The following is a 57,671-nucleotide window of genomic DNA, read 5'->3' on the forward strand; positions in this document are numbered from 1 at the left end:
GCTCTATGTTTTAGAGATTATTATATCTCGTAGTTTTTAATCCTTTTCCCGTTATTTTTATAATTTTAAAAGAAGTAATTTTGCTTCAAAAGCAAGAATATGAATAAATCAATTTATATCGCTGCAAGTGATGCAAATTCAGGAAAGTCTATGTTGAGCTTGGGGTTGATGCAACTGTTACTTCGAAAAAAACCCAAAGTAGGTTATTTCAGACCTATAATTGACAATCCAATAGGTAATAAGAGAGATAATCATATAAACACAGTTCTTAATTACTTCAATTTAAAAAGCAGTTATGATGATTGTTATGCTTTTACGAGGTCAGAGTTAATTAGAAATTTGAACGAGAATAAAGAGGATGAAATTATTAACAAAATCATTGAAAAGTATAAGAAGTTAGAAGAGGAAAATGATTTTGTAATTATTGAAGGAACTGATTTTTCTGATCATGGAGCTGTGATTGAAATGGATTTAAATGTTCTTATAGCTAAAAATATTGGAACACCTGTAATCATAGTATCAGGAGGTGTGAATAAAACACTTGAAGATTTTACTCAGAGTCTACGATTAACTTACGACTCTTTTGTGAATAAAGATGTACAGGTTATTGCAGTTGTAGCAAATAAAGTGCAAGAAAAGAATATTCCAATTATTGTAAAAGAAGTTGGTGGTAACTTACCAAAGTCAGTTTCTATAAATGCTATTCCAATAGATCAAAAATTAAATAATCCAACAATCAAGGAATTTTTAATGGAGATTGAAGGAAAAGTTTTATTTGGTGAAAAGTTTTTAAATAATACTACAGGTGATATTAAAGTTGGTGCCATGCAATTATCTCATTTTTTACATCATTTAGGAGATGATAGTGTAGTGGTAACACCTGCCGATAGATCAGATATATTGTTAGGTACTTTGCAAGCCAATATCTCTAGTAATTATCCATCTGTAGCTGGGATTATTCTTACAGGAGGAATGGAATTAAATTCTTCTATAATAAAACTAATTGAAGGATTAGAAAAAATAGTGCCAATTCTTTGGGTAAAAGATGGAACATTTAGTGTAGCATCAAGATTGGGAGCTGTACGTTCTCATATTTATGCTGAGAATGTTGATAAGATAAAAATGTCTATCAACATGTTTGAAAAATATGTTGATGTTACAAACTTGAATGAAAAGCTAGTTAGCTATAGAGGATCAGAAGCACTCACACCGAGAATGTTTCAATATAATTTATTAAAAAAAGCAAAAGAGACTCGTAAACATATTGTGTTACCTGAAGGGAATGATGATAGAATATTAATTGCAGCTTCTCAATTACAAAAGACTGATGTTGTTAAGTTAACAATATTGGGGAAAAGAGTAAATGTAGAAGCTTCAGTTAAGCGATTAAATATCCCTTTTGATTTTGAAAAAACAGAAATTATCAATCCTATAGAATCTGAATACTTTGCAGATTTTTCTAATACATTATATGAACTAAGAAAACATAAAGGTTTAAGTCCTGCAATGGCAGAAGATTTAATGGGAGATGTTTCTTATTTTGGAACGATGATGGTGTATAAAGGAATTGCAGATGGTATGGTTTCTGGAGCAGCACATACTACGCAACATACTATAAAACCAGCGTTACAGTTTGTAAAAACCAAACCAGGGTTTTCAGTAGTTTCTTCAATTTTCTTTATGTGTTTGGAAGATAGAGTGTCTGTATTTGGTGATTGTGCCATTAATCCAAACCCGACAGCTGAAGAATTGGCTGAAATCGCAATTTCTTCGGCAGATTCAAGCATTGCTTTTGGCATAGATCCTAAAATAGCTATGTTGTCTTATTCATCAGGTACTTCTGGAAAAGGAGAAGATGTAGAGACCGTTAGAAGAGCCACTGAAATAGTGAAAGAAAAACGTCCAGATTTAAAAGTAGAGGGGCCTATTCAGTATGATGCAGCAGTTGATCCTTCAGTAGGAAAAAAGAAATTACCTAATTCGGAAGTTGCAGGTCAAGCAAATGTGTTAATTTTTCCAGATTTAAATACAGGGAATAATACTTATAAAGCTGTGCAACGTGAAACAGGGGCTTTGGCTATCGGACCAATGTTACAAGGGTTGAATAAACCAGTAAACGATTTAAGTAGAGGTTGTACTGTTGATGATATTTTTAATACTGTAATTTTAACTGCAATTCAAGCGCAAGAATAACTTGCTTATCAATATAAAATAATGAAAGTTTTAGTAATTAACTCAGGAAGTTCCTCTATAAAATATCAATTGTTTGAAATGCCTCAACAAGAAGTACTTTGTTCGGGTATGATAGAAAGAATTGGTTTAGAAATTGGAAAAGTTCACTATAAATCAAACAATGATAAAATTGAAGAAGAAGTAGTAATTAAAGATCATAAATCAGGTTTAGAGAGAGTGGTTGATTTATTATTGGATGAAAAAGTAGGAGTAATCTCTTCTACCAATGAAATTAAAGTTGTAGGACATAGAGTCGTACATGGTGGAAGCACATTTACAAAAACTGCTATAGTTACTGATGAAGTTAAAAAGAAAATAGAGTCATTGTTTTCGTTAGCTCCTCTACATAATCCAGCAAACTTAGAAGGGATAACAGTATCTGAATCCATTTTTAAAAATGCACAACAAGTAGCTGTTTTTGATACAGCATTTCATCAAACCATACCTGTTGAAGCTTACAAATATGCAATTCCTAATAAATTTTTAGATGAACATAGAATTCGTTTATATGGATTTCATGGAACTAGCCATAAATATGTATCGGAAAAAGCGAATGAATATCTTCAAAAAGAAAATTCAAAAATTATTACCATTCATTTAGGAAATGGGTGTAGTATGACTGCAATAAAAAACGGAAAAAGTATTGATCATAGTTTAGGGTTTGGTCCAGTTACAGGTTTAATCATGGGGACACGTTCTGGAGATATTGATCATTCTTTGATTTTCTATTTGATAAACAACTTAGGATATGATGCTGATTATGTAAACAACATGTTACAAAAAGAAAGTGGAATGTTAGGCTTAACAGGTTTTAGTGATTTACGAGATATTGAAGCTGCCGCAGCAAAAGGAGATAAAAACTGCCAGTTAGCGTTGGATATGAACGCTTACAGAATAAAAAAATACATAGGTTCGTACGTTGCGGCGATGAATGGTTTAGATGCGATTGTATTTACGGCTGGAATTGGTGAAAATTCTGACGTAATTAGAAAATTAGTTTGTACAGATATGGAGTATTTGGGAATTGAGTTAGATACAGAAAAGAATGCTATCCGAGCTAAACAGTTCACTGAAATACATAAAGATACTTCAAAAGTAAAAGTGTTGGTAATTCCAACAAATGAAGAGTTAGAAATAGCAAAACAATCATACGAGTTATTATAGTATGAATTATAACTACGCGTATTTAGTCCAGTTTCAGTATTTGGGGTTTCGTTTACACGGTTGGCAAAAACAACCTAATTTAAAAACAGTTCATTTTTTTGTTGATAAAACATTAAAGTTCGTGTGTAAAGGAATTCGATGCAAGTCGATAGGAGTTGGGAGAACAGATGCAAAAGTATCATCTACCGATTATTATTTTCAGTTGTTTATTGACGAAAAATTAGATGAACTTTTTTTTATTGAAGATTTCAATAGGAATTCGCCTTCAGACATTCGAGTGTTAGCTCTAGAGCAACTTCATGATGAAGAGTTTAATATTATTCAACATCCGAAAGTTAAGGAATATCGTTATTACTTTTCTTTTGGAGAGAAAAACCATCCTTATTGTGCTCCTTTTTTAACAGGGTATTTAGATAAATTAGATATAGAGTTAATGAAAGAAGGCGCACAACTTTTTGAAGGTTTTCATAATTTTAAGCATTATTGTACAAAACCTTCACCAGAAACGAAACTAGAACGTACGATTGATGTTTGTAGAATTGAAGAGAATACAGAATTGTTAGCCTCTTTTTTTCCTGAGAAAAGCTATGTTTTAATCATTAGAGGGAGCGGGTTTTTACGTAATCAAATCCGTTTAATTATGGGAGCTTTAGCTGAATTAGGTAAAGGTAACTACGACTTAGAGTTCATCAAGAAAAGTTTGAGTCCTGAAAATAGTGATATAGACTTTATGAAAACTATAGCACCAGCTTCTGGTTTGCATTTACATGGGATTGAATTTAAAAATGAAGAGTAAATTTCACTAAGATTTTTTGGAAGCTATTTTTAATAAGTACGCATCACCTAACTTAGAATCTCTCGTTTTAGGGTTTAGAAATTTTAAGCTAAGTCTAGTTACTCTAAAATGATCAACTCTGTGTTTTTCTTTAATGATAAAACCATCTTCTTCAACTTTTTCAAGAGGAATATTTCGAATAACAATCCAAACGTCTTTATTAATGTTTTTGAGTTCTTCCTTTGTAATATGGGGAGTATTTCTTTCGGTATAAAAATCTAAAGGCCAAGAGTAATCATTTTCATAAAAATATACGTCTTCAATGTTTATGGAATCGTTTTGGTTAACAATGGTAGCTAGTTTTATCCCTCCTTGATATTGTAGCAATTCAGGATAGAAGTAAGTATTAAGTACTACATTGATAAACACCATTAAGAGAACAGAATTAATAACTATTTTTTTACTAAGATTCTCCTTCTGAATTAAAGAAAATAGTAATACTAAAAATAAAATACAACTAATTATAAAAGTTAAGATAGATGGAGTATTAAAAGTAAAGCATAAAATTAAAACAACAGCAATGGTTAATACAATTGTCATAAAGTAAACGAAGCCTACAAATATTTTTAATGTTTTTTGTTGATTGTCTTTTTGTAGGTTATACAAAACCCCTGCTGTAAAAACCGAGAATAAAGCTAATAATGGATTTAAATAATGAGGTAATTTAAATTTCGAAAAACTAATAATAAGTAAAGTAATTAATACTCCTCCTAGGGTTAATAGTTCTATGTCTTGTACAGACTTAAATTTATTTTTAACCAATTTTTTGATCTGATAAAATAAACCGTAGTACATTAAAAAAGCCCAAGGTAAAAAAGTCCAAAGTAGAGAATGGAAAAAGAAAAAGTAATCAGGACTATTCTGTTTAAAACCAGTAGCAGTTATTCTCTCAACATTTTGACTCCATAAAATAAAATTTACACCATCCATTCCAAATTGAACATAGTAGGCATATACTACAGGTGTAATAGAAAGGAAGAAAGCAAACAAACCAATAAGGACCTTGTAGGAAAATATTACATTAAACTTTTTAGTGTAAATTATATGAGAAAATATAGCAAAACAAATAATTCCTACTCCATAAAATCCTTTAGTAGAAAATGATATTCCCATACCAATGGCCCCTAGAATAATTGAAATTAGTTTTTTTGTTGAGACATATTCAAACAATTGCCAAATGGCAAAAATTGTAGCTCCAGTTAATACAGCATCGGTACGAACATCGTGATTAGCTAAAATTATAGACTGGCTAGTTAAAAAGATAAGCGAACCAAAATGAGCTACACTTTTACTATATAGCTTTTTTGTTAATTGATAAACAGAATATGCTCCTAAAATAGTAAATAATAAAGCTGGAAGTCGATAAGCCCATTCATGTAAACCAAAAATTTTAAATGAAATAGCTGATAACCAAAAATGCATATGTGGTTTATCTAAATAAGGGTTAGGGCCTTTTAGTAATTCAAAAAAATTATCACTTAAATACATGCGCATTGACATTGTAGCATGTTGCGCAGAATCATTGGCCATTAAAGGAATAAACAATCCTATAACATAAACCACTGCAACTAAAAAATAGAGATATTTAATGTTTTTTTGTTGGTAAAAAAAGTCCATAAATTATTTATTGTATGAAACAGCTGTTAGCTGTACTTTGTTTATAATGAAAACTAATCCAATTAATGAAATTAAAGCAGTAATAATATTAAATGAAAGTCCAATACTTGTGGCAATTGTATCTTTGGTGTTTAAAAAAGTAGAAGCTTTTAAAAAGATATACTCCCTTGCCCCAAAACCTGCAAAAGAAACTATTGAAAGTACTGAAGAAATTAAAAAAACAAAACAGTAACTAATAATTCCAGTTACTTTTAACTGAAAGGCTTTAATAATACAAACAATAACACCAACTTGTAATAATTGAATTACTATTGAATAACCAAAGCTATAAGTATAATAAGTGTTACTATTTTTAAAAATTCGCGCTAATGCAAATTTTGCTATAAAAAAAGTAACAAAAGAAAGAACAATACTTATCAAAAGTAGTATTGAACTTGAAAAAAATAAATAACCTCCCATTAAAATTAATAGAGAGAAAATAGCCAATAAGCCAATAAGCCTATCTATAAATACACATTTAGTTAGCTGCTTTGGCTTCCATCCAAACTGCTTATTTAATATATATACTTTATAGGCGTCTCCACCTACACCTCCTGGAATAAAGAAGTTGTAAAACATTCCAATAAAATACAATTTTAAATTACTAACTTGACTTAGTGTAAACTGATTTTGATGAAAAATATAATTTAATCGTAAGGATGAAACAAACTGTGAAATAATAAATAAAACAATAGCCAATACTAAATAAAAAGGATTGGAGGTCTCATATAATTTAATGACTTGATTAAAGTCAATTTTAGTAAAAACTAAGTATAAGAGTAAGATACTTACACCTATTTTAGCGAGTGTTTTAACAATTTTATTATTCACTTACATGAATTTTTCTAATAGTATAAGGACGTTTTTTTTGTGATTCGTAATAAGTTCTCATTAATAAATCTGTAATAATCCCCACAGTAAAGAATTGTAAACTAATAATAACTAACATTACACCGACAATCAATAAAGGTCTTCCCCAAATATCTTGTCCTAATAACTTTAAAATTAGTAGATAAAAATTGATAGCTAATCCGAAGAACATAAAAAACAACCCGAAGTTACCAAAAAGATGAACTGGACGCTGCATATACTTTCTTTGGAAGATTATTAAAATAATATCATTAATAACCTTTACAGTTCTACCTAAACCATATTTTGATTGCCCATGTATTCTAGGGTGGTGTTTTACTGGTATTTGCGTAATTCTAGCACCATTTAAATGCGCCAAAAGATTAATAAATCGGTGCATTTCACCATATAAATTTAAATCTTTAGCTATATCTTTTTTAAATACTTTTATAGCACACCCTTGATCTTTTAAATCTAAACGAGTAGCTCTTCTAATTAAAAAATTGGCAATTTTAGAAGGAATAGTACGAATAAAAGAGTCTTTTCTTTTAGCTCTAATTCCAGTAACAACATCCCAATCTTCTGTTTCTGCTTTTTCAATCATGTGTGGGATATCTGACGGGTCATTCTGCATGTCTCCATCAAGCGTAACTATATAATCACCTTTTGCCTGATCAAACCCAGCAGCTAATGCTAAACTCTGACCATAATTTTTACGTAGCTCAACCAAAATAACTCTAGGGTTATTCATGTTAACAACATTTTTCTTTGTGTTATCGGTTGAAAAATCATCAACATAAATGATTTCGTAATCAAATCCTTCTAAACTATCATCAATTTGTTGAGTTAACGGAACTACATTGTCTTCTTCATTATAAACAGGAACAATTACAGATATAAATCCGTAGGATTTTTTATTTGACATAAGTGATTATTTATTGGGCAAAGTTACTATAAAGAATTTAAAAAAGTAAAAGCTCATTTTTAAAATGAGCTTTTACTTATATATAGATATGAAAGAGAAATAATTAATCTCTTAATACACTTCTTGAAATTACAATTTTTTGAATTTCAGAAGTTCCTTCGTAAATTTGAGTAATTTTAGCATCACGCATTAAACGCTCAACGTGGTATTCTTTAACGAATCCATTACCTCCGTGAATTTGAACAGCTTCAACAGTTTGTTCCATAGCTACTTTAGAAGCATATAATTTAGCCATAGCACCTTCGCGATCGTAGTTTTCACCAGCATCTTTCTTGCAAGCAGCAGCCATTACTAAGTGACGAGCAGCAGCAATTTCAGTATACATATCAGCTAATTTGAATGCGATAGCTTGGTGGTTGCAGATTTCAGTACCGAAAGCTTTACGCTCTTTAGAGTATTTTAACGCTAACTCATATGCTCCAGCAGCAATACCTAATGCTTGAGCAGCAATACCGATACGTCCACCAGATAAAGTTTTCATTGCAAACTTAAACCCGAATCCATCTTCACCAATGCGGTTTTCTTTAGGAACTTTTACATCGTTAAACTGTAACGTGTGAGTATCAGAACCACGGATTCCTAGTTTATCTTCTTTAGGACCAACGTGGAAACCTTCCATTCCCTTTTCAACAATAAAAGCATTGATTCCTCTATGACCTTTAGCTCTATCAGTTTGTGCAATAACTAAATAGGTATCAGCACGTCCACCGTTGGTAATCCAGTTTTTAGTACCATTTAATAAATAGTAATCTCCTTTGTCTTCAGCAGTAGTTGCTTGTGAAGTAGCATCAGAACCAGCTTCTGGCTCACTTAAACAAAAAGCTCCTATTTGCTCACCAGTAGCTAATTTCGTTAAGTATTTTTGTTTTTGTTCTTCAGTACCATAAGCTTCTAAGCCATAACAGACTAATGAATTGTTTACAGAAACCATTACTGAAGCAGAAGCATCAATTTTTGATAATTCTTCCATAATTAATACGTAAGAAACAGCATCCATTCCGCTTCCTCCATATTTAGGATCTACCATTACTCCCATAAATCCTAACTCACCCATTTTGCGAACTAGTTCATTAGGAAACTCTTGTTTTTCATCTCTTTCTATAACTCCTGGCAATAATTCGGTTTGAGCAAAATCACGTGCAGCATCACGAATCATTAAATGCTCTTCTGTAAGGTTAAAATCCATTATCTATTTTATATTTTGTTAAATTCGTAAAAAATGTGCTCAAAGATACTTTTTTAATAGCAATTTTTCAATAGACTTGCTATTTTTACTTTATGCAAGACAACTATATTTATTGTATTGGATTAATGTCAGGAACTTCTTTAGATGGAATAGATTTGGCATATATAAAAATACACGAAAAGTTATACGAAGATTTTAGAATTATACAGGCAAAGACAGTATCATATTCTAATGAATGGAAGAATATACTGCAAGAAGCTATTAACTATGGCGAGAAAGATTTACAAATTTTAGATGTTAATTATGGTGAATTTCTGGGGAGTATATTGAATAACTTTATAAGAGAACATCGTATTTCTAAATTAGACTTTATAGCGTCTCACGGACATACAATTTTGCATCAACCAGAAAACGGAATTACCTTACAAATAGGAAATGGGCAAGTCATAGCAAATATTACTCAGCAAAAAGTAGTATGTGATTTTAGAACTCAAGATGTAGCGTTAGGAGGACAAGGAGCTCCTTTAGTACCTATTGGAGATAGGCTATTATTTACTGATTATGATTACTGTTTAAACTTAGGAGGGTTTGCTAACATTTCTTATGAAGGAAATAAGCAAAGGATAGCTTTTGATATTTGTCCTGTGAATATTGTACTAAACCATTATACACGTAAAATAGGTTTAGAATATGATAATGAAGGGGAAATAGCTTCAGAAGGAAAAATTAATATTGAATTATTGAGGCGATTGAATGAGCTTCCTTTTTATCAAGACATTCCTCCAAAATCGTTGGGGCTGGAATGGGTACAGTCAACTATTTTTCCTTTAATAGATAAAGAGGAGTCAGATATACCGACTATTCTAAGAACTTTTGTAGAGCATGTAGCGATGCAAATAGGTAATGTTGTTAAAAATGATGCTACTATTTTAGTAACAGGAGGAGGAGCATTCAATACGTTTTTAATGAAGAGAATAGAATTTTTTGCACAGACAAAAATTAAGCAAGTAACTACTGAACTTATCGATTATAAAGAAGCCTTGATTTTTGCGTTGTTAGGAGTGTTAAAGCTTCAAAATAAAGTAAACTGTTTACAGTCAGTTACAGGGGCCAAGAAAGATCATTCTTCAGGTAATATTTTTTATCCGCAGAAATAATTTAAAGTATTTGAGTAATGTTGTTTTTTATGATAAATTTGTTCGGTAACAACCACACATTAAAACCTATATTATAATGAATCAACTTTAGCTTCCCCACAGGGGAATAATTACAACGAATTTTTTGAATATGAAAAAGAAACAGGTAAAGTTGAAAATCATCTATTATAACATTAAACAATGAAAGAATTATTAAAGCAATACGAAGAAAAACAACCAGAAATAGTATTTAATTGGAAAGACCCTGAAACAGAAGCTGAGGGTTGGACTGTAATAAACTCATTAAGAGGAGGTGCTGCTGGAGGTGGTACACGTATGCGTAAAGGGTTAGATAAATATGAAGTAATGTCACTTGCTAAAACAATGGAAGTGAAGTTTACTGTATCGGGACCTGCAATTGGAGGAGCAAAATCAGGAATTAATTTTGATCCTCAAGACCCTCGTAAAAAAGGAGTTTTAGAGCGTTGGTATAAAGCAGTTGCTCCATTATTGAAAAACTATTATGGAACAGGAGGAGACTTAAACGTTGATGAAATCCACGAAGTAATTCCTATCACAGAAGATAGTGGAGTTTGGCATCCACAAGAAGGTGTTTTTAATGGACACTTTAAGCCTACTGAAGCTGATAAAATTAATCGTATTGGTCAGTTACGTCATGGAGTTATCAAGGTGTTAGAAGATGAAAACCTATCGCCAGATATTTCCAGAAAATATACAGTAGCTGATATGATTACAGGGTATGGTGTTGCTGAAGCAGTTCGTCATTACTATGATATTTATGGAGGAACAGTAGAAGGAAAGCGAGCAGTAGTACAAGGTTTTGGTAATGTAGGTTCAGCAGCAGCTTATTATTTAGCGCAAATGGGGGCTAAAGTTGTGGGTATAATTGATCGTGTTGGGGGAGTCATTAAAGAAGAAGGATTCTCTTTTGAAGAAATTCAAGAAATGTTCTTAAACAAAGACGGTAATACTTTAGTTTCTGAAAACATGATTCCTTTTGAAGAAATTAACGAACGTATTTGGGACTTGCCATGTGAAATTTTTGCACCATGTGCAGCTTCAAGGCTAGTTACTCAAGACCAAATTAATAGCATGATTAACTCAGGGTTAGAAGTTATCTCATGTGGAGCAAATGTTCCGTTTGCAGATAAAGAAATTTTCTTTGGTTCTATTATGGAGGACACGGATAAGAAAGTAAGTTTAATTCCAGACTTTATTTCAAACTGTGGTATGGCAAGGGTATTTGCTTACTTTATGGAGCGTAGAGTAGAAATGACAGATCAAGCTATTTTTGAAGATACTTCAAATACTATTAAAAAAGCTTTACAAAGAACACATGCTAAAAGTGCGGCAAAAACTCAAATAAGTGAAACAGCTTTTGAAATTGCATTAAAAGAACTAGTATAAACCTATTAGTTTTTATGATTACAAAAGTGTTGTTTTTGATTAATCAAGTATAATAAAAGTAAAAGTCTTCCTTCATTGTTAAAAGTAAGGAAGACTTTTTATATCAAACAATTTTAAATAAATGAAATCGTTAGTTAAATAGCGAAAACATAATATAAATCCTAATTTAGTATTCATGCTATTATTTCAAGAAACTCAGGAGTTAGTAGAGGAAGTACCTCAAGAAAAAACTTTATCAATCTATAATTTAATTATGGATGGAGGTGTAGGCGGTCAAATCATTATTGCTTTGTTATTCGTTTTATTAGCCGTAGCTCTTTATATTTATTTTGAACGTTTTTTTGCTATTAAAGAAGCATCAAAAGTTGATGTTAATTTCATGGATCAAATTAGAGACCATGTAACTAATGGAAGAATAGATAGTGCTCAATCACTTTGTGATAATACAGTAACACCAACGGCTAGACTAATAGGAAAAGGAATATCTAGAATAGGAAAACCTTTAGAAGATATTAATACAGCAATAGAAAATGCAGGGAAACTTGAAGTGTATAAGTTAGAAAGAAATGTTTCAGTTTTAGCAACAATTGCAGGTGCCGCTCCAATGATAGGTTTTTTAGGAACTGTAATTGGAATGATTGTTGCGATTCATGAAATAGCAAATTCAGGAGGACAAATTGATATTAAGATGTTATCAGACGGTTTGTATACAGCTATGACAACTACTGTAGCAGGATTAATAGTTGGAATTATAGCATACATTGCTTACAACCATTTAGTAGTTCGTACAGATAAGGTAGTTTATCAAATGGAAGCAAAGTCTGTTGAGTTTTTAGACTTATTAAACGAGCCAGTATAATGAATTTACGAGGAAGAAATAAAGTCAATCCAAATTTCAATATGTCATCAATGACTGATATTGTTTTTTTGTTATTGATATTTTTTATGTTAACATCTACACTTGTAACAGTGAGTGCAATTGATGTTTTGTTGCCAAAAGCTGGAGGTAAAACAGAAAACAATACATCAGTAGCAGTAACCATAACAAATGATGCGTCATTTTATATAGATAAAACAAAAGTAAGCAACGTAAATTTAGAAAGGGAGCTGTTAACTAAAGTAGGTGTTGATAAAAAGAAAACAGTAGTTATTCGTGGTGATCAAAATGTGCAGTATAAAAATGTAATGCAGGTAATTGATATTGCTAATAGAAACAAGTTAAAAATGATTTTGGCTGTTAAAGGTAAATAAATGACAGTTTTAGATACACAACATAAACGTAAATCAGCTGTGATAACAGCAATTATTCTGATATTATTAATAATCGGGATATTCAATTACGGAATGAAATATCTCGATCCGCCTATTGAATATGGTTTAGCGATTAATTTTGGTACTTCTGAAGTAGGAAGTGGTGAGCCTGTTGAAAAAACAAAATCGCAAGCTACTCCAAAGCAAGAAGAAATTGTTGAAGAGTTGGTAGAAGAAGCTCCAGAGGAAACCATCAAAGAAGAAATTATTACAGATGACACAGCGGAAGAGGTTCCAGTGATTGAAAAAAAAGTAGAAAAGAAAGAAGCTGTAAAAGAGACTCCAAAAGAAGTAAAGCCTAAAGAGAAGCCAAAACCATCAAAAGAAACAACTGATGCTTTAAATAGTTTGTTAAATGGAACATCAAAAGATGGAGCAAACTCTGGTGAAGGAGATGATAAACAATCGGGAGTTAAAGGAAATGAAAATGGAGATCCAAATTCAGATAAATATTATGGGAATTCAGGAAGTGGTTCAGGAGGTAATTATAACCTTGCAGGAAGAAAAGCTTTGTCAAAACCTATTCAAAAACCTGACTGTCAAGAAGAAGGTACAGTAGTGGTAAGTATTGAAGTAAATCAAAGTGGACAAGTAACTAAAGCAACTCCAGGAGCTCGAGGAACTACAAATTCAGCATCATGTTTATACGATGCGGCAAAAAAGGCAGCATTGAAAACAAAATGGAATGCTGATGGAAATGCGCCATCAAAACAAAGAGGAACAATTATCTACAAGTTTTCTCTTTCAAAGTAAATACATCTATTTTTTACACTAAGACATAAAAATGACTTATCAACAAGTATTAGATTGGATGTTTGCCCAGTTACCAATGTATCAACGTCAGGGGCAAACAGCATTAAAAAAAGATTTAACCAATATCGTTGCACTATGTGAAAAGCTTGATAATCCACAAAAAAAAATTAAGACGATTCATGTTGGAGGAACTAATGGGAAAGGGTCTACGAGTCACATGATAGCTTCTATATTGCAAGAAGCGGGGTGTAAAGTAGGTTTGTATACGTCACCACATTTAAAAAACTTTACAGAGCGTATTCGAATTAATGGAGAAGAAATTTCAAGAGAAGCTGTAATTGAGTTTATAGAAAAAAATAAAAACTTTCTAGAAAAACAAGGATTGTCTTTTTTTGAAATGACTGTTGGTATGGCATTTGAAGAGTTTGCGAATCAAAAAGTAGATATCGCAGTTATAGAAGTTGGTTTAGGAGGAAGATTAGATTCGACAAATATTATTATACCAGAAGTTTCGGTAATAACCAATATAGGATTAGATCATACACAGTTTTTAGGAGAGACTTTACCAGAAATAGCTTTTGAAAAAGCAGGGATTATTAAAAAAGGTGTTCCTGTGGTTATTGGTGAACGTCAAAAAGAAATAGAAAACGTTTTTATTGCTAAAGCGGAAAAATGTAGCTCTTCAATTATTTTCGCTTCGGATGAAGAGCAATATTATACAACTGATTTATTGGGTGATTATCAAAAAAATAATGTAAAAACAGCAGTAAAAGCCATTCAGCAACTAAAAGGGGTTGCTATCTCTGAAGAAAATATAAAAAACGGATTATCGAAGGTGGTAAAAAACACCAATTTAAAAGGGCGTTGGCAGGTGTTACAAGAACATCCGAAAATAATTTTTGATACCGCACATAATAAAGAAGGATTGTTTTATACATTACAACAGTTAAAAAAGGAAAAATATAAGCAGTTGCATATTGTTTTAGGAGTTGTTTCAGATAAGAATTTGAGTGAAATTTTACCAATGTTTCCTCAAAAAGCAAAATATTATTTCTGTAAACCAAATATTCCTCGCGGATTATCTGCAAGCGAATTACTAGAGGAAGCAAGTGTGTTTAGTTTAAAAGGAGAGATGTTTAGTTCTGTAAATCAGGCTTTTGAAAAATCAAAGGTAAATGCTTCAAAAGAAGATGTGATTTATGTAGGTGGAAGTACATTTGTGGTTGCAGAAATTTTATAGAAAAAAATAAAAAAAAGTTATTGTTAATTTATAAAACTGTTATATATTTGCACCCGCAATTAACAAGTAAGGGCGCGTAGCTCAGTTGGTTCAGAGCACTTGGTTTACACCCAAGGGGTCAGGGGTTCGAATCCCTTCGCGCCCACAACTCTTACAAAGGTTTAATTGCAAAAGGGCGCGTAGCTCAGTTGGTTCAGAGCACTTGGTTTACACCCAAGGGGTCAGGGGTTCGAATCCCTTCGCGCCCACTGTTAAGTCTCATCTTTTTAGATGAGACTTTTTTGTTTTATAAGCTTTTGTTCGTACTATTTTTTGTAGTTTTGTGAACTTGAAAAATCTTTAAAGGACTACGTATTGGATAAGAAAATAGCAATAATAGGGTTAGGGTATGTAGGGTTGCCATTAGCGAGGTTGTTTGCTACAAAATATTCTGTAGTTGGATTTGATATAAACAAAAAAAGAGTACAAGAGCTAAATAAAAGCATAGATGTTACTAAGGAGGTAGATTCCGAAGTATTGTTGTCTGTCATACGAAGCAAAGAGACTAAAAAAAATGGGCTGTTTTGTACATCTGAAGTTGATGATATTAAAGATTGTACTGTTTTCATAGTAACAGTCCCTACACCTGTAGATAAAAATAATAGAGCAGTACTGACACCTTTAATACATGCAAGTGAAACTGTAGGGAGAGCTTTGAAGAAGAATGATGTTGTTATTTATGAATCAACAGTATATCCTGGGGTTACAGAAGAAGTTTGTGTACCTGTTTTAGAAAAAACATCTAGACTAAAATTTAATAAAGACTTTTTTGCAGGCTATTCTCCAGAGCGAATAAATCCAGGAGATAAAAAGAATACTATAGAGAATATTTTAAAGGTAACGTCAGGTTCAACTCCTGAAGTAGCTAATTTTGTTGATGAATTATATAGTTCAGTTGTTACAGCAGGGACTCATTTGGTTTCTAGTATAAAAGTAGCAGAAGCTTCAAAAGTAATTGAAAATTCGCAACGAGATATTAATATAGCTTTTGTGAATGAATTAGCGAAGATTTTTGGGTTTATGAATATTAATACTCAAGAAGTATTAGAGGCGGCAGGAACCAAATGGAACTTTTTGCCATTTAAACCAGGACTAGTAGGAGGGCATTGTATAGGAGTAGATCCATATTATTTGGTACAGAGAGCGGAAGAATTAGGGTATCATCCAGGGATTATTTTTGCAGGTAGAAGAATGAATGATGGAATGGGAGAGTATGTGGCTTCTCAAGTAATCAAGTTAATGATAAGTCGTGATGTCAAAATAAAAAATGCCGATGTCTTAGTTTTAGGTATTACGTTTAAAGAGAACTGCCCAGATGTTCGCAATACCAAAGTGGTGGATGTTGTTCGTTCATTAAAAGAGTATGGAGCAAATGTGATAATTTATGATCCATGGGCAAATGTTGATGAGGTTGAAAAAGAATATGGATTGCAATCAACAAAGGAATTACCAGCAGAAAAGTATGATGCTATTGTGTTAACAGTAGCACATAATGAATATAAAGAGTTAGATATTATTTCTTTAAAAAAGGAAGAGTCTGTGGTGTATGATGTGAAAGGAGTATTGTCAAAAAAAATAGTAGATAAAAGTTTATAGTGAAAAATTTTGCACTCATAGGGGCAGCGGGTTATATAGCTCCCCGTCATTTAAAAGCGATTAAGGATACAAATAATGTTCTAATAGCTGCTTTGGATAAAAATGATAGCGTTGGTATTATGGATAGTTACTTTCCTAAAGCTGATTTTTTTGTGGAATTTGAACGTTTCGATCGTCATATAGAGAAACTAAAAAGACAACAAAATATTCAACTAGATTATGTGAGTATATGTACTCCGAATTACCTACACGATTCTCATATTCGAATGGCACTCCGTAGAGGAGCTGATGCGATCTGTGAAAAACCGTTGGTTTTAAACCCTTGGAATGTAGACGCTTTAGAAGCGATAGAGAAAGAATCAGGGAATCAAATTCATACAATACTTCAGTTGCGATTACACCCAAGTATTATTGCGCTTAAAAACAAAATAGATAAAGAAAATAAGAAGGAGAAATATGAGGTGGATTTAACCTATATTACTTCACGAGGAAATTGGTATGATATTTCTTGGAAAGGTAATGAGAGTAAGTCAGGAGGAATCGCAACCAACATTGGGGTTCATTTTTTTGATATGCTTTCTTGGATTTTTGGAAGTGTTCAAGAGAATAAAGTACATCTCAGAGAAAAACATAAAGCGTCAGGTTATTTAGAGTTTGAAAATGCACGTGTACGTTGGTTTTTGTCAATTGATGAAGCTACCTTACCAAAACAAATTCAAGAAAAAGGGCAACGAACTTATCGTTCTATTACAGTAAACGGAGAAGAAATTGAATTTAGTTCAGGTTTTACAGATCTTCATACTATAAGTTATCAAGAGATATTAAAAGGTAATGGTTTTGGTTTGCAAGAAGCAAGACAATCAATAGAAATAGTCCATGACATTCGTAATTCTGAGTTAATAAATACGGGAGAGAAGCATTATCTTTTGTAATATATATATTTGCATAAAAATAAAACAGTAAAAAGAAATGAAGGTAACTGTTATTGGAACAGGATATGTAGGGTTAGTGTCGGGAACTTGTTTTTCAGAAATGGGGAATAAGGTGACTTGTGTTGATATTAATCAAGAAAAAATAAATAAACTTCATCAAGGAATTATTCCTATCTACGAACCAGGTTTAGAAAAAATGGTGTTAAAAAATGTAGAAAAGCAGAATCTATTCTTTACTACTAAATTAGAAGAAGCAATCGAAGAATCTGAAATTGTTTTTATAGCAGTTGGAACTCCAATGGGTGAAGATGGATCAGCTGATTTACAATATGTGTTAGCAGTAGCTAAAGAGATTGGTCAGAAGATGAATGACAGATTGATTGTTGTTGATAAATCTACTGTACCAATAGGAACAGCGGATAAAGTAAAAGCGACAATACAAGGAGAATTAGATAAAAGAAACGCAACGATTAAATTTGATGTAGTGTCGAATCCTGAATTTTTAAAAGAAGGAGATGCAATCAATGATTTTATGAAACCTGATAGAGTGGTAATAGGAGCAGAATCTGATTACGCTTTTGACAAAATGCGTGAATTGTATACGCCTTTTACGATGTCGCATGAACGTTTTATTGCTATGGATGTTCGCTCAGCGGAAATGACTAAGTATGCAGCAAATGCAATGCTAGCAACAAAAATATCATTCATGAATGAAATGGCAAATATTTGTGAGCGAGTAGGAGCTGATGTAAATAATGTTAGAGCAGGAATTGGCTCAGATTCAAGAATTGGTTATAGTTTTATTTACCCTGGAGCAGGATATGGAGGGTCTTGTTTCCCTAAGGATGTAAAAGCACTGAAGAAAATAGCGGAAGAAAACGGGTATGATGCACAGTTAATTAAGTCGGTAGAAGACGTGAACAACCGTCAGAAGTTTGTGATAGCTGATAAAGTCATCAATAAATTTGGCGAAGATTTATCAGGGAAAACATTTGGTCTTTGGGGGTTAGCGTTCAAGCCAGGAACGGATGATATGCGTGAAGCACCAGCAATTTATGTAGTAAAAGAACTAGTAAAAAGAGGGGCTAAAGTACAAGCATATGATCCTAAGGCTATGGAAGAGGCACAGCACTTTTATTTAAAAGATGTAGAGAATATTGATTATAAAAATGCAAAATACGAGGTGCTAGATAATGCGGATGCGTTGATCTTACTGACGGAATGGAAAGAGTTCCGTTCTCCAGATTTCTCTGAGATTGAAAAACAACTGAAAACACCAGTTATTTTTGATGGAAGAAATCAATATACTACCTATGGATTGGAAGAAAAAGGATTTGAATATTATCAAATAGGAAAAAACTAATGAAAATTTTAGTTACAGGAGCAGCAGGCTTTATTGGATTTCATTTAAGTCAAAAACTATTAGAATTAGGACACGTAGTTGTAGGAATAGATAATATCAACGATTATTATGATGTCAATTTAAAATATGCTCGATTAAAAGAGTTAGGAGTTGAAAGAAAAAGCGTTGAGGTATACTACAAAGAAATAATTAGTAGTACTAATGAAAAATTCAAGTTTATCAGACTAAACTTAGAAGATAAAAAAGAATTGTTTCAGTTATTTACTATTGAGAGCTTTGATGTTGTATGTAATCTAGCAGCACAAGCTGGGGTTCGTTATAGTATTGAAAACCCTGATGCATATATTCAAAGTAACATTGTTGGTTTCCTGAATATTTTAGAATGTTGTAGACATCATGAGATTAAACATTTAGTATATGCAAGTAGTTCAAGCGTTTATGGAATAAATAAAAATGTGCCTTTTTCAGAAGAAGATATAGTTGATAACCCTGTAAGTTTGTATGCTGCAACAAAAAAGAGTAACGAATTGATGGCACATACTTACAGTCATTTATATAAAATACCAACAACAGGATTACGTTTTTTTACAGTATACGGACCATGGGGAAGACCAGATATGGCACCGATACTATTTGCCGATGCCATTTCAAATGATCGTCCAATCAAAGTGTTTAATAATGGAGATATGGAGCGCGATTTTACTTATATAGATGATATTGTAGAAGGAGTAAAAAGAGTAATTGAGAAGCCTGTTGAAGAAAGAGACTTGTATAAAATCTACAACATAGGGAATAATGATTCTATAAAGTTGCTAGATTTTATTACTCAGATTGAAATGAGTATAGAAAAAGAAGCTACCAAAGAAATGTTACCCATGCAGATGGGAGATGTGAAAAAAACTTGGGCAAATGTTGAGGGATTAATTAAAGATTATAATTATAGTCCTAATACAAGTTTAAGTACAGGAATAAAAGAGTTTATTAATTGGTTTAAAGATTTTTACATTGAAAGTTAAAATGTTATTTAAAAGAGTTTTACTGCAAATATTTCTAGCTACTTTTTTGGTGTTAGCTAGTACTGAGGGACAAGCCCAAAATATTCAGAATCAAATGAGTCAAATTGAAGTTGATGATTTATCTGATGAGCAAGTAGCTAAATATTGGGAAAAAATAAAACAAGAAGGATACACTTTAGATCAAGCTTTAGCAATAGCAAAAACTAGAGGAATGTCCGAATTACAAGCTCAAAAGCTTAGAGAAAGAATAGAGACGCTTAAAAATAAACCATTAAATAAAGAGGAGGAAAGTCAAGATGATAGTTTAGAAGAAGGTGATAGTACCCAACTTCTTTTTGGATTAACAGGAGAAGAAAAAAAAGAAGAAAAAGAGGAAGAACTCTTTGGGTATGGTTTTTTTAATAATCCAAATATTTCGTTTACACCAAATTTAAATATAGCTACCCCAGAAAACTACATAATAGGTACGGGAGATGTTATTTCAATTGATCTTTGGGGAGCCGCAGAGGTAAATTATGAGAAAAAAGTAAACAAACAGGGAGCAATAAATGTGGAAGGTGTTGGTTATATTCAATTAATTGGATTACCAGTTAGTGCTGCAAAATCTAAAATTAAAAATTATTTAAAAAGAATCTATGCGGGAATAGGAGCTTCTTCAAATAGTTATAATAAGGTTAATATTGCTGTTTCTATAAAAGAAGTAAGAAATGTACAAGTAAATATTGTAGGAGAAGTAAAGGTTCCTGGATCATATTCAGTTAGTGCTTTATCCACAGTATTAAATGCCTTGTATGCAGCAGGAGGACCAACAAAGAATGGTACTTTTAGAAGAATTCAACTTTTTAGAAGAGGGGTGAAGGAAGCTGATTTTGATTTTTATCAGTTTCTAGTTAATGGTTCAGAAGAAGGAAATATAACGGTTCAAGATCAAGATGTCATAATAGTAAGACCATATGAAAGTAAAATTACTATTGAAGGAGCTATTAAAAGACCGGGTATTTTTGAGATGAAAACAGAAGAAAGTGTAAAAGATTTATTAAATTATTGTAGTGGCTTCACCTCAAATGCGTATAGACAAAAAATTGTCATAGAGAGAATTAAAGGGGTTCAAAAAGAGATTGTGGAGGTTTCACAAGATAATTTTGATTCAGTGAAAATAAAAGATGGAGATTATATCAAAGTAAACGAAATAGTAGATGAGTTCTTGAATAGAGTAAGTGTTGGAGGGGCTGTTTTTCAACCCGGTAACTACGAATATAAAGAAGGAATGACGGCTTCTAATTTGTTGTTAAAAGCTGAAGGGGTGACTAAAGAAGCTTTTTTAGATAGAGGGATTATTGTAAGAACACACGATAAAAGTGATAAGGAAACATTATCTTTCTCTCCGAGAAAAGCAATGGAAAATAGAGAGCATATACTATTAAAAGAAAGTGATAGTATTTATATTTTTACAAAAGAAGAATTAAAAGAGAAAGAGTTTATTACTATTAATGGAGCAGTGAATAAAGAAGGAGAGTTTGATTTCATGAAAGGAATGCGTGTTGAGGATTTAATAGTGTTGGCAGGAGGATTGAAAGATGGAGCGGATGCAAGTATGATTGATGTATCTAGAAGATTGAAAGATGGAAGTTTTGAAACTGTTAGTGAAAACTTTGATTTAAGAGCAAGTAAGAATCTAGGTACTGATCATTTAAATGATTTTGTGTTAAAACCATTTGATATTGTTTCTGTAAGATATTTAAAAGGGTATACTGAACAAAAAAGAGTAACTATTACAGGAGAAGTTAATTTTGAAGGAGAGTATTCAATCGGTCAAAAAAATCAAAGAATTTCTGATTTAATTGAACAAGCTGGAGGTTTAACAAAATATGCTTATGAAGAAGGTGCCTTTTTAACCAGAAAGAATAACGAAGAGGAAGATGAAAAGCAATCAGATTTTATAGCTGACTTTGCCCAAAGAGATTCTTTATCGGGCAATGTTGAAGAACGTATAAAAAAGAAGAAAGATTTTAAGATTGGAATAGAATTACAAAAAATATTAGCTTCGGGAGGAAAAAAATCAAAGTATGATATAATTTTAGAAGAAGGAGATGAGTTATTTATCCCCTCTGAAAGACAAACGGTAAAGGTTGAAGGAGAGGTTTTGTCACCATCATTGGTTAGATATGAAAAAGGTAAGTCATTCAAACATTATATAGAAAATTCCGGAGGCTTTTCTGATAATGCAAAAAAGAGTAGAGCATATGTAGTGTATGCAAATGGAGATATAAAAACAACCAAAAGGTTTTTGTTTTTTAAATCATACCCAGATATAAAACCAGGCTCAGTTATTTTAGTGCCCAAAAAACCAGAGGTAACAAATAAAGTTACAACTCAACAAGTGATAGCTATAACTACTGGTTTGGCTACCTTAGGAGTATTGGTGAAATCATTGACAGATAAATAACTTTATAAAAGATATGGAAAATAAAGTTAAAAAAGATTCTCAAGAGGATATAGATTTATTAGAGTTATTTAATACCATATGGGAGGCTCGAAAAACAGTTGTCAAATTCCTTGTCGTTTTTGGATTATTAGGGGTGTTCATAGCAGTTTTTTCGGCTAAAGAATATACGGCATCTACAATAGTAGTACCGCAAATAGGAGGCTCAAAAGTCGGGGGAAATTTAGGAGGTTTAGCAGCAATGGCAGGAATCAATTTAGGTGGAGGAGCTACAGAAGGTATCCCTCCTACTTTATATCCCAAGATCGCAGAAAGTGTCCCTTTTCAGAGAGAACTTTCACAAGCATTCTTAAAATTTTCAAATATCGAAAAGGAGGTAACTTATCAAGAGTACTATGATAAATACACAAAATTTAATTTACTTGCCGCTATTAAAGAATATACCATAGGTTTACCAGGGAAGATTATCAAGCTTTTAAAAAGTGATAAAGGAGCTGTTGTTACAGAGGTAAGTAACGATTCAATCTACCGAATTACTAAAAATGAACATAAGTTATTTAAGAAAATTCAAGAACAATTAATAATTGAAAACAATATGAAAGATGGTTTTGTTAAAATATCGTTTTCAATGCCAGAACCTTTAGCTGCTGCTCAAATGACAAAAAAAGCGCAAACGATCTTGCAAAAAGCCATCACAAACTTTAAAATAGAAAAAGCCCAACAAGAATTGAATTTTATGCAGCAGCGTTATAATGAAGTCAAATTAGATTTTGAAAAAAAACAAGCTAGATTGGCTAGTTATAGAGATAGAAATCAGGGGTTAATTACCTCACGTTCTCAAACGTATCTAAAAGGAATAGAATCGGAGTATAATTTAGCGTTCAGTTTGTACTCTGAACTAGCAAAGCAATTAGAGACTCAAAAAATTAAAGTTAAGGAGAATACACCAGTGTTTACTGTTATAGAGCCTGTGAGTGTGCCAGTAGGTAAATCGAAACCCAAAAGAGGAATGATTATTGTAGTTTGGGTGTTTTTTGGGGCTGTTTTAAGCTTGTTTTTTATTTTAGGTAAAAAATGGATTAGTAATTTGAATACTGGCGGAAAATAAGCGTAAGATTTGAAAAAGATAGTATATAACTTATCAAATAATTAAAATGAATAAAAAAATATGTGTGGTTGGGCTTGGTTATGTAGGATTACCTTTAGCACACGCATTTGCAGCAAAGAAATTTAAAGTTGTAGGTTTCGATATTAATGAAAGAAGAATAAATGAATTAAAGTTAGATTATGATAGAACTTTGGAGGTGGAAAAAAATCAGTTAGATGATATTAAAGAATGTATAAAATATACATCAAACATAAAGGAAACCATAGATTGTTCAATTTTTATAGTAACAGTTCCTACGCCGATTGATAGTAACAATCGTCCTGACTTAACACCTCTAATAAACTCTTCTGGACTAGTAGCAAGTGTTTTAAAGAAAGGAGATATTGTGATTTATGAATCAACTGTTTATCCTGGAGTAACTGAAGAAGTATGTGTACCAGAACTTGAAAAGTATTCAAAGTTAAAGTTTAATGAAGATTTTTTCTGTGGTTATAGCCCTGAAAGGATAAACCCAGGAGATAAAGAGCATACAGTAACAAAAATACTTAAAGTAACTTCGGGGTCAACGCCAGAAGTGGCTACTGAAGTTGATGAACTATACAAGTCAATAATTGTAGCAGGTACACACAAAGCGTCAAGTATTAAAGTAGCAGAGGCAAGTAAAGTTATCGAAAATACCCAAAGAGATGTTAATATAGCTTTAATTAATGAACTTGCATTGATTTTTGATGCAATGAAAATTGATACAAATGAAGTTTTAGAAGCTGCAGCAACAAAATGGAACTTTATAAAACTATCACCAGGCCTTGTGGGGGGACATTGCATAGGTGTAGATCCTTATTATTTAACATTTAAAGCAGAAGAATTAGGATACAAACCAAACCTTATTTTAGATGCTCGACAAATTAATAATGGAATGGGAAAATACATTGCTGAGAATACGGTAAAAGTAATGATAGCCAATGATAAGAAGATTAATAAATCAGATGTTTTGGTTTTAGGACTAACCTTTAAGGAAGATTGTCCAGATATGAGAAACACAAAGGTTGTAGATATTATAAAAGAATTACAGACTTATGGATGTAATGTAGACGTGTATGATCCTTGGGTAGAACCTAGTGGAAATAATAGTAATTATAATTACGAGGTAATTGAAAATCCCTTTAAGTCAATAAAAAAATATGATTCTATAATTGTTGCAGTTGCTCATAAACAGTTTAAGGAGTTAACTGAAGATGATTATAAAAAAATATCAAAAGAGAGCCCTGTTATTATGGATATAAAAGGAATTGTAAAGAATCCAAATTGGAGGTTGTAAACGAAAAATTTTATATTCATAGGATATAAGATAGGGGTAATTGTTTTTTGAGAAAACTGATACATTATGTTGGATTTTGTAATATAGGAAAGTAAGGTGTATCTTAGAGAAAACACAAAGTTTCAGGTTAATTAGAATTTAAAGTATGTGAGTTCATTAATTTTTATCAATTGATGAAACGACCTCACCAAAAACAATTCAAGAATAGACCGCGTATATATCGTTTTATTATAATAAATAGAGAAGAAACTAGATTTAATGTATTACAAACGAAAAGTTATTAAAGAGGCCATAAAAGCAATTGGGTTTGGCTTGCAATAAGAAAGATAATCGATCGAAATTGTACAGGATATATGTAATGTCAAGGTAATAAAAGGACCAATAAGGTCTTAATGCTATAAAAGTGAGTTAACAGTATATATAAATTAAGAGGCAAAAAGGAATGAAGCATTTATTAATCACCGGAGGAGCAGGTTTTATAGGGAGTCATGTTGTAAGACGTTTTGTAAAACAATACCCAAATTATCATATTTATAATTTGGATGCTTTAACTTATGCAGGTAATTTAGAGAATTTAAGAGATATAGAGGAATCTCCAAACTATACTTTTTTACATGGTGATATTACAGATGAAACTTTTGTTGACAAAATTTTTACAAGGTACAAGTTTGATGGGGTTATTCACTTAGCAGCAGAATCACATGTAGATCGTTCAATTACTGACCCGTTGGCTTTTGCGAAAACGAATATTTTAGGGACAATGATTTTGTTAAATGCATTTAAAAACTTATGGCAAAATAATTGGGAGGATAAACGTTTTTACCATGTAAGTACAGATGAAGTGTATGGCTCATTAGGAGAAACAGGCTTGTTTAAAGAAAGTACTTCATACGATCCCAATTCTCCTTATTCAGCTTCTAAAGCAAGTTCAGACCATTTTGTAAGAGCATATGGGGAAACCTATGGTATGCCATTTGTAATTTCTAATTGTTCTAATAATTATGGACCCAATCATTTTCCAGAGAAGTTAATTCCTCTATTTATCAATAACATTATTAATAAGAAGCCATTGCCTGTGTATGGCGATGGAAATTACACAAGAGATTGGTTGTATGTTATAGATCATGCGATAGCGATTGATTTGGTATTCCACAAAGGTATAAATCATGAAACCTATAATATTGGCGGTTTTAATGAGTGGAAAAATATCGATTTAGTAAAACTACTTTGCAAACAAATGGATGAGAAACTGGGAAGGTTAGAAGGAGAAAGTGAAAAACTAATTACCTATGTTAAAGACCGTCCAGGACACGATTTACGATATGCAATTGATGCTTCTAAAATAAACGAAGAACTGGGTTGGTTTCCAACAGTTACATTTGAAGAAGGCTTAGCAAAAACAATTGATTGGTTTTTAAAAAACAAAGAATGGATGGAAAATGTAACAAGTGGAGTATACCAAGAGTATTATCAAAAACAATATAAATAAAAAAAGGATGAAAGGAATAATATTAGCAGGAGGTTCAGGAACAAGGTTGCACCCATTAACTTTAGCAGTTAGTAAGCAATTACTACCTATTTATGATAAACCAATGATTTATTACCCTTTGTCGGTATTAATGCTAGCGGGGATAAAAGAAATTTTAATTATTTCGACGCCTCACGATTTGCCAAATTTTAAGCGTTTATTAGGAGATGGTTCCCAGTTAGGAATTGCGTTGAGTTATGCAGAGCAACCAAGTCCTGATGGTTTGGCACAAGCTTTTATTATAGGGGAAGATTTTATTGGAGATGAAGATGTTTGTTTAGTGTTGGGAGATAATATTTTTTACGGAGCAGGTTTACAAAAATTATTAAGTGAAGCTGTACAGACGGTAAAAGATGAGCAAAAAGCAGTTGTTTTTGGTAATTATGTAAACGATCCAGAACGTTATGGCGTAGCTGAATTTGATGCCGATCAAAATGTGATAAGTATAGAAGAAAAGCCAAAAGAACCAAAATCGAATTTTGCGGTGGTTGGTTTGTACTTTTATCCAAACTCTGTAATTAATATAGCAAAGAAAGTAAAACCTTCTCATCGAGGGGAGTTAGAAATTACTTCAGTAAATCAAGCCTATTTAGGGCGAGAAGAACTTAAAATGCAAATTTTAAGTAGGGGATTTGCATGGTTAGACACTGGAACCCATGAAGCCTTAACCGAAGCTACTGAGTTTGTAAAAGCGGTAGAAAAACGTACAGGGCTTAAAATAGCTTGTTTAGAGGAGATTGCATTACACTACAAATGGATTACAAGAACACAATTACAACAACAAGTAGAAGGCATGAAAGGTGATTACTTTGAGTACCTGAAACGAATTTGTAAATAGTAGCACATTTAATGACTAGTTCTTTAAAAAAGAAGACTTTCGCTGGATTCTTATGGACATTCCTCGATGTTTTTGTAATAAGAGGAAGTGTTTTTATTGCAATGATTGTTTTGGCACGATTATTAGGGCCAGAAGATTTTGGTTTGGTAGGTATGATAGCTGTATTTATTGCTATTGGGAAGTCATTGACTGATAGTGGTATGTCGCATTCGTTAATTCGTGCAACTAGACCGGGGCAAAAAGATTTTTCAACAGTTTTTTATATAAACTTAGTTATGAGTCTTATTGTATATGCATTAATATACATCTTAGCCCCATTTATTGCAGACTTCTTTGGATATCAAGTGTTAATAAATCTTGTACGAACTTACTGCGTTATCTTTATTATAATAGCTTTTTCTGCTGTGCAATTAGCCATATTAACCCGGAACATGAAGTTTAGAGCTATTGCTTTATATAATATTCCAAGTAACCTTATAGGGGTTTTAATAGGAATTAGCTTAGGGTATTTAGGGTATGGAGTATGGAGTATTATATGGATGTATTTAGCGATAGAGATTGTAAGAACTATACTGTTATGGGTTTTTTCCGATTGGAAACCTAAGCTTATATTTTCATGGAGGAAATTCAGAGAGCATTATGGTTTTGGGTATAAATTAATGTTGTCAGGATTACTAAATACACTTTTTCAGAATATTTATAATGTATTAATAGGGAAGTTTTACTCTGCTCAATCTTTAGGGTATTATGAACGTTCTAAGCAATTTACAACTTATCCTTCATCAACTTTAACAGGGGTAATCTCTAAGGTAACTTATCCCATGCTTTCTAGTATAATAAATGATAAAGAACGTTTAGAAAAAACATACCGTAATTTATTAAAAAGCTCATTTTTTATTATTGCACCCATAATGTTAGCAACAGCAGCTGTGGCAGAACCCTTATTTATATTAGTTTTGGGTGAAGAATGGCTGCCTGCAGTTATTTACTTTCAGATTTTAAGTTTAGCCATGATGCTTCATCCAGTACATTCGTTTAATTTAAATATTCTAAAAGTATTTGGAAGAAGTGATTTATTTTTAAAAATAGAAGTTATAAAAAAAATAATTACTGTTTTAGTTGTTTTAGTTGCTTTTCAGTTTGGTGTTATAGGATTAGTTTGGAGTAGTGTATTTACTTCATTTTCATCTTTGTATGTAAATATGCATTATTCAAGCAATTTAATTAACTATCCGGTCAAGCAACAAATTATCGATTTGGCAATAACACTCTTAATAACCTTAGGCATTGCAGTTTTGATAAACTTATTAGTACAAGCAATGGAAGATTTTCATACCATATACCAAATAATAATACCTATAGGGGTTGGAACTTTATGCTATTTAAGTATAAATTATATATATAAGTCGAGTCCTATCCATACCATTATAAACCTTATAAAGAATAGAAAATAATATGATTCCTGTAACCAAACCCTTTTTACCTCCTAAAAAAGAGTATTCAACCTTATTAGATAAGGTATGGAGTTCACAGTGGTTGACCAATATGGGGCCGCTATCAAAAAAACTTGAAGCAGAAATAGCAAATTATCTTCAAGTAAAAGAAACACTTTTTGTAACCAATGGCACAATAGCCTTACAAATGGCGTTAAAAGCTTTAGATGTTACAGCTGAGGTTATTACAACACCATTTTCTTTTATAGCAACAACAAGTAGTGTTGTGTGGGAAGGTTGTAAACCTGTTTTTGTAGATATTGATGAGCAAAGTTTTAATATAGATGCCAATAAAATTGAAGCAGCCATTACGCCTAATACACAGGCAATTTTGGCAACACATGTTTATGGTAACCCGTGTGATGTTGAAAAAATACAGGTTATTGCAGATAAGTATAAATTAAAAGTAATTTATGATGCTGCGCATGCCTTTGGAGTAAAGGTAGGTGGGAAATCGATATTTGGATATGGAGATGTTAGTACTTGTAGTTTACACGCCACAAAATTATACCATAGTATAGAAGGAGGCTTGGTGTTTGCAAATAATGAGCAAGTATTTAGAAAATTAGCATCTATGCGTAACTTTGGTTTTGCAGGCCCAGAGGCATTTTCAGAGTTAGGGATAAATGGAAAAAATTCAGAATTTCATGCAGCAATGGGGCTCGTTAATTTGAAATATATTGAAGATATACATAAAAAACGAAAAACGTTAACTGAGTTGTATGATGAAAAATTGCTTGGAACAACAAAAATAACAAAGCCTATATGGCATCAACAAGCCAATTTAAATTATGCCTATTACCCTATATTGTTAGCTACAGAAGCACATTTATTAAAGGTATTAGAAAACCTAAACAAAAATAATATCCAAGCACGACGTTATTTTTACCCATCTTTGGCCAATAGTACGCCCTATTTGCCTAAACAAAATTTTAGCATAACAGACAGTGTAGCAAAACGCGTACTGTGTTTACCTTTGTACTATGATTTAACAGCGGTAGAGGTAAATAAGATTATAGCAACCATATTAAATAGTTTGTAAATGAAAGTAGCGATAATGCAACCTTATATTTTCCCCTATTTAGGATATTTTCAATTAATAAAATCGGTTGATGTATTTGTTTTTTATGATGATGTAAACTTTATTAAAAGAGGATGGGTAAATAGAAACAAAATATTAGTTAATAATAAAGAAAAATTGATAAGTTTCCCTTGTATAGCGGCGAGTCAAAATAAATTAATTAATGAGGTGACAGTAGACCTAAACGATAAACAGTATGTAAAATTATTACAAACTATAAAGCAAGCTTATGTTAAGGCTCCTTATTACTCTCAGGTGTACCCAGTTATAGAGGAGGTTTTTTTTAGCTCGGCTACAACTATAGCAGAACTGGCTATAATAAGTATAAAAGCAATAACAGCGTATTTAAATTTAGATACTATCTTTTATAATTCTTCTGCATCATTCTCAAGTTCTAAAGGGGTTGATAAGGCAGACCGCTTAATTACTATAACAAAACAATTAGGTGCAGATACATATATAAACGCAATTGGAGGAACAGAGATTTATACAAAAGATTATTTTAAAGAAAATAAAGTGAGCTTGTATTTTTTAGAACCAGAATTATTCAATTATAAACAGTTTAATGAAGAGTGTATTAAAGGGCTTTCCATTATAGATATACTAATGTTTAATGATAAAGAACAAGTAAATGAAATGTTAAAAAATTATGATTTAGTATAATGAAGAAAAATATATTGATATATCCTTGTGGGACAGATAATGCTATAGAAATATATGAGTCACTAAAGTATAGTGTTCATTTAAATGTTTATGGAGGAAACTCTAAAAATAGTATTGCTGATTTAATTTATGAAAATGATATTATAAGAATACCTAACATTAATGAGAATGAGTTTATAGAACAATTAAATGAAGTGATTCGGAAGTATGATATAAAATTGATATTTCCCACACATGATGATGTAGTCTATTTCTTTTCTCAGAATAAAAATAAAATCAATACTCAATTAGTTGGGGCAGGTACTTTAATTAATGAAGTTTCAAGACATAAAAGTAAAACCTATAATTTTTTTAAAGAAAATGATTTTGTTCCTAAAGTATATCATGACTTAAGCGAAATAAAATCATTTCCTGTTTTTTGTAAACCAGATAAAGGGCACGGAAGCATTGGTGCTTTTAAAATAAATACGGAGTCTGAATTAAAAGATACATTTTTTAGTACCAATGTAATAACCGAGTTTTTGCCAGGAGCAGAATATACGGTAGATTGTTTTTCAGATAAAAAAAATAATTTATTATATGCCTTCCCTAGAAAGCGTCATTTAATACGCAATGGTGTTTCACATATCAATATAGAGCCAGAACAAGGGGTAATTGACAAATGTTTTGAAATAGGAAAAGAAATTAATCAAAAATTAAATTTCAAAGGACTTTGGTTTTTTCAAGTAAAACAAGATAAAAATGGAAACCTTAAGTTACTGGAGGTTTGTCCGAGAATGGCAACAACGATGGCTTTTGATAGATATAAAGGTGTAAACCTACCTTTATTGTCTGTTTTTGCATATTTAGATATGGATGTTGAAATCAACGTTATTCATGAAAATATAGAGCTATATCGATACTCTTTAACCAAAGCAAGGTATAGATTTGAGTATGAAAATGTATATATTGATTTTGATGATACTATTATTATAAATGGAAAGGTTTGTATTGATGCAATTGCATTTATATATCAGGCAAAAAATCAAAATAAAAAAGTCTATTTGATAACCAAGCATGAGTTTGACTTAAAAGAAACTTTAAACAAATATCATATATCATCTCATTTATTTGATGAAATCATTCATTTAAATATGGATGATTTAAAATACAATTTTATGACAAAGCCTTCATCTATTTTTATAGATAATTTCTATAAAGAAAGAAAAGAGGTCTTTGAAAATACCCAGATACCAGTTTTTGATGTGGATGGTATTAAATCTTTAATTAAAAATTAATAACGATGAAAATAGCATTTTTCTCATTTGCAGATATAGATAATTTTGGTGATATTCTTTTTTCACATATTTTCAAAATGGAGTTAGAAAAGAGAGTTAACAATTTATCTATTGATTTTTATACGCCTACAGATTATAGTGTGGAAGGTATTGATTATATAGCTTATACGAGAGAAAAAATTGAAAAAGGGAAATATGATGCACTGATTGTTTTTGGGGGAGAAGTAATTCATTTGTTTGATGAAAGAACTTGGAAACCTATTTATAAGAAGAACAATCAAATGTTAGAAACTGAACTACCTTCGGATGTAATTTTTGATTGGACTGATATGTCTGAACCTTTTAAAGCTTGGATATCAGTAGGTGTTAGACCCATTGAGAACGAAGCGGATTACAATAAGATACAAAAAGCAATAGAAGATTTAGATTATGTATCGGCTAGAGGAAATTTGTCCAAAAAAATATTAGAAAATCAAAAACTTCAGGTTAATAATTCAAAAATTGAAATAACACCTGATATGGGCTGGTTATTTCCTAACCTGTTGGATTATACCAATACAAGAAATACATTTTATAAAAAATATATTAAGGAAGAGAAATACTTGGTTTTTCAGATTAATAATATTACTAAAGAAGAAGCCAAAGAAATTGCAGATTATTTATATGAGTTTTATGAAAAAGAAGGACTAAAAATAGTTTTATTACCTGTTATTAGACCCTGGGAAGATTATAAATATCTTAACATGATTTATGATGAATATCCTTCTCACTTTTTGCTTTTAGATAACAATTTATCAATTTTGGAAATTGCTGATATATTGATTCATGCAGATTTGGTATTAACATCTTCTTTGCATGCAAATATTACGGCCCTGTCTGCCGGTATTCCTGGTGGAATAATAAACAAATGGCAAGGAACTAAATTACAAGATCTGTATGGACATCAATTTAGGTTGAACATGTTAAAACATAACTTATCCGAAATACCAAGTTTGCTTCAAGATTTGGAAAAAGAAAAACAAACGCAATCACTGAAATTATACGCGGAATTTATGAAGCAATCTCTTGTTATTGTTTTTGATAATCTAATAGAGAACATGAAAAATAAAAGAAATGGATAATATTGTTGTATCGATTTGTTGTATTACATATAATCACGCATCTTTTATAAGAGAATGTTTAGATGGTTTTTTAATGCAAGAATGTGAATTTGGTTTTGAGGTACTGATTCATGATGATGCTTCTACTGATGGTACAGCAGATATCATCCGAGAGTATCAAGAAAAATATCCTTATATTATTAAGCCTGTTATTCAAAAGGAAAATCAATATTCAAAAGGAGTAAGAAACATTAATTCAAAATATAATTTTTCTAGGGCAAAAGGAAGATATATTGCTATGTGCGAAGGAGATGATTATTGGACAGACCCTCATAAATTACAAAAGCAAGTAAACTTCATGGAAGGGCATTTGGACGTTGTACTAACATTTCATGATAGAAGTATCATAAATGATAAAGATGAAGTTAAAGAGGTTAAATTGTTTAATATAAAAGATACTGACAAAACTATAGTTAAAAATATTATACATCAATTTACGCCTACATTGACCATGATGTTTAAGACATCTGCTCTACAAGACTATTTTAACATTAACTTAGTAAAGGCGAAAGTATTTGGAGGAGATGCATTTTTAAGAGCTTATTTATCAACAAAAGGAAAAATAGTGTATTTAAATTTTAATGGAGCAGTATACAGAATGCATGGAGGAGGTGTTCACAATTCACTAAGCTTAATTTCTAAAAAAGAAAAGGCAATAGAAACAAGATTGTCTGTAATAAAATATATTGAAGGAGTCAACAAAAGAGATGTTTATAAATCTATCCTGAAATTTTGTTTTGTGATTATGAGAGACTCGTTAAAAGAAAGTCAGTATGGTGTTTGTTTTAAATATTTAATTAAAACAATAAATTTTAGTTTTAAATATATATTTATAATTTAATGATAACTAATTTAAAGATAAGACTACAAAATTATTATATTATAATAATTATAGTTGGTTTTCTAGCATCTAGTATAATACCTTCTATTTTTGGTATTGGTATTAATTTAAATATAATATATAGAGCTTGTATCGTTTTTTTCTCTTCTATGATTATATTAATTAATTTATCTTCATTATCTTTAAAAAAACAATTTTTATTACTCCTGCTTTTTCTGTTATTGTATTTATTATCAGTTGTTTTTGACTTATATATAAATCAAATTAGGCTTTGGCCTACAAGAACTCCATTATATTATTTACAGTATTTAATAGGAGCTGTAATTTTTCCTGTTTTAGCATTAGTAAGTATAGATTATAAGGTTATAAATTTCGACTTTATTCTTAATGGTATTTATATTATACTATTTATTTTGTTATTGTTATCTATAAATTTAAGAATAGAATCATCTAGCGGAGGAAGAGATGTGGGGGATTTGGATATAGGAGTTTTATTATATGGACAATATGGTGCTACAATGTGTATACTTTCTATGTATCAGTTTTTTACAACAAGTAGAGTACTAACGAAGTTACTTTATAGTATTGGCTATTTAGTAGGTTTTTTAGCTATTTTTATATCAGCGAGTCGTAGTCCTTTGCTTGCATTGTTTTTGGTTACTATAGTATTTGTTTTAACAAGAACAGGAAAAACAAAAGCACTTTTTTTTATAAGTTTTTTAGGCTTACTTATCTACTTTTTTTTCATAGATATCTTATCTTTTATTGGAACTTATATTAATAGTAATTTTTTAGATCGTATAATTTATGCCTTAGAAGGAGTAAGTACAGGTCGACAATCATTATTTCAAACTGCATTTATGGAGTTTGTAGATGCTCCATTTCTTGGGAGTGCTTTTTTAATTCAAACAGGAAATGCAGTTGGTATATATCCTCATAATTTAATAATAGAGGCTTTTATGGCTTTGGGGTTTATAGGAGGAACTCTGTTTTTAATAATAATATTAAAAAATATAAAAAAAGTATTTATAATATTAAATGCCAAAAGTGATAAATATGTTTGGATAGGACTTTTATACTTACAGTTTTTAATATTTGGTATGTTTTCTGGAAGTTTATATACGAGTGATTTCTTTTGGGTATATACAGTACTTATAGTAGGAGTTTCTATAAAGAAAGATAATTTAAAAATAAGTAAAAATGAAAACTAAGCTTATTTTTATTATGTTGTTGTATTCTATATGTTTTTTTTCGCAAGACATGAATGAGTTTTCTCTTGTGCTTCAAGAAGGGAGATATAAAGAAAAAACAATAAATAGAATAGCGAATGTTATTAATACAAAGAAGTATTATTTTATAGGAAAGTACTACATAGATAGAAAAAATGAAGGAATTATAAATTTAAAAGACTTAGAAGTAGGTTTAAATAGAATAGTTCCAAAGGATACGGAAGGATTTTTGGTTTTAGATCTTGAAAATAAGCTATATCATGATTTAAAAAAAGATACTACTTCTACTTTATTTAAAAAAGCAGAAGTGGCTTTTATAGATATGATAAAGTACGTCAAAAAACACAGACCTAAAATTAAAATTTCAGTTTACGGAATCCCTTTTACAACCTATTGGGACAAAGTGAAAACGAAAAAATACTATAAAATAGTTAGTAACTTAGACTTTATTTCACCTCATTTGTATATATATTATCCCAATGAACAATTTAAAAAAGAAAAGAATATTTTATATTTAAAAAAGAACTTATCATTGTTTTTAGATTATAAAAAAAAATTAGGTGTTGAGGTCTATCCTTTTATATGGTACAAAATACACCCCTCTAACAAGAAATATAAAGGTAAAATATTATCTAGTAATGAAATAAATGATATTCTTAAAGTTATAAGAAATGAAAACTATGAAGCCTGTAAAGTTAATGGAGTTTTATGGTGGGAGCCCATGTTACGAAAACCTTTTGATATTGATGGAAAACTAATTTCAACCTTTATTATAAACTAACATGCTACTACATATTACAAATGATTTTTCAGGGTCAAAAGTTTACAAAAGTTTAATGAAACAGCTTGATCAATTAGAACTTCCTCAAGCTATATATACAGCCGTAAGGAGAGAGGATTTAATAGGGAAAAATCATATAGATTTTAAACAAACAAGCTCAAGTATTATTTATCGTAATATTTTAAAAAAAACTGATAAACTTCGATACTTTCACAAGATTAATAAAGTTACTGAAGATGTAGAAGCTTATGTAGATTTAACCAAAATAACGTTGATTCACGCACACACATGGTATAGTGATGGCGGCGTAGCTTATGAACTATATAAAAAACATAATATTCCCTATATAATAACCGTAAGGAATACCGATTTAAATTTGTTTTATAAATATGGGTATCACTTACGTAAACGAGCAAAAAATATTATTGAAAATGCCAGTAAGGTGTTTTTTATCTCTCCGAGTTATCATAAGCGTTTTTTTAATTTAAAACCCTTTGTAAACAAAAAAGTGCTTATTGAAAAAAGTGAGGTAATCCCTAATGGGATCGATGATTTTTGGATAAAAAATTATAAAGCTCCAAAGCAGAACCCCCAGAAACTACCCGTTGTTTTGTATATAGGTAAATTTGCTAAAGGAAAAAATGTGCTAAAATTAATAAATGCAATAACGATCCTTAATGCTATTGGTGTTCCTTGTCAATTAAACTTAGTAGGAGGGGGTGGAAGTGAAGAAAAAAAAATATTAGAAAAAGTTAAACGTAGTGAGTCTATTAACTTTCAGGGAAAGATTACCGATAAAAAATTACTTCAACAGCAGTTTACGAAAGCAGATATTTTTGCCATGCCTTCTAAAGGAGAAACCTTTGGATTAGTTTATATAGAGGCAATTTCTCAAGGCTTACCTATAATATACACACAAAAAGAAGGAATAGATGGGTATTATGAAAATATAGGAGTGGCAGTAGAGCCCAATAACGAGGAAAGTATAATAAATGCGGTTAAACAAATACTTGAAAATTATAACCCGTTACAGAATTTAGAGGCAGAGATAACAGCTAATCATGATTGGTCTAATATTGCTAAAAAACATAAGGAAATATATGCTAATATTACAAAAAATAATAAGAAATAATGCACATTTTATATATACACCAATATTTTAAAATACCAAGTGAGCCAGGAGGGACGCGTTCATACTGGGTAGCAAAACGCTTTATAGAAGAAGGGCATAAGGTAACGATGCTTACAACCTCTTCTAGTATTCAGGAAAAAATTGTGCATAAAACAATTGATGGCGTCGAGGTAATCTATCTAAAAGTACCCTATAATCAGAATATGTCTATCATGGCACGTGTAAAATCATTCGTCAATTTTATGATAAAATCGACACGTTTAGCATTAAAAGTAAAAAATGTCGATTTAGCACTTGCTACTTCAACTCCTTTAACGGTAGGTTTTCCCGCCTTAGTATTAAAGAAGTTACGAAAAATTCCTTTTATTTTTGAAGTACGAGATTTATGGCCAGAAGTACCCATCCAAATGGGAGGGCTAAATAACAAGCTGCTTCAAAAATTAGCAGTTAGTTTTGAAAAAAGTATTTACAAAAATGCCAAGCATATTGTAGCTTTATCTCCAGGTATGGCAGCGGGGGTACTCAAATATGAACCTAAGGAAAAAGTTAGTATGATTCCTAATATGGCTAAAATAGATGCCTTTTGGCCAAGAGAGAAAAACGAACAATTGCAAACGGAGTTAGGGCTTCGAACAGACAGTTTTAAATTAATCCACTTCGGGGCATTGGGTATAGCTAATGGAGCAATGAGCATAATAAGAGGAGCAGAGGAGCTAAAAGAAGATACCAGTATTGAATTTATTTTTATAGGTGGAGGTTCTACAGAAGAAGAATTAAAGAACTATTGTCAAAAACATCAATTAAAACAAGTACATTTTTTAGGAAGGTTTCCAATGGAAGAAACCTCAGAGATTGTTAACCTCTGTGATGTATCGATGGTTAGCTTTAAAGACTTACCAATACTCTATACCAATTCACCTAATAAACTATTTGATTCTCTATCAGCAGGTAAACCTATTATCGTAAATTCTGCGGGATGGACAAAAGATATGGTGGAGAAGCATAATTGCGGATTTTATGTCAATCCTAATGTGGCACAAGAACTAGTTGATAAAATTTTGTTGTTAAAAAGAAATCCAGAAATAGTGAAAGAAATGGGACGAAAATCTCGAACTTTGGCTGAAACAGTTTATGATAAATCTATTTTATGTAAACAATTTGTGGAAACAGTTGAAAATACATATAAAAATCTTTAAGTTATGTATAAAAACTATATCAAACGTATCTTAGATTTTATTGTAGCTTTTTTAGGATTACTGATTTTAAGTCCTATTTTTTTTATAGTTACTATTGGACTATTTTTAGCAAATCAAGGAAAACCATTTTTCTTTCAAAAACGTCCAGGAAAAAATCAAAAGATTTTTAAAATCATCAAGTTTAAATCAATGAATGATAAAACAGATGAAAATGGAAACCTTTTGCCTGATGCAGACCGCTTAACAAAAATGGGAAGCTTTGTTCGTAAAACATCTTTAGATGAGATTCCACAACTACTAAATGTGTTAAGAGGAGACATGTCGATTATTGGCCCTAGACCATTAAGAACTTATTATTTACCTTTGTATAGTAAGGAGCAAAAAAACAGGCATAATGTTCGTCCAGGAATTACGGGATGGGCTCAAGTAAATGGTAGAAATGCAATTTCATGGACTAAAAAGTTTGAATTGGATGTGTACTATGTTAATAACATTAGCTTTGGTCTAGATTTAAAAATATTTTTTCTTACTGTTAAAAAGGTTTTTGTAAGAGAAGGAATTAATCAAGAAGGTAAAGTGACTGTGGATAAGTTTAATGGTACTAATTAGAGGTATGGAAAATTGTATAATAGTTGGGGCTGGTACGTATGGGGAAGTATATGCTGAGTACTTAAAAGAAGAATATAATATATTAGGTTTTATAGACGACAACCCTAACATAGTCAAAAATAAAGGGCTTAATGTTTTGGGAGACTTTAACTTCCTGTTGAACAACATAGAGAGATCAACTAATGTATTTATCCCTATAGGAAATAATGAAGTCCGTTATAATCTTTTAAATAAAGTAATTAAAGCCGGGTTTAAAACACCTAGTTTTATTCATAGAAACACCAATATACATGCTTCAGTAGAAATTGGAAAGTGTGTTTATATTTTATCAGGCGTGAATATTATGCCTTTAACTAAACTTAAAGATTTTGTGTTAATAAGTATGGGGGTTAATATCGCTCATCATGCAGTCATTGATGAAGGCTGTTTTATTTCTCAAGGTTCTAATATAGGAGCTTCGGTTTATATGGAAAAAAAAGTCTTTTGCGGAATAGCTTCAACAATTATGACAGGAGTAAAAAATGTAGGAGAGAACTCTTTAATAGGGGCTGGAGCAGTTATAATCAGAGATGTGCCTGATAACGCTGTAGTTGTAGGAAACCCTGGAAAAGTGATAAAATACAATAAATAAGTTATGTTAGAAAAAATATGGTTATCCTCTCCACACATGGGAGGTAGCGAACAAAAATATGTACAAGAAGCTTTTGACACCAATTGGGTAGCTCCATTAGGACCCAATGTAAATGGTTTTGAACAAGATTTAGAAGGGTATGTTGGAGAAAACTCAAAAGTAGCTTGTTTAGCTTCTGGTACTTCTGCTTTACATTTAGCCCTAATATTAGCTGGAGTAAGCAATGGAGATGAGGTGTTGTGTCAAAGTATGACCTTTTCCGCTTCTGCAAACCCAATAACGTACCAAGGGGCTATTCCTGTCTTTGTAGATAGTGAAGAAGAAACTTGGAATATGTGTCCAAAAGCGTTAGAGGAAGCTATCAAAGAAGGTATGGCTAAGGGGAAAAAACCAAAAGCAATCATAGTGGTACATTTATATGGGATGCCTGCTAAAATGGATGAAATTGTAGCGATTTCTAAAAAATACGGTATAACCTTAATAGAAGATGCGGCGGAAGCATTAGGTTCAACCTACAAAGGACAAAAATGTGGTACGTTTGGTGATTTCGGAATTTTATCATTTAACGGAAATAAAATAATCACAACTTCTGGTGGAGGTGCTCTGGTATGTAAGAATGAAGAAGATAAACAAAAAGTCATTTTTTTAGCAACCCAAGCACGTGATAATACCCCTCATTACCAACATTCACACATAGGATATAACTATCGTATGAGTAATATTGTGGCAGGTATAGGTCGTGGTCAAATGGAGGTGTTAGATAAACACATTGGTTTTAGAAGAGCTAATAATCAGTTTTATCAAGAAGTATTCAAAAATGTAGATGGAATAAGAGTTTTAACAGAACCAACATCAGAATATTTCTCTAATCACTGGTTAAGTGCTGTAGTTATAGAGGAAAGTATAACGGGTTTTTCAAGAGAAGAGCTACGTTTAGCTTTAGAAAAAGAGAATATTGAATCTCGTCCCTTATGGAAACCAATGCATTTACAACCTGTTTTTAAAGATTGCAAATATTACGGAGCTAACATCTCAGAAAAATTGTTTGAAGAAGGATTATGTTTACCATCAGGTTCCAATCTCATAGACGAAGATAGAGTACGAATAAAAGGAGCGATTCAAAAACTAATAAACTTATAATTCTGAATTCAGGTTTTCCTGAGCCTTAATTTTTCAATACATTAGTATAATATCAAAAAAGCTATCATGATTTTTAAACAAACAGATATTCCTGAAGTTGTAGTTATTGAGCCCAAGGTTTTTGGAGATCAAAGAGGGTATTTTTTTGAATCTTTTAATCAAAAAGAGTTTGAAGAAAATATTGGACGAATAAATTTTGTTCAGGATAACGAATCCAAATCAGTTTTTGGAGCATTACGAGGATTACATTTTCAGAAGCCTCCATTTGCACAAGCTAAGTTAGTGAGATGTATTCAGGGTAAGATATTAGATATTACGGTTGATATTCGAAAGAACTCACCTACTTATGGGGGATGTTTTTCAGTAGAGTTATCCGAAGAAAATAAAAAACAATTATTTATACCGAGGGGATTTGCACATGGATTTGTAACTTTATCTAAAGAAGCTATTTTTGCATATAAAGTGGATAATTGGTATGCACCAGAATACGACTCTGGAATTATTTGGAATGATCCTACTTTGAATATTGATTGGAAAATTAATTCAGAAGAGGTAATACTTTCTCCAAAAGACCAACAACTTTTAACTTTTAAAGAGCTAGAAACTCCATTTATTTATTAGTAGCTTTGAAAAGTTTATATAGTAAATTTTTATGAGGAACATATGTAACTAATAGAGTTAGACATGATTATAGGTATGCTATAGATTCATCAAAACTCAAAAATGAATTAGGCTGGGAACCGTCTTTACAATTCGAGGAAGGAATAGAAAAAACAGTAAAATGATATTTGGAAAATAATGAATGGATTGACCATATAACAAGTGGAGAGTACCAAAAATATTATAAAGAAATGTATGAATAATAAAAAAGCCAAAACTTTTAGTTTTGGCTTTTTTATTATATTAGATTAAGGTTTACCTAAGTCTACTTAAGCTTAAATCATTATTGTATTTAACAATAAATAATCCTTGATTTCCGCTACTTCCAAACATTTTTTTATGGTAGTCAAATTTATTTTCAACACGTAAAGAAACTCCTTTTTTAAAGGTTTCTGTAAGCTCATTTCCTGAAGCCAAACGCATTAAAACATCATATGTAATATCAAACCCTTTAATAGCATAGTCTGAAGGAATAGTATTATTTTTTTGTAAATATTTGTTATTGAAATCTTTCGTTTCTAAGGCGTCTTCGTCTGAATAAGTGTTAGAAACGTAAGTAAAATTGATGCTGGAAAGCTTATTATTATCAATCTTATCATAAGCGTTACCTTTGCTAGTAGCAAATACTTGAACTTTAGTTTCATCAGGTAAGCTAATCATACTATTTAAAGCATCAGCAACAACTACATTATCTTCTGAAGCAAAGATTACCCAGTTATGTCTTTTAGAAGACATCTTACTTGTAAAACGCTCTCTTTTTATATAACCTTTTTCTGGTTTTAAAACATGTATATTATTAATACTATCATGTTTTTTTAGTTCAGAAATAATTTTAGAAACCCTCGTGTTCGTTTCTTTTTGATTATCACTAACAATAAAAATTTCTTGATCTTTATAGCTGTCTTTTAAATAAGAAGCTAAATAACTCACATAATTATCTTTTTCAGGTGAAGTTTTAACTAATTTAGAAGAAGAGAATTTACTTTGTTTACTAGAGTAATGAGGAAAAACTACAGGTGCATTTACATCGCGAGCAACAACTTCAGCTTTATCAGAGTAAAAAGGACCAATAACTACATCAGTATTTTCTAGTTTTTTGTCTTTTAATATAGTTGCTATATTTTTTCCTCTGTTTCCTGTATCGAAAACATTAACTTTTACTTGTACTCCTTGCTTTTTAATAGAGTCAATAGCTATCTCTGCTCCAAGATAAAAGTCAGTAACCATATTTGCTAATTGGTTTCCTTCAAAAATATCTTTACTTGATTGAGAGTTATACTCGTCAGCTTTAAATGGAAGTAAAATAGCAAGGTTTATAGAAGTATCTGTTTGAACAGAATCTTTATAAAAAGTATAATTCTCTTTTTTACTTACTTCTTCAATAGGTTTAATTTTTAATAATTGACCTATTGATAATTTATTATCAACTAAACCTGGATATTCAGGGTTTAAACGTAATAAATCTTCTTTGGATACATTGTAGAAACGAGTTAAACTATACATAGTTTCTTTACTCTTTACAGTATGTGTTAAGAACTTTTCTAAAACTTTTTCTTTATCAATAGTAATAGTTTTCTTAACTTCCTTAACCTTTAATACCTGACCTATACTTAAATTATTACCTTGAATATTAGTGTATTCAGGATTAAATTTAATTAAGTCATCTTTGGTAATACCGTATTGTTTTGTAATACGATACACAGTTTCTCCTTTTTTAACTTCGTGAGTCTCATATTCAACAATTGTTTGTTTAAAAACAGTATCATCTTCATTAGTTTCAGGAGTTGTATCCTCAACATCATTAGTATCAGTAGTATCTACAGTTTCTTCTTCAGGAGAAGAAGTAGTAGATGAAGAAGTATTCTTTTTAATTTTAGGATTAGGTATTACAATTACCGTGTTAGCATCTGGACGTCTTCCAACATCTGGATTTAAACGTAATAAATCTTTTGTTTTCATGTCCAAGCGATCTGCAACGTCTCGCATCGTTTCTCCTTCTTGGATTTTGTAAGATACGTAACGCTTTTGCTGCCCGCATGAAACGGTAATAGTTAAAATACAAACTAATAGTAAAAACTGTAATTTCTTCATCTACTCTTTTTTTGAAATTAATAATGGATTTTTATTCCCATTCAATTGTTGCTGGTGGTTTAGAGCTAATATCATATACAACTCTATTTACACCTTTTACATTATTTATTATTTTATTTGATGTTTTTTGTAAAAACTCATAAGGTAAATTAACCCAATCTGCTGTCATACCATCTGTACTTTCTACAGCTCTTAAAGCAACTACTTTTTCGTAGGTTCTTTCATCTCCCATAACACCAACAGAGTTTACTGGTAATAAAATAGCACCTGCTTGCCATACTTTATCGTACAATCCGCTTTCTTTTAACCCGTTAATGAATACAGCATCTACCTCTTGCAAAATACGAACTTTTTCAGCGGTAATATCACCCAAGATTCTGATAGCTAAACCAGGTCCTGGAAATGGATGACGACCTAATAATTCTTTATCAATTCCCATAGAAGCACCAACTCTACGTACTTCATCTTTAAAAATCATACGTAAAGGCTCAACAACTTTCAATTTCATAAAATCAGGTAAACCGCCTACATTATGATGACTTTTAATAGTAGCTGAAGGACCTCCATTAACTGAAACTGATTCAATTACATCGGGATAAATTGTTCCCTGTGCTAGCCATTTGGCATCTTCTATTTGGTGTGCTTCATCATCAAAAACATCAATAAAAACCTTACCAATAGCTTTACGTTTTGCTTCTGGGTCACTTAATCCAGCTAGTTCATCCAAAAAACGTGCCGAAGCATCGACCCCTTTAACGTTTAACCCCATACCTTCGTATTGTTTTAATACGTCGGTAAACTCATTTTTACGTAACAATCCGTTGTTTACGAAAATACAGTGCAAATTACTTCCAATAGCTTTGTGTAGTAAAACTGCAGCTACGGTAGAATCTACTCCTCCAGATAAACCTAAAACAACTTTGTCATTACCTATCTTAGCTTTTAATTCAGCTACAGTTTCGTCAACAAATGAATCTGGTGTCCATGTTTGAGCTACCCCAGCTATATTAACTAAAAAGTTTTGTAATAATTGTTTACCATCTGTAGAATGATATACTTCTGGGTGAAATTGGATCGCATAAGTAGTCTCTCCATCAATCTTGTATGCTGCATTTTGTACATCATGAGTACTTGCTAATAATGTTCCTCCAGTAGGTAACTCTTTAATTGTGTCTGAATGACTCATCCAAACTTGACTTCCTTCAGAAATATCTTTAAAGAATTCTTCTCCTTCTTTAATAAAAGATAAGTTAGCTCTACCGTACTCACGAGTATTAGAAGGAGCTACTAAACCACCTGAAAAATGAGCTAAATATTGAGCTCCATAGCATACAGCTAATAAAGGTTTTTTACCTCTAATCTCAGATAAATCAGGATGTGGAGCTTCTTCTGAACGAACTGAAGATGGGCTTCCTGAAAGGATTACAGCTTTAAAATCGTTTAAATTTTGTGGTATTTTGTTGTAAGGGTGAATTTCACAATAAATATTTAATTCTCTTACACGGCGCGCAATTAACTGTGTGTATTGCGATCCGAAATCTAATATAAGTACGTTGTGTTGTTGCATGCGCAAAAATAGTACTTAGATTTTATATTTGCGAGAATATTTAGTAAGAAATTAAAGAGTTTTTTAAACTATTAAATTTTATAAACTATGGCATTAATATTCATGCCAGCACCTACTGATGCTAAAATAATAACATCTCCTTTTTTTACTTCTTGGTTTTCAATATTTCCTTTTAAAACTAAATCGAGTAGGGTAGGTACGGTTGCTACTGAACTATTTCCTAATTTGTGAATACTCATGGGCATTATACCTTCAGGAATTGGTTTTTTGTACAAACGATAAAAACGTTTAATAATAGCTTCATCCATTTTTTCATTGGCTTGATGGATAAATATTTTTTTTACGTCATCAATGCTTACACCACTTTTATCTAAAGCAGTTTGCATTGCTTTAGGTACATTAGTTAAAGCAAACTCATAAATTTTTCGCCCGTGCATTTTAATGTAACGAACATCTTTGTCTTTACTCTTGTCATTTGAGTTGCCAAAAAATAAATAATAGGCTTCATCTTTAGTAAAAGTTTGCGAAGCATGGCTAAGAATACCACTATCGTTTTTGTCTGTAGCTTCCACGATACAAGCGCCAGCGCCATCACTATAAATCATGGAGTCACGATCGTTCATATCTATAACCCTTGATAGTGTTTCACCTCCAATAACTAAACATTTCTTTGCAATGCCAGCCTTTATAAAAGCCTGTGCTTGAATAACACCTTCAATCCAACCAGGACAGCCAAATAGAATATCATATGCTACACAATTTGGGTTTTCAATTTGTAGTAAATGTTTTACACGAGTTGCTAAACTTGGAAGAATGTCACTTTGAATAGCGTCTTTTTTTACATCTCCAAAATTATGAGCAAAAATGATATAATCTAATTCTTCTGGATTAATATTAGCATCTTCAATTGCCTTTTTTGCCGCAAAAAAACCAAGATCTGAAGCTTTATATTCTGGTTTAGCGTATCGACGCTCTTCAATACCCGTTATCGATTTAAACTTTTCAATAATCACAGGGTTAGAATTGTCAAAGGAAGTTCCATCAGCATTTAAAAAGAAACTGTCATTAAACTTACTATTTTCTTTTTTTATTGAAGGAATAAAGGCTCCTGTTCCTGTAATTACAGATAATTTCATTCGAGATACTAATTTTTAAATGTTGAGTAGTTACAAATAAAGCATTTTTATTGACGATAACCACTTTATATACAGTCAATTTTTTAGAATTATGATATTCTTAAAAAATGAAGTGTGTTTTGTTTTTTTATAAAAAACAAATAGGCTTTTTTAAGATTTTAATGCTATAGGTGTTATAAATAGGAGCTATCAAAAGAAAAAGGCAGTAAAGATAGTAACGACTCAGTTTTCACAATTTTACCAACTTCTCCCATAAAAATAATCTCTATAGGTTGTTGTTGATTTATTTCATATTCTGATAATGTTTGACGGCATGCACCGCAAGGCCCAACAGGTTTATCTACTGTTGAGTTTTCAGAGGCTGCAGTTATAGCTATTTTTTCGACCTTCATATCAGGAAATTCAGAACCAGCTTTCCAAATAGCAACACGTTCTGCACACATACCAGAAGGGTATGCAGCACTCTCTTGATTATTACCTAAAACAATTTCACCATTATCAAGTAATATAGCAGCACCAACATTAAACTTTGAATAAGGGGCATAAGCTTTCTGTCTTGCTTCAACAGCTTTTTCCATTAAAAAGGCATCTTCGGTTGATAATTGTGAAATATTATCAAATAAAGTAGCAGTAGTGGTTACATCAATTTTTTCCATCGTAAATAAATTAGTCAAAAAAAGCAGTCGGTGAGACTGCTTTTGTATTCTGATACGAATTTATAAAAAAAATACTGTTTTTTAATAAACTTCATACAGTTCTCCTAAATCAAAAGATAAAGAAAAACGTAAAGTATTTTCTAAAGGATTATTAACTGCTGCTGTGTTTACTAAATATGATAAATCTAGAGTAAAAGCTCTTGCAGTAAACCCGGTACCTAAAGTAAAGTACTGGCGTTGTCCTTTTTCTTCACTCTCATGAAAATAACCAGCTCTAAGAGCAAAGGCGTTGTTGTATAAATATTCAGCTCCTAAAGCCCAAGTAGTTTCTTGTAATTCTTCACTAAAGCTTCTGTCTCCTAAAGAAGTAAACATTCCTTCAAACCAACCTCTTTCAGAGTTAGGGCTTGATGGGACTAATAATTTTGTGAACTCTAAGTTAAGCCCTAAAATATTTTTGTCATCAAAAATGAAGTCAAAACCACCACCAACTTTAGCGTTTGTAGGAATAAAGTTAGGAACACCAGGGCTGTATTCAACTTTTGGACCTATGTTAGATATGTTAAAACCTAACCTGTAGCGTCCGTTAAAGCTTCCATAGTTATCTTCTTTAGATTGATAATAACCAGAAACATCAACAGCAAAAGAATTAACGGCATCTAAATTAGAGTCGTTACTTCTTATTTTGTAGTTTGAATGGATGTACTTTAAACCAATTCCCATAGAAAAAGTTTCACTTAGCTTTAATGAATAAATTCCTGTGATAGCTAATTCATTAGGATTTTCTATCCCATTAGAAGTACCACTGTCATTTGTTAAAGCTACTTCTCCAAGAGAAAAATACTTTAAATCAACTCCCCAAGCTGATTTTTCGCTATACCTATTAACATAAGAACCTCCACCAACAAAAATATCATCAGTTAAGTTTCTAAGCCAAGGAGTATAATTAAGTCCTATGCTTATTTTGTTTTGATTAAATGCAGTTTTTGCAGGGTTATGAAAGATAGAAAAGGCATCTGAAGATGTTGCAACTCCAATATCCCCCATACCACCAGCACGAGCATCAGGTGTAATCAATAAAAAAGGCATTGCCGTTGTATTTATTGATGTTTGGGCTTGCGCTTTATTTTGAAGGGTAAAGCACACAAAAAATAATACGATTGATAATTTTTTCATGTAAAATTTGATTAATTGTTTAGCAAATATATAATTTTTCTTGGGGGAGTATACAACTAATAACTTTTTTTGGACTTCTTGTAATACTTAGCTTAAAAGTTTATTTATTAGTTTAATAACGTAACGTGATTACTAACATAATATTATATGTGTTGTTAGATTTAAGAGAAAAATTATTTTTTACCGTTAAAAATATTAAACTTTAACAGCCTATATTTTAATCTTTTTCTTAGATTCGTAATACTAAAGTATAAAAACTGTCGTTTGTAATCTTGCATAGACAAGGTTACTAAATGTGAATTTATAGATAAATTAGTTGTAAGAAATTAGAAATATTGTAAATTGCGACACCCTTAAAAAACAGTTAAAAATACATGAAAAGTACGTTGAAATTATTTAGTTTATTAGCGATCACTGGTTTATTAATTACTTCTTGTAAGAGTAATGGAGCTAGATCGGGTAAGTCTTCATTAACTGGTTGGAACTTTAATGATCCTAATTATGGAGGTTATTTGAAGGGAGAGTACAAAGAAGGTAAAAATGTGCCGCCAGGGATGGTTCATATTGAAGGAGGTACCTTTACTATGGGATTAGTTCAAGATGATGTTATGTTTGATTGGAATACAACTCCTCAAAAAATGCACGTTCGTACTTTCTATATGGATGAAACAGAGGTGACTAATGCAGAATATGGGTTGTTTATGCAATACACTAAAGATGTATTCCCTCCTGAAGATCCGCAGTTTAAAGATATTTATCCATCAATATTACCAGATACATTAGTATGGAGAAAAGGTTTAGGTAATACAAACTTATTATCTGAAAGTTATTTAAGACATCCTTCGTATGCAGAATATCCTGTTGTTGGGGTTAGCTGGATACAAGCCAATAAATATTGTAAGTGGCGTACTAATGCTGTTAACTTAAAGATATTAATGGATAAAGGAGTTATAAAAAACATCTTTAAGGAAGATTCAATAAGCTTTAAAGGAGAAAATAACTTTGACACAGATACATATTTAACAGACCCTTATGCCATTTTTGATGGAGATTCTACAATCTATAAAAAAGGTATCCCAGTACCAAGATCTAAAGGAGAACCTAAACCAGAAAAAGGAGCTTTTACGGGAAGACAAGTAACTTCTTCTGATGGTATATTATCTCAGAAATTTAGATTACCAACAGAGGTAGAGTGGGAATATGCAGCAAAGTCTATTTTTGAAAACCGTGAGTATAATAATATTAGAGGTAGAAAGAAGTATGCTTGGAGTGGAAAATATACTCGTGATAGAGATAAAAGAAGAAGAGGAGATCAGTTAGCTAACTTTAAACAAGGTAAAGGAGACTATAGTGGTATTGCTGGTTGGAGTAGTGATGGATCAGATATTCCTAACGCTGTTAAAAGTTATCCTCCTAATGCCTTTGGTTTATATGATATGTCTGGTAACGTATCTGAATGGGTACAAGATGTATATCGACCAATTATTGATTCAGAAGCAAATGATTTCAACTACTTTAGAGGTAATATTTTTACTAAAAAATTAATTAATGAAGATGGTAAAGTTGTTATTGTTGGTGATGGAGAAGTAGAATATGATACTCTAGAAAACGGTAGAATTGTACCTAAAGATTTACCTGGAAGTGTTAAGTATATTCCAATTACTAAAGAAGATACTTACATGAGAAGAAACTATAACTTAGCTAATAACTCTAGTTTAGGTGATGGAGACCAAGCTTCTTCTAAGTTCTACGGATTAGATAAAGATCAATTAGACCGTACTACAAGAATGTATAATTCTCCACAAAAGCCAGAAGCAGAAGTAGATACTTTAGGAAACGTTGTAAACAACTATAAGTATGACGATAAGAGAAGAACTACATTAATAAGTGATAAATCTAGAGTTTATAAAGGTGGTTCTTGGGCTGATAGAGAATATTGGTTAGATCCAGCACAAAGAAGATATTTCCCAGAATATATGGCAACGAACTATATAGGGTTTAGATGTGCTACTGATAAAATGGGACCAATGGTTTTAAACAAAAGAAAAACCGCTACACCAGATAAAGTGAAATAATATTTGAACCTAAAATTATATAAGAACCTCATTGAATCTCAATGAGGTTTTTTTATTTTTACAATATGAAGATAGAAGATTTATACAAGCTGTATATCACTCATGGTTTAGTAGATACAGATACTAGAAATATTAGAAAAAACACACTTTTTTTTGCTTTAAAAGGAGAAAACTTTAATGGAAATAAGTTTGCTGAAGAAGCGATTAATAAAGGAGCTAGTTATGCAATAATTGATGAAGTTGAGTATAAAACTTCAGAAAAACTAATTTTGGTTAAAGATGTTCTAGAAACACTTCAAGAACTAGCAAATTATCATAGAAATCAATTGAGTGCTCCTATAATTGCTTTAACAGGAAGTAATGGAAAAACAACTACAAAAGAACTAATAAATGCAGTTCTTTCAACAAAGTATAAAACAACAGCTACTTTAGGTAATTTAAACAATCATATTGGTGTACCATTAACCTTATTGTCAATGAATAAAAATACAGAGATAGGTATTGTTGAAATGGGAGCCAATCATGCAAAAGAAATTGATTTTTTATCAAGAATTGCTAATCCTGATTATGGTTATATAACAAATTTTGGGAGTGCACATTTAGAAGGGTTTGGTTCTTTAGAAGGTGTGGTAAAAGCTAAATCTGAATTGTATGATTTTTTAAGAACTCATAATAAAAAAGTTTTTGTCAATCCTACAGATGAAAAGCAATTGGAAAGAACAGAAGGTACAGAGGTAATTGCTTTTGAAGAAAGCATAAAATTTATAGAAGCAAATCCGTTTGTAAGGTTATCTTATAAAGATACTGATGTTTCAAGTAATTTAATAGGAGCATATAATTTTGCTAATATATCAGCAGCAATAACTATAGGAAACTACTTTAACGTATCATTAGAGCAAATAAAAAAAGCTATAGAGAACTATGTTCCGTCTAATAATAGGTCTCAAGTAATAAATACTGATACTAATAAAGTAATTCTAGATGCATATAATGCTAACCCTACAAGTATGAAAGCTGCTTTAGAAAGTTTTAGTAAACTACATGGTAATAATAAAACAATAATTTTAGGAGATATGTTTGAGCTTGGAGAGTATAGTTCAAAAGAGCACCAGAACATAGCAGATATGATTGAAAAACTAGATTTAAAAAAAGCTTTTCTTATAGGGGATAATTTTTATGAGACAATTACCGAGTGTAAAAAGTTTAAGAACTTTTATGAGTTTGAGGATTATATAAAGAATAACCCAATAGAAAATAGTACAATTTTAGTTAAGGGGTCAAGAGGGATGGCTCTTGAAAGAATTGTAGAGTCTTTTTAAAATGAATGATTTCGATGAAAGTCAACTAAATTATCAATTGGGCGTTGAATAACATCTGTAACGATTAAGTTATTTTTTAAAGCAACTTTTTCTAATATATCCTGAAAGTAATAAGCTATTGATCCGATAAAGTAAATTGGGGTATGTTTGTCTTTTTCAAACGGAAGAATACGATACTTAAAAAATTCTTGAACCCCTTTTTTAATCATTTTTCTGATATACTTTTCATCTTTATATTCTAGCATAAATTTAGCAAAAGAAGCCAAGTACATATTTGGGTAAGGCCTTCTATAAAGATTCATTTTTACGGTATCTGTATCAAGTTCGAAAGAAGTTTTGAAAGCCGAAGCAATTTTTTTAGGCATTTTATCGTAATAGAAATCACGTAATAATTGTTTGCCAAAATAATTTCCACTAGCTTCATCCATAATAGTATAACCTAATGAAGGAGCTGTAGTAGTTATGTTTTTGCCATCGTAATAACAACTATTTGATCCAGTTCCTAAAATGCAAACAATTCCAGGTTTGTCACCTGTACTAGCATAAACAGCGGCTAAAGTATCTTCTGAAACAAATACTGTAGCTTTTTTGAAAATGAATTTTAGAACATCTTGTAAACTTTTAGCAGCTTTAGGGCTTCCACAACCAGCTCCATAAAAATGAATCTGTAAAGTATCGTTTTGTACTTTTAATAGGTCAACAGCATTACTGATTGTATTAAGCATTTCATCCTCTGTAAGAACCGATGGATTTAAGCCAAGAGTAGTTGTTCTAAAAACTTCTTTTTTAGTATTGTCAAGAGCTATCCAATCAGCTTTAGTAGAACCACCATCGGCAATTAAAATCATATGTAGTTATTAATTAATTTAAATGCAATTAGATAAGTTTTGCGTTCCGTATCGTTATATAATTCATTCTTTGTAGAATACAAGAAAAATCTTATTATAGTATTAGTATCGTTAAAACAATTCTTAAAAGCTTGAGTAATTATTTTTTTCAAACGTTAGAACTTAATTTTTAGCGGCATTGTCTAACTTTTCGTAAACTGAATTATTTGATTTATACTCAGGAACGATTTCTTTTATTAGTTGAACCGTTTGATAATTGTTGTGATTTTTGTTTGATAAACAAAGTTCTTTAATTTTTGTTTCAACAATGGTATAATCGATTAATTGATTCTTTGCTATCATAATCTTTTCATGATATGTGGGGCTAGTATTTTCACCATCAGCTAAGAGTTCTTCATACAGCTTTTCTCCAGGTCGTAAACCGGTAATTTTTATATCTATATCATCAGGAAAGTTTAAGCCTGATAAATGAATCATTCTTTTAGCAATATCATATATCTTTACAGATTTCCCCATGTCAAAAATATAAATCTCACCACCATTTCCCATTGTTCCAGCTTCTAAAACTAATCTACAGGCTTCAGGGATAGTCATAAAATACCGGGTAATGTCTTTATGAGTAACAGTTAATGGCCCTCCATTTTCTATTTGACGTTTAAAAAGAGGTATAACCGATCCATTAGAACCTAATACGTTACCAAAACGAGTAGTTGTAAATTTTGTTGTATGGTTATCAGAGTTACTTAAACAGCTTATATACATTTCAGCAACACGTTTTGTAGCTCCCATAACATTTGTCGGGTTTACAGCTTTATCGGTAGAAACCATTACAAAACGATCAACATTGTATTTTGTTGATAAATCGGCAATGTTTTTTGTTCCCCCGATATTTATTTTTACAGCTTCATAAGGACTCATTTCCATTAAAGGAACGTGCTTATAAGCAGCTGCATGAAATACTTTTTGAGGTTTAAACTCTTCAAATATCTCGTTCATTCTTTTTTTATCTCTTACGTCAGCAACTATAGAAGTGAAATTTTTACGCCCTTTTTGAATTAGTTCTTGTTGAAGATCATAGAGAGGAGATTCAGCTTGATCTATTAGTACTAAATGTTTGTGATTATAAATACTTAATTGACGAGAAATTTCAGAGCCAATTGAACCAGCAGCACCTGTGACTAAAATAATTTTATTGTTGACTTCTCTTTTAACAATAGGGTTGTCAATAGAAATAGGTTTTCTATCTAGTAAATCCTCAATTTTAATTTGTTTAATTTGATTCGCTTCTAAATCACCATCAATCCATTTTGATAATGGAGGAACAATTTTTACGTCAACACTTAAAGCTAATAAGTTATCAGTAAGGTATAATAGTTTTTCTGATTTAATATTTTGAATAGAAATAATTACTTCGTCAATTTTTTTTTCTTTAACAAAGTTCTTGTCTATTCTTTTTCCATCGTAAATCTTAATTCGATCTAACTTTTTGCCTACCTTTTTGTGGTCATCATCAATGAAGCCTACAACTTCATACTTGTTTTTTGTGTCTCTATTTAAAGCACCATAAGTAATCAAGCCAGAGTCTCCAGCACCATATATTAAAACATTCGTAATAGACTTAAGTTCTGTAGAAACAATTTCATAAAAAGCCTTAAAAATAAAACGACTAATTACTAGAACAAGTACAGAAATCAAATAATGAATAATAATTATTGATTTAGGAATTGTAAAATTAGGAAATATATTTAAAGCACTGTTAAATAAAACAATACATGTAGTAATAAATGAAAGTAAAGTAACACCTACAAATACATTAAAAGCATCTCTTGTTCCTGTGTGTCTAACTATACCTTTATATGAACCAACAATTAGAAAGCTAATAAGGGCTATAGTAGCTATAAATGGAAGTTGTTTGTATAAGTTGTTAACATCAAAGTTTAAACTAGCATTGAAACGGACAGTGTAGGCTAAAATGAATGATATACAAACTAAGACGATATCTATAATTAAAACAAGCCATCTTGAAGCGTACTTATCAAAAGCTTTTAAAAACAAACCTCTAATCATTGATGATTTTTGTTAGTAAGTAAAATTACGAAATATATAATAAAAACTTAAAAAAATGTTAAATCTTCTTCATTTGTTGCTTCATCATTTGCATTTGCTCTTTAAGCATTCCATGTTTATCTAGCTTTTTAGCTTCTGCCATTAAGTTCGTAGCTTCTCTCTTTCTGCGTTTAGTCATTGCTATACCAGCTAACTGTAATTTAGCCATAGCTAAATCATGATCCATAGCTAAACCTAATTTAACAGCTTTCTTTAAATATTTTTCAGCTTGAGTTATGTTCGTTTGAGACAACATAATTCCGTGTAAGTAGTTATAGTAACCTTCTTGCTTTTTCGTTAAAGCAGCAGAAGGATTTTTAATATATCCTAACCATTTTTGAGCTCCAGCAAAGTTTTGTTTACGTAGCTGTAAAAAGGCCAAAAGAATAAATTCGTTTTTAAAATAAAATAAAATAAACAGCCCAGCAAGTAGAAGTATAGATATACCGTTCATGATGTGCCCTTGTGTAAATTCATACACTGACCATACAGTTATTAAGGCAGCTAATACTAATTTTATATTTTTATTGAACATAATTGTTTTTTCTTTTTATCGGTTTGCAAAAATACATTTTTTTAACAGAAAAACTGCCAAGTTACTTCTTGTAATACTTTTTATTCTTTACCCAAGCTAGAACTCCTATGATACTAACAAAAGCTATAGAGTAATATACTGAAGTAGGGGTGATTACTTTATCACCACTAGCATACGAATGTAGTCCTGATAAATAGAAGTTTACCCCAAAGTAAGTCATCATAATAGAAGCAAAAGCTATAATTGACCATAAGTTGAAGGTATATCTTCCTCGTAAACCTGGAATTAACCTCATGTGTAAAACAAAGGCATATACCATAATTGAAATTAAAGCCCAAGTTTCTTTAGGGTCCCAACCCCAGTAGCGTCCCCAACTCTCGTTAGCCCACATACCTCCTAAAAAGTTACCAATGGTAAGCATTACTAGGCCTACGGTTAATGCCATTTCATTAATAACAGTTAATTCTTTAATATGTAGATCCATTTTCTTTTTATTCTTTTCATTAGTGAAAATGATTAAGAATAAAGAAAAGATTCCTAAAATCATTCCCATAGCAAATGGACCATAACTAGCTACAATTACAGAAACGTGAACATATAGCCACCAAGAGTTTAATACAGGTTGAAGGTTGGCAATCTCAGGGTCTAACCAGTTTTGATGCGCAAACATCAAAATAACTGAAACTAAAAATGTGGTAGCAGCAATAGTTAATGAAGATTTCTTTCCTAGGATCAATCCAAATAACATGGTTGCTAAGCCAACAAAAATAATGGACTCATAAGCATTACTCCAAGGAGCATTTCCACTTATGTACCAACGGGCAGTTAACCCTAAAACGTGAAAGACAAATAAGAAAATTACAATACCTATTAATACTTTTACTACACTGTTAACCCAAGGTTTATTGTTGAAAATTTGTAAGAAAACAAATACAATTAAAACTAAACTTACATATCCGTAAGATTTAGAAAGTTTAACAAAAATGTTTAGTTTGTTATAAGCTATTTCTAAATCGATTTTATCTTTTGCAGGGATAACTTCAGAACCAAATTTTTGTTGAAACTTCTTAATTCCGTTTAGAACTTTGTTAGTTTCAGTGTAATTTCCTGACTTTTTTGAAGCTTGTAATAATTGTAAATAAACAGGTAATGATTGACGTACAAAAACAGAGTCTGTTCCTTTAAAGTTAGCTTTTAGCGTTTCTGGTTGAGATACCCATTTGTTGTTTTCATCATTTGGAATAGGGTAGATGCGTAACATACCACCTCCTAAAGCCTGAGATAGTAACCAAACTCTTCGTTCAATCTTTATAATATCTTTTTCAAACTTATTTTGAATTTTTTTCTTTTCAGCTTCAACTACTAATTTGCTAATTTTTGAAGAGCCATCTTTATTATAGAAATCAATAAAACGAGCATATTCAGCATCTTCAGGTACACCTAAAATTTCTCTAATTTGTGTGTTCCCTTTTTCTAGATATACAAAAGGAACATTAAGCCAAAGCATTGGGTTTTCAGTAATAGAAAGTAAAATTTGGCTTGGGTCTAAATCTTTAAATTTATCAACATGCGCTACTTTCCTCACTAATTCAGAAGCAAAAGTATGAGCAGGTTTCATGCGTCCACCAGCATCTTGAATAACTAAAGAACTAAACAAAGCAGCGTGTTTGTCATCTACTTTATTAGTTGTTAAAATAGAATCAATTTGAGCTTCAGTAATTTGTTTTGGCTCATGTGTTTGGTGTTGACCAAAACTAACTAAAGAAAATAACAAAGCAATAACAGATAGTTTAGCTTTTTTATTTCGGATTTTTACTAATGATTGTTTTAAATCATCAAAGCGAGTGTTTTTGACAAACAACGAAGCTACCAACCCGAAGAATAATAAAAAGTATCCGATATAGGTAATCCATGTACCCCAGAAATCGTGGTTTACCGATAAATGTGTTTGTTCGTGCTCTCCCTCAATTTTATAACTCGATTGGAAGAACTTATAACCTCCGTAATCTAAAATATGATTCATAAAAATTCTATAATCGAAAGTTTCATTAGGTGCTATTACGGTAATTTCACTAGCATAAGCAGCAGCACTTTCCGAACCAGGATACTTTTCTAACTGAAAGTCATTTAGTTTTATACTAAAAGGAGTTTGTAGTAATTTAGCACCATACCAAGCTCTAAAGTTTAATTCACCAATACTAAATTGTTGTTGGTTATCAACATTAAACTTTCCACCGTAAAACTCAACACGCTTAGTTTCTCCGTTAGCAGTAACATCAAAAATTACAGTGTCATATTTTTTATCGTCTTTTTTACCTCTTACAGTTTTTATTTCTCCTTTCTCTGGAGATTTAGGAACTACAAATTGTAGACCATTTACATTATGAAGTGTTAGCAGTTGAAAGTGTTGCGCACTATCTTTAACTATTAAACCTTTTTTCTGGTCAGCCATTCTAAACCAATCACCATCATTTTTAGAAAGCATTTTTAAGCTACCATCTTCATAAAAGAAGTTAATTGAAGCCGCTTCTTTATTAGGAGCTTCAAAACCTACTAAAATGTTATGAATGTTCTCTATAGTTCCTTTTTTAATGTAGTGTTCATGTCTACTTCCGTCAGAACTTTCTACAAAAAACAAGTGTTCAGTTCCGTTTTCATCTAAAACCATTTTTGTTTCAGACCAAGGAATATAGTCCACTAAATTAAAAATAACTTCATGTTTTTTTCCTCCTTTTTCAGGTTGGAAGTTTTCTTTAAAGTTTACCGAGTTATCTCCCCAAGCAGATAAAAGTAACTTGTTAGCAGTGGTTTTTTGAAACTCGCTATTATCAATTATTACATTTAAATATGTGTGTTCTGAATAAAATTGGTTGGTTGTTTCTCCTTCGTCAATAACCATTAAACCTTCATAACTAATATAACGAGTAATACCAGCTCCAATTAAGATTAAAAGAAAAGAAACGTGAAATAACAATACTGACCATTTTTCTTTTTTATATAACCTGTACCTAAAAATGTTTCCGAAAAAATTGATAACAAAAAACACCATTATTAACTCAAACCACCAAGTGTTGTAGATTAGTGCTTTAGAAGTTTGTGTTCCGTAATCGTTTTCAATAAAAGTTGCAACTCCCATGGCAATGGCAAAAGCAAAAAATAAAACGGCCATTAAACGGGTAGAGTAGAGGGTATCTAAGATTTTTTTCATCAGTAAATCTGCTAAGTATAAAACGACGCAAATTTACGGATTAAAGCTTTAATCGCCTTATGAAATCAATCATTTTTAAAAGGTAAAATGTTAAATTTATGAAGG

The 57,671-nt window shown here is 31.2% G+C and carries 47 protein-coding genes, 2 tRNA genes and 1 pseudogene; 37 read left to right on the forward strand and 13 right to left on the reverse strand.

Annotated features, from left to right (window positions below):
• Nucleotides 1–99 precede the first annotated feature (99 nt).
• The 3 genes from pta to LCI24_RS14840 are packed head-to-tail and all read left to right on the forward strand — an operon-like array spanning nt 100 to nt 4,192.
• Nucleotides 100–2,193, forward strand: a complete 2,094-nt coding sequence (gene pta, locus LCI24_RS14830; protein WP_274641077.1) for a phosphate acetyltransferase — start codon at nt 100–102, stop codon at nt 2,191–2,193.
• Between the two features lie 21 nt (nt 2,194–2,214).
• Nucleotides 2,215–3,396, forward strand: a complete 1,182-nt coding sequence (locus tag LCI24_RS14835) for an acetate/propionate family kinase (protein ID WP_274641078.1) — start codon at nt 2,215–2,217, stop codon at nt 3,394–3,396.
• Between the two features lies 1 nt (nt 3,397).
• Nucleotides 3,398–4,192 (forward strand): tRNA pseudouridine synthase A, encoded by a 795-nt coding sequence (locus LCI24_RS14840; RefSeq protein ID WP_274641079.1) that lies wholly within the window; start codon nt 3,398–3,400, stop codon nt 4,190–4,192.
• A 6-nt stretch (nt 4,193–4,198) separates the two neighbouring features.
• On the opposite strand, the gene LCI24_RS14845 is transcribed toward LCI24_RS14840, so the two are convergent.
• From LCI24_RS14845 to LCI24_RS14860, 4 genes are all read right to left on the reverse strand, one after another.
• Nucleotides 4,199–5,848 carry an ArnT family glycosyltransferase gene (locus LCI24_RS14845; RefSeq protein WP_274641080.1) on the reverse strand — a complete coding sequence of 550 codons (1,650 nt, stop codon included), beginning with the start codon at nt 5,846–5,848 and terminating at the stop codon, nt 4,199–4,201.
• Between the two features lie 3 nt (nt 5,849–5,851).
• Nucleotides 5,852–6,718, reverse strand: a complete 867-nt coding sequence (locus LCI24_RS14850; RefSeq protein ID WP_274641081.1) for a lysylphosphatidylglycerol synthase transmembrane domain-containing protein — start codon at nt 6,716–6,718, stop codon at nt 5,852–5,854.
• Complete coding sequence (locus tag LCI24_RS14855; protein ID WP_099213908.1) at nt 6,711–7,661, reverse strand: glycosyltransferase family 2 protein; 951 nt, start codon at nt 7,659–7,661, stop codon at nt 6,711–6,713. Before LCI24_RS14855 ends, LCI24_RS14850 begins: the two co-directional genes overlap by 8 nt.
• A gap of 103 nt (nt 7,662–7,764) precedes the next feature.
• Nucleotides 7,765–8,907, reverse strand: coding sequence for an acyl-CoA dehydrogenase (locus LCI24_RS14860; protein WP_274641082.1), 1,143 nt, complete (start codon nt 8,905–8,907; stop codon nt 7,765–7,767).
• Between the two features lie 92 nt (nt 8,908–8,999).
• Here LCI24_RS14860 and LCI24_RS14865 point away from each other — a divergent pair, with 92 nt between their 5' ends.
• The 32 genes and pseudogenes from LCI24_RS14865 to LCI24_RS15020 all read left to right on the forward strand — a co-directional run.
• A complete protein-coding gene (locus tag LCI24_RS14865) occupies nt 9,000–10,064 on the forward strand; it encodes an anhydro-N-acetylmuramic acid kinase (protein ID WP_274641083.1) in 1,065 nt (354 codons plus the stop codon).
• Nucleotides 10,065–10,244: 180 nt separating this feature from the next.
• On the forward strand, nt 10,245–11,471 hold the full coding sequence (locus LCI24_RS14870) for a Glu/Leu/Phe/Val dehydrogenase dimerization domain-containing protein (protein WP_274641084.1): 1,227 nt from the start codon (nt 10,245–10,247) through the stop codon (nt 11,469–11,471).
• A 175-nt stretch (nt 11,472–11,646) separates the two neighbouring features.
• Nucleotides 11,647–12,330, forward strand: coding sequence for a MotA/TolQ/ExbB proton channel family protein (locus LCI24_RS14875; protein WP_099213912.1), 684 nt, complete (start codon nt 11,647–11,649; stop codon nt 12,328–12,330).
• Complete coding sequence (locus tag LCI24_RS14880; RefSeq protein WP_159616334.1) at nt 12,330–12,722, forward strand: ExbD/TolR family protein; 393 nt, start codon at nt 12,330–12,332, stop codon at nt 12,720–12,722. Before LCI24_RS14875 ends, LCI24_RS14880 begins: the two co-directional genes overlap by 1 nt.
• Nucleotides 12,723–13,535 (forward strand): energy transducer TonB, encoded by an 813-nt coding sequence (locus LCI24_RS14885; protein ID WP_274641085.1) that lies wholly within the window; start codon nt 12,723–12,725, stop codon nt 13,533–13,535.
• Between the two features lie 31 nt (nt 13,536–13,566).
• Entirely contained in the window at nt 13,567–14,775 is a 1,209-nt protein-coding gene (locus LCI24_RS14890) for a bifunctional folylpolyglutamate synthase/dihydrofolate synthase (protein ID WP_274641086.1), read from the forward strand.
• A 70-nt stretch (nt 14,776–14,845) separates the two neighbouring features.
• Nucleotides 14,846–14,920 (forward strand) — tRNA-Val (locus LCI24_RS14895).
• A 28-nt stretch (nt 14,921–14,948) separates the two neighbouring features.
• A tRNA-Val gene (locus LCI24_RS14900) sits at nt 14,949–15,023 on the forward strand.
• Nucleotides 15,024–15,129: 106 nt separating this feature from the next.
• Nucleotides 15,130–16,410, forward strand: a complete 1,281-nt coding sequence (locus tag LCI24_RS14905) for a nucleotide sugar dehydrogenase (protein WP_274641087.1) — start codon at nt 15,130–15,132, stop codon at nt 16,408–16,410.
• Complete coding sequence (locus LCI24_RS14910) at nt 16,410–17,342, forward strand: Gfo/Idh/MocA family protein (protein ID WP_274641088.1); 933 nt, start codon at nt 16,410–16,412, stop codon at nt 17,340–17,342. The genes LCI24_RS14905 and LCI24_RS14910 overlap by 1 nt, the downstream gene beginning before the upstream one ends.
• A 37-nt stretch (nt 17,343–17,379) precedes the next feature.
• Nucleotides 17,380–18,705, forward strand: a complete 1,326-nt coding sequence (locus tag LCI24_RS14915) for a UDP-glucose dehydrogenase family protein (protein ID WP_274641089.1) — start codon at nt 17,380–17,382, stop codon at nt 18,703–18,705.
• Entirely contained in the window at nt 18,705–19,721 is a 1,017-nt protein-coding gene (locus LCI24_RS14920; protein WP_274641090.1) for an NAD-dependent epimerase, read from the forward strand. The genes LCI24_RS14915 and LCI24_RS14920 overlap by 1 nt, the downstream gene beginning before the upstream one ends.
• A gap of 1 nt (nt 19,722) precedes the next feature.
• Nucleotides 19,723–22,167, forward strand: coding sequence for an SLBB domain-containing protein (locus tag LCI24_RS14925; RefSeq protein ID WP_274641091.1), 2,445 nt, complete (start codon nt 19,723–19,725; stop codon nt 22,165–22,167).
• Nucleotides 22,168–22,180: 13 nt separating this feature from the next.
• Nucleotides 22,181–23,272, forward strand: coding sequence for a Wzz/FepE/Etk N-terminal domain-containing protein (locus LCI24_RS14930; RefSeq protein WP_274641092.1), 1,092 nt, complete (start codon nt 22,181–22,183; stop codon nt 23,270–23,272).
• Between the two features lie 46 nt (nt 23,273–23,318).
• Complete coding sequence (locus LCI24_RS14935; RefSeq protein WP_274641093.1) at nt 23,319–24,590, forward strand: nucleotide sugar dehydrogenase; 1,272 nt, start codon at nt 23,319–23,321, stop codon at nt 24,588–24,590.
• A gap of 442 nt (nt 24,591–25,032) precedes the next feature.
• The gene (gene rfbB, locus LCI24_RS14940; protein WP_274641094.1) at nt 25,033–26,079 is read left to right on the forward strand and encodes a dTDP-glucose 4,6-dehydratase; all 1,047 of its coding nucleotides are present in this window, start codon (nt 25,033–25,035) and stop codon (nt 26,077–26,079) included.
• A gap of 7 nt (nt 26,080–26,086) precedes the next feature.
• A complete protein-coding gene (gene rfbA, locus LCI24_RS14945; RefSeq protein ID WP_274641095.1) occupies nt 26,087–26,956 on the forward strand; it encodes a glucose-1-phosphate thymidylyltransferase RfbA in 870 nt (289 codons plus the stop codon).
• A gap of 11 nt (nt 26,957–26,967) precedes the next feature.
• Nucleotides 26,968–28,410, forward strand: a complete 1,443-nt coding sequence (locus LCI24_RS14950; RefSeq protein ID WP_274641096.1) for a lipopolysaccharide biosynthesis protein — start codon at nt 26,968–26,970, stop codon at nt 28,408–28,410.
• A gap of 1 nt (nt 28,411) precedes the next feature.
• Nucleotides 28,412–29,491 carry a DegT/DnrJ/EryC1/StrS family aminotransferase gene (locus LCI24_RS14955; protein WP_274641097.1) on the forward strand — a complete coding sequence of 360 codons (1,080 nt, stop codon included), beginning with the start codon at nt 28,412–28,414 and terminating at the stop codon, nt 29,489–29,491.
• Nucleotides 29,492–30,193: a WbqC family protein gene (locus LCI24_RS14960; protein ID WP_274641098.1), complete on the forward strand. Its 702-nt coding sequence runs from the start codon at nt 29,492–29,494 to the stop codon at nt 30,191–30,193.
• Nucleotides 30,193–31,470: an ATP-grasp domain-containing protein gene (locus LCI24_RS14965; protein ID WP_274641099.1), complete on the forward strand. Its 1,278-nt coding sequence runs from the start codon at nt 30,193–30,195 to the stop codon at nt 31,468–31,470. The genes LCI24_RS14960 and LCI24_RS14965 overlap by 1 nt, the downstream gene beginning before the upstream one ends.
• 5 nt (nt 31,471–31,475) lie before the next feature.
• Entirely contained in the window at nt 31,476–32,591 is a 1,116-nt protein-coding gene (locus tag LCI24_RS14970) for a polysaccharide pyruvyl transferase family protein (RefSeq protein ID WP_274641100.1), read from the forward strand.
• The gene (locus LCI24_RS14975; RefSeq protein WP_274641101.1) at nt 32,584–33,471 is read left to right on the forward strand and encodes a glycosyltransferase; all 888 of its coding nucleotides are present in this window, start codon (nt 32,584–32,586) and stop codon (nt 33,469–33,471) included. The genes LCI24_RS14970 and LCI24_RS14975 overlap by 8 nt, the downstream gene beginning before the upstream one ends.
• Entirely contained in the window at nt 33,471–34,682 is a 1,212-nt protein-coding gene (locus LCI24_RS14980; RefSeq protein WP_274641102.1) for an O-antigen ligase family protein, read from the forward strand. Before LCI24_RS14975 ends, LCI24_RS14980 begins: the two co-directional genes overlap by 1 nt.
• The gene (locus tag LCI24_RS14985; protein ID WP_274641103.1) at nt 34,672–35,481 is read left to right on the forward strand and encodes a hypothetical protein; all 810 of its coding nucleotides are present in this window, start codon (nt 34,672–34,674) and stop codon (nt 35,479–35,481) included. The genes LCI24_RS14980 and LCI24_RS14985 overlap by 11 nt, the downstream gene beginning before the upstream one ends.
• 55 nt (nt 35,482–35,536) lie before the next feature.
• On the forward strand, nt 35,537–36,613 hold the full coding sequence (locus tag LCI24_RS14990) for a glycosyltransferase family 4 protein (RefSeq protein ID WP_274641104.1): 1,077 nt from the start codon (nt 35,537–35,539) through the stop codon (nt 36,611–36,613).
• The gene (locus LCI24_RS14995) at nt 36,613–37,809 is read left to right on the forward strand and encodes a glycosyltransferase family 4 protein (RefSeq protein WP_274641105.1); all 1,197 of its coding nucleotides are present in this window, start codon (nt 36,613–36,615) and stop codon (nt 37,807–37,809) included. The genes LCI24_RS14990 and LCI24_RS14995 overlap by 1 nt, the downstream gene beginning before the upstream one ends.
• A gap of 3 nt (nt 37,810–37,812) precedes the next feature.
• Complete coding sequence (locus LCI24_RS15000; protein ID WP_274641106.1) at nt 37,813–38,418, forward strand: sugar transferase; 606 nt, start codon at nt 37,813–37,815, stop codon at nt 38,416–38,418.
• Nucleotides 38,419–38,422: 4 nt separating this feature from the next.
• Nucleotides 38,423–39,049, forward strand: a complete 627-nt coding sequence (locus LCI24_RS15005) for an acetyltransferase (RefSeq protein WP_274641107.1) — start codon at nt 38,423–38,425, stop codon at nt 39,047–39,049.
• A 3-nt stretch (nt 39,050–39,052) separates the two neighbouring features.
• A complete protein-coding gene (locus LCI24_RS15010; protein WP_274641108.1) occupies nt 39,053–40,189 on the forward strand; it encodes a DegT/DnrJ/EryC1/StrS family aminotransferase in 1,137 nt (378 codons plus the stop codon).
• Between the two features lie 66 nt (nt 40,190–40,255).
• Entirely contained in the window at nt 40,256–40,810 is a 555-nt protein-coding gene (gene rfbC / locus LCI24_RS15015; protein WP_274641109.1) for a dTDP-4-dehydrorhamnose 3,5-epimerase, read from the forward strand.
• Nucleotides 40,811–40,848: 38 nt separating this feature from the next.
• A pseudogene (locus LCI24_RS15020) lies at nt 40,849–41,052 on the forward strand (GDP-mannose 4,6-dehydratase); the annotation flags it as partial.
• A gap of 52 nt (nt 41,053–41,104) precedes the next feature.
• Here the strand turns inward: LCI24_RS15020 and LCI24_RS15025 are convergent.
• The 5 genes from LCI24_RS15025 to porV all read right to left on the reverse strand — a co-directional run bounded on the left by LCI24_RS15025 (nt 41,105) and on the right by porV (nt 47,475).
• A complete protein-coding gene (locus tag LCI24_RS15025) occupies nt 41,105–42,940 on the reverse strand; it encodes an amino acid ABC transporter substrate-binding protein (RefSeq protein WP_274641110.1) in 1,836 nt (611 codons plus the stop codon).
• A gap of 31 nt (nt 42,941–42,971) precedes the next feature.
• Complete coding sequence (gene guaA / locus LCI24_RS15030) at nt 42,972–44,507, reverse strand: glutamine-hydrolyzing GMP synthase (protein ID WP_121148125.1); 1,536 nt, start codon at nt 44,505–44,507, stop codon at nt 42,972–42,974.
• A 71-nt stretch (nt 44,508–44,578) separates the two neighbouring features.
• Nucleotides 44,579–45,643 (reverse strand): 3-oxoacyl-ACP synthase III family protein, encoded by a 1,065-nt coding sequence (locus LCI24_RS15035; protein ID WP_274641111.1) that lies wholly within the window; start codon nt 45,641–45,643, stop codon nt 44,579–44,581.
• A gap of 173 nt (nt 45,644–45,816) precedes the next feature.
• The gene (gene cdd / locus LCI24_RS15040) at nt 45,817–46,299 is read right to left on the reverse strand and encodes a cytidine deaminase (protein WP_274641112.1); all 483 of its coding nucleotides are present in this window, start codon (nt 46,297–46,299) and stop codon (nt 45,817–45,819) included.
• Nucleotides 46,300–46,380: 81 nt separating this feature from the next.
• Complete coding sequence (gene porV / locus LCI24_RS15045; RefSeq protein WP_121148133.1) at nt 46,381–47,475, reverse strand: type IX secretion system outer membrane channel protein PorV; 1,095 nt, start codon at nt 47,473–47,475, stop codon at nt 46,381–46,383.
• Nucleotides 47,476–47,849: 374 nt separating this feature from the next.
• Here porV and gldJ point away from each other — a divergent pair, with 374 nt between their 5' ends.
• Both gldJ and LCI24_RS15055 read left to right on the forward strand, forming a co-directional pair.
• Nucleotides 47,850–49,550 (forward strand): gliding motility lipoprotein GldJ, encoded by a 1,701-nt coding sequence (gldJ, locus tag LCI24_RS15050; RefSeq protein ID WP_274641113.1) that lies wholly within the window; start codon nt 47,850–47,852, stop codon nt 49,548–49,550.
• A 65-nt stretch (nt 49,551–49,615) separates the two neighbouring features.
• Nucleotides 49,616–50,869, forward strand: coding sequence for a UDP-N-acetylmuramoyl-tripeptide--D-alanyl-D-alanine ligase (locus tag LCI24_RS15055; protein WP_274641114.1), 1,254 nt, complete (start codon nt 49,616–49,618; stop codon nt 50,867–50,869).
• Here LCI24_RS15055 and LCI24_RS15060 read toward each other — a convergent pair.
• From LCI24_RS15060 to LCI24_RS15075, 4 genes are all read right to left on the reverse strand, one after another.
• Complete coding sequence (locus tag LCI24_RS15060; RefSeq protein WP_274641115.1) at nt 50,866–51,717, reverse strand: N-acetylglucosamine kinase; 852 nt, start codon at nt 51,715–51,717, stop codon at nt 50,866–50,868. The genes LCI24_RS15055 and LCI24_RS15060 overlap by 4 nt on opposite strands.
• Before the next feature lie 162 nt (nt 51,718–51,879).
• Complete coding sequence (locus LCI24_RS15065) at nt 51,880–53,784, reverse strand: polysaccharide biosynthesis protein (protein ID WP_274641116.1); 1,905 nt, start codon at nt 53,782–53,784, stop codon at nt 51,880–51,882.
• A 58-nt stretch (nt 53,785–53,842) separates the two neighbouring features.
• Nucleotides 53,843–54,358, reverse strand: a complete 516-nt coding sequence (locus tag LCI24_RS15070) for a DUF2892 domain-containing protein (protein ID WP_125344736.1) — start codon at nt 54,356–54,358, stop codon at nt 53,843–53,845.
• A 61-nt stretch (nt 54,359–54,419) separates the two neighbouring features.
• The gene (locus LCI24_RS15075; protein WP_274641117.1) at nt 54,420–57,566 is read right to left on the reverse strand and encodes a cytochrome c biogenesis protein CcsA; all 3,147 of its coding nucleotides are present in this window, start codon (nt 57,564–57,566) and stop codon (nt 54,420–54,422) included.
• Between the last annotated feature and the right edge of the window lie 105 nt (nt 57,567–57,671).

Source organism: Tenacibaculum larymnensis (assembly GCF_028829235.1).
Classification (GTDB): domain Bacteria; phylum Bacteroidota; class Bacteroidia; order Flavobacteriales; family Flavobacteriaceae; genus Polaribacter; species Polaribacter larymnensis.

Excerpts from the sequence above, each read along its gene's own strand:
- pta (WP_274641077.1), top strand. The coding sequence starts at position 100 with ATGAATAAATCAATTTATATCGCTGCAAGTGATGCAAATTCAGGAAAG.
- LCI24_RS14835 (WP_274641078.1), top strand. The coding sequence starts at position 2,215 with ATGAAAGTTTTAGTAATTAACTCAGGAAGTTCCTCTATAAAATATCAA.
- LCI24_RS14840 (WP_274641079.1), top strand. The coding sequence starts at position 3,398 with ATGAATTATAACTACGCGTATTTAGTCCAGTTTCAGTATTTGGGGTTT.
- LCI24_RS14845 (WP_274641080.1), bottom strand. The coding sequence starts at position 5,848 with ATGGACTTTTTTTACCAACAAAAAAACATTAAATATCTCTATTTTTTA.
- LCI24_RS14855 (WP_099213908.1), bottom strand. The coding sequence starts at position 7,661 with ATGTCAAATAAAAAATCCTACGGATTTATATCTGTAATTGTTCCTGTT.
- LCI24_RS14860 (WP_274641082.1), bottom strand. The coding sequence starts at position 8,907 with ATGGATTTTAACCTTACAGAAGAGCATTTAATGATTCGTGATGCTGCA.
- LCI24_RS14865 (WP_274641083.1), top strand. The coding sequence starts at position 9,000 with ATGCAAGACAACTATATTTATTGTATTGGATTAATGTCAGGAACTTCT.
- LCI24_RS14870 (WP_274641084.1), top strand. The coding sequence starts at position 10,245 with ATGAAAGAATTATTAAAGCAATACGAAGAAAAACAACCAGAAATAGTA.
- LCI24_RS14875 (WP_099213912.1), top strand. The coding sequence starts at position 11,647 with ATGCTATTATTTCAAGAAACTCAGGAGTTAGTAGAGGAAGTACCTCAA.
- LCI24_RS14880 (WP_159616334.1), top strand. The coding sequence starts at position 12,330 with ATGAATTTACGAGGAAGAAATAAAGTCAATCCAAATTTCAATATGTCA.
- LCI24_RS14885 (WP_274641085.1), top strand. The coding sequence starts at position 12,723 with ATGACAGTTTTAGATACACAACATAAACGTAAATCAGCTGTGATAACA.
- LCI24_RS14890 (WP_274641086.1), top strand. The coding sequence starts at position 13,567 with ATGACTTATCAACAAGTATTAGATTGGATGTTTGCCCAGTTACCAATG.
- LCI24_RS14915 (WP_274641089.1), top strand. The coding sequence starts at position 17,380 with ATGAAGGTAACTGTTATTGGAACAGGATATGTAGGGTTAGTGTCGGGA.
- LCI24_RS14920 (WP_274641090.1), top strand. The coding sequence starts at position 18,705 with ATGAAAATTTTAGTTACAGGAGCAGCAGGCTTTATTGGATTTCATTTA.
- LCI24_RS14925 (WP_274641091.1), top strand. The coding sequence starts at position 19,723 with ATGTTATTTAAAAGAGTTTTACTGCAAATATTTCTAGCTACTTTTTTG.
- LCI24_RS14930 (WP_274641092.1), top strand. The coding sequence starts at position 22,181 with ATGGAAAATAAAGTTAAAAAAGATTCTCAAGAGGATATAGATTTATTA.
- LCI24_RS14935 (WP_274641093.1), top strand. The coding sequence starts at position 23,319 with ATGAATAAAAAAATATGTGTGGTTGGGCTTGGTTATGTAGGATTACCT.
- rfbB (WP_274641094.1), top strand. The coding sequence starts at position 25,033 with ATGAAGCATTTATTAATCACCGGAGGAGCAGGTTTTATAGGGAGTCAT.
- rfbA (WP_274641095.1), top strand. The coding sequence starts at position 26,087 with ATGAAAGGAATAATATTAGCAGGAGGTTCAGGAACAAGGTTGCACCCA.
- LCI24_RS14950 (WP_274641096.1), top strand. The coding sequence starts at position 26,968 with ATGACTAGTTCTTTAAAAAAGAAGACTTTCGCTGGATTCTTATGGACA.
- LCI24_RS14955 (WP_274641097.1), top strand. The coding sequence starts at position 28,412 with ATGATTCCTGTAACCAAACCCTTTTTACCTCCTAAAAAAGAGTATTCA.
- LCI24_RS14960 (WP_274641098.1), top strand. The coding sequence starts at position 29,492 with ATGAAAGTAGCGATAATGCAACCTTATATTTTCCCCTATTTAGGATAT.
- LCI24_RS14965 (WP_274641099.1), top strand. The coding sequence starts at position 30,193 with ATGAAGAAAAATATATTGATATATCCTTGTGGGACAGATAATGCTATA.
- LCI24_RS14970 (WP_274641100.1), top strand. The coding sequence starts at position 31,476 with ATGAAAATAGCATTTTTCTCATTTGCAGATATAGATAATTTTGGTGAT.
- LCI24_RS14975 (WP_274641101.1), top strand. The coding sequence starts at position 32,584 with ATGGATAATATTGTTGTATCGATTTGTTGTATTACATATAATCACGCA.
- LCI24_RS14980 (WP_274641102.1), top strand. The coding sequence starts at position 33,471 with ATGATAACTAATTTAAAGATAAGACTACAAAATTATTATATTATAATA.
- LCI24_RS14985 (WP_274641103.1), top strand. The coding sequence starts at position 34,672 with ATGAAAACTAAGCTTATTTTTATTATGTTGTTGTATTCTATATGTTTT.
- LCI24_RS14990 (WP_274641104.1), top strand. The coding sequence starts at position 35,537 with ATGAAACAGCTTGATCAATTAGAACTTCCTCAAGCTATATATACAGCC.
- LCI24_RS14995 (WP_274641105.1), top strand. The coding sequence starts at position 36,613 with ATGCACATTTTATATATACACCAATATTTTAAAATACCAAGTGAGCCA.
- LCI24_RS15000 (WP_274641106.1), top strand. The coding sequence starts at position 37,813 with ATGTATAAAAACTATATCAAACGTATCTTAGATTTTATTGTAGCTTTT.
- LCI24_RS15005 (WP_274641107.1), top strand. The coding sequence starts at position 38,423 with ATGGAAAATTGTATAATAGTTGGGGCTGGTACGTATGGGGAAGTATAT.
- LCI24_RS15010 (WP_274641108.1), top strand. The coding sequence starts at position 39,053 with ATGTTAGAAAAAATATGGTTATCCTCTCCACACATGGGAGGTAGCGAA.
- rfbC (WP_274641109.1), top strand. The coding sequence starts at position 40,256 with ATGATTTTTAAACAAACAGATATTCCTGAAGTTGTAGTTATTGAGCCC.
- LCI24_RS15025 (WP_274641110.1), bottom strand. The coding sequence starts at position 42,940 with ATGAAGAAATTACAGTTTTTACTATTAGTTTGTATTTTAACTATTACC.
- guaA (WP_121148125.1), bottom strand. The coding sequence starts at position 44,507 with ATGCAACAACACAACGTACTTATATTAGATTTCGGATCGCAATACACA.
- LCI24_RS15035 (WP_274641111.1), bottom strand. The coding sequence starts at position 45,643 with ATGAAATTATCTGTAATTACAGGAACAGGAGCCTTTATTCCTTCAATA.
- cdd (WP_274641112.1), bottom strand. The coding sequence starts at position 46,299 with ATGGAAAAAATTGATGTAACCACTACTGCTACTTTATTTGATAATATT.
- porV (WP_121148133.1), bottom strand. The coding sequence starts at position 47,475 with ATGAAAAAATTATCAATCGTATTATTTTTTGTGTGCTTTACCCTTCAA.
- gldJ (WP_274641113.1), top strand. The coding sequence starts at position 47,850 with ATGAAAAGTACGTTGAAATTATTTAGTTTATTAGCGATCACTGGTTTA.
- LCI24_RS15055 (WP_274641114.1), top strand. The coding sequence starts at position 49,616 with ATGAAGATAGAAGATTTATACAAGCTGTATATCACTCATGGTTTAGTA.
- LCI24_RS15060 (WP_274641115.1), bottom strand. The coding sequence starts at position 51,717 with ATGATTTTAATTGCCGATGGTGGTTCTACTAAAGCTGATTGGATAGCT.
- LCI24_RS15065 (WP_274641116.1), bottom strand. The coding sequence starts at position 53,784 with ATGATTAGAGGTTTGTTTTTAAAAGCTTTTGATAAGTACGCTTCAAGA.
- LCI24_RS15070 (WP_125344736.1), bottom strand. The coding sequence starts at position 54,358 with ATGTTCAATAAAAATATAAAATTAGTATTAGCTGCCTTAATAACTGTA.
- LCI24_RS15075 (WP_274641117.1), bottom strand. The coding sequence starts at position 57,566 with ATGAAAAAAATCTTAGATACCCTCTACTCTACCCGTTTAATGGCCGTT.